This window comes from Pseudactinotalea terrae (assembly GCF_009733845.1).
Classification (GTDB): Bacteria; Actinomycetota; Actinomycetes; order Actinomycetales; family Beutenbergiaceae; genus Pseudactinotalea; species Pseudactinotalea terrae.
The window spans coordinates 113,067-170,737 of record NZ_WNXZ01000005.1 but is presented as its reverse complement, the minus strand read 5'-3'; the positions used below and the strand labels follow the sequence as shown (position 1 = coordinate 170,737).

Genomic DNA, 57,671 nt, shown 5'->3' with positions numbered 1-57,671 from the left:
TCCCCCTCGCGGAGGGTCTCCTCGAGGATCCGGGTGCGGATCTGGCTGCTCAGCTGAGCGCTGAGCGAGGTGTCGGCCGAGCGGTCGAGCGTGAGCGGCAACGTACTCATCTCACCTCCAAGTGGCCTGCCCAACTGTACGAGCTTTGGCCGTTGTCGGTAAGCCACTATCGCCTCAGTCTCGAGGGGTGACCACCACACTCTCACCGACCCCCCGCACCACGATCGTCCGCGGCAAGGCGCGCGCCCGCACCGACGGCGCCGAGCTCCACCAGTTCCTGGAGGAGGCGCTGATCGCCCACCTCGGCGTGGACGTCGGCGACCACCCGCTGGTGCTGCCGGTCGCGTTCGCGATCGACCTCGCAGGCCCCGACGACGGCGGCACCCTCTACATCCACGGGTCTGTCGCCGCGCGCTGGCTCACCAGCGCCGAGGGGCGGACCGTGTGCGTGACCGTCACCGAGGTCGACGGCCTGGTGGCCGCGCGCTCCGGGTTCCATCACTCGATGAACTACCGCTCCGCCGTCGTGATCGGGCAGGCGCGAGTGGTGAGCGACCCGGACGAGAAGGCCAGGGCCCTCGACCTCACGGTCGACCACATGATCCCGGGGCGGTCCGTGACGCTGCGCGCCAGCACCCGCAAGGAGCTCGCGGCCACCGCGGCGCTCGCGGTACCGCTGCGTGAGGCGTCGATGAAGGTCCGTGCCGGCGACCCGGTGGACGACCCGGCCGACGTCGACCCGTCCGTGTGGGCCGGCGTGATCCCCGTGCGCCGGGTCACCGACGCCCCGCTGCCCGCGCCGGACACCGCCGCTGCTGTGCCTGCCGACATCCGCCGCCGCGCCGAGGGCCTGGGCCGCTAGGCGAGGGGGTTGCTCGCCTTGCCGTCGAGCCACAGGCGGCTCGAGGGGTCGGAGTGCGTGCCGCCGCTGTCCACGTGCTTGTCCGAGATGGCGTCACCCTTGGTGATGACGTGCACCATCGCCATGCCGTGGCCGCGGCCCAGGCCGTAGTCCTCCTTGAGCCACTCCAGGATCGGAGCGGCCTTGGTGGACTCGTCGAACCCGCGCTCGCGGGCCAGGGCGATCAGCTCGCGCGGGGTGTGCCCGGTCTTGGCCTCGACGGCGTCGAGGTAGGCCTGGAAGGACATGCGGAACCTCCGTCTCGTGAAGGATCCACAGGGTAGCGGCGCCCTACGTCATCGCCTGCGCGAGGAGATCGCCGTGCACAAGGAGATGCGCCGAGGCGATGTGAACGCTAACATCGAGCTATGACTGTCGACGCCGACCGAGCGCTCGTCGTCGGCGTGGACTACGGCACCCTCTCCGGTAGGGCCGTCGTGGTGCGCGTCGCGGATGGAGCCGAGCTGGGCAGCGCGGTGCACGAGTACCGCCACGCCGTGATGGACCGCACCCTGACGGCGCACGACGACGAGCCGCTGCCGCCCGAGTGGGCGCTGCAGGTTCCCTCCGACTACGTGGAGGTCCTCCAGGAGGCCGTGCCGGCTGCCATCAGGGCTGCGGGCGTGGACCCGGCCGACGTCGTCGGGATCGGCACCGACTTCACCGCCTGCACGGTGGTTCCGACGCTCGCCGACGGCACCCCGCTGTGCGAGCTGCCGCAGTTCGCCGACCGTCCGCACGCGTACGTGAAGCTGTGGAAGCACCATGCCGCGCAGGGGCAGGCCGACCGCATCAACGAGCTCGCACGCGAGCGCGGCGAGTCATGGCTGCCCCGCTACGGCGGGCTGATCTCGAGCGAGTGGCAGTTCGCCAAGGGCCTGCAGCTCCTCGAGGAGGATCGCGAGATCTACGACGCCACCGAGCAGTGGGTCGAGGCCGCCGACTGGATCGTCTGGCAGCTGTGCGGCACCTACGTCCGCAACGCCTGCACGCTCGGCTACAAGGGCATCTACCAGGATGGCTCCTACCCGAGCGACGACTTCCTCGCCGCCCTGAACCCTGACTTCGTCGGGTTCGTCAAGGACAAGCTCGACGGCGCCCCGATCGGCCAGCTCGGATCTGTTGCCGGCACGCTCTCGGCCGAGGCTGCCGGGTGGACCGGGCTGCCCGAAGGCATCGCGGTGGCGGTCGGCAACGTCGACGCGCACGTGAGCGCGCCTGCCGCGAACGCGGCCGAGAACGGCCAGATGACCCTGATCATGGGCACCTCGACGTGCCACGTGATCAGCAGCGACGTGCTCGCCGAGGTGCCGGGCATGTGCGGGGTCGTCGACGGCGGGATCGTCGCCGGCAGCTATGGCTACGAGGCCGGCCAGTCCGGCGTCGGCGACATCTTCGCGTGGTTCGTCTCCACCGGCGTGCCGGGCGCATACGCCGAGGCGGCCGCCGCGAAGGGCCAGAACCTGCACGAGTACCTGACCGAGCTCGCCAGCGCCCAGGCCATCGGCGCGCACGGGCTGGTCGCGCTCGACTGGCACTCCGGGAACCGCTCGGTCCTCGTGGACCACGAGCTGTCCGGGCTGGTGCTCGGGCAGACGCTCACCACCCGCCCCGAGGACATCTACCGCGCGCTGCTGGAGTCGACGGCGTTCGGCACCCGGGTCATCGTCGAGGCGTACGTGAACGCCGGCGTGCCGGTGTCCGAGCTGGTGGTGGCCGGTGGGTTGCTGAAGAACTCCTTCCTCATGCAGATGTACTCCGACGTGACCCGCCTGCCGCTGTCCACGATCGTCTCGGAGCAGGGGCCGGCGCTCGGATCGGCGATCCATGCCGCGGTCGCCGCCGGGTACTACGAGAGCGTCCGCGCCGCGGCCCCGGTGATGGGTGGCCGGGTCGAGGCGGCCTACACGCCGGACCCGGAGGCCGCCGACGCCTACGACCGGCTGTTCGCCGAGTACAGCACCCTGTACGACTACTTCGGCCGTGGCGGCAACGACGTCATGCACCGCCTCAAGGCGATCCGCCGCGAGGTGCACGCCGCGGGCTCGGCCCCCGCCGCGCCCGAGCTCGCCCCCACCGAGGAGATCGCCTAGATGCCTGTCGTCCTGTCCGAGCTGCCCGCCGACCTGCAGCAGCGGGTACAGGCCACCCGGGAGCGGGTCGCGGCCCTGCACGCCGAGCTCACCCGCTACGAGCTCGTGGTCTGGACCGCCGGCAACGTCAGCGAACGGGTGCCCGGGTCCGACTCGGTGGGCGGGCTGTTCGTCATCAAGCCCTCGGGTGTCTCCTACGACGAGCTGACCGCTGAGACGATGGTGGTGTGCACGCTCGACGGCGCCAAGATCGACGACGGCACCCCGGAGCACCTGGTGCCCAGCTCGGACACCGCGGCCGCCGCCTACGTCTACGAGCACATGCCCGAGGTCGGGGGTGTGGTGCACACCCACTCGACCTACGCGACCGCCTGGGCCGCCCGGCACGAGCCGATCCCGTGCGTGCTCACGATGATGGCCGACGAGTACGGCGGCGAGATCCCCGTGGGGCCGTTCGCGATCATCGGTGACGACTCGATCGGGCGTGGCATCGTCGAGACGTTGAAGGGCTCCCGCAGCCGCGCCGTGCTGATGGCGAACCACGGACCCTTCACGATCGGCAAGGACGCACGCGACGCGGTGAAGGCCGCCGTCATGTGCGAGGAGGTCGCGCGCACGGTGCACATCGCACGGCAGCTCGGCGACCCGGTGCCGATCGCGCAGCATCACATCGACTCACTTTTCGACCGCTATCAGAACGTCTACGGCCAAGGCGGCTCCGCCGTCGGGCAGAAGGACCAGGAGAACGCGCAGTGAACAACCCCACCGAGCCATTCGCCGGTCGCCAGATCTGGTTCCTCACCGGCAGCCAGGACCTCTACGGCGAGGAGACGCTCGCGCAGGTGGCGGAGCAGTCCCGGGCCGTCGCCGCGCACCTGCAGGGCAGCGACGACATCCCGGTCGAGATCGTGTGGAAGCCGGTGCTGAAGGATGCCGCCACCATCCGCCGGGTCGCGCTCGAGGCCAACGCCGACGACTCCTGCATCGGCGTCATCGTGTGGATGCACACCTTCAGCCCCGCGAAGATGTGGATCACCGGGCTGGACGCGCTCGCCACGCCGCTGCTGCACCTGCACACGCAGGCGAACGTCGAGCTGCCGTGGGCCGACATCGACATGGACTTCATGAACCTCAACCAGGCCGCTCACGGCGACCGGGAGTTCGGGTACATCGCCGCGCGGATGTCCGTGCCGCGCAAGATCGTGGTCGGGCACGCGAGCAGCCCGAGCGTGCAGGCGCAGGTCGGTCGGTGGTCGCGCGCGGCCGCCGGCTGGGCTTCGCTGCGCGGCGCGACCCTCGCCCGCTTCGGCGACAACATGCGCTTCGTGGCCGTGACCGAGGGCGACAAGACCGAGGCCGAGGTGCGCTTCGGCGTCGCCGTCAACACCTGGGGTGTCAACGAGCTCGTGGAGCGGGTCGACGCCGCGGCGCCCGAGCAGATCGACGCCCTGGTGGCCGAGTACGAGGAGCTGTACGACGTCGTCCCCGAGCTGCGGGCCGGTGGCGAGCGGCACGAGTCCCTGCGCTACGCCGCGGCGCAGGAGATCGGTATGCGCTCCTTCCTCGAGGAGGTCGACGCGACCGCCTTCACGACGACGTTCGAGGACCTGGGCGGGCTCCGGCAGCTCCCCGGGCTCGCCGTGCAGCGCCTGATGGCCGACGGCTACGGTTTCGGCGCGGAGGGCGACTGGAAGACCGCCCTGCTGGTGCGGGCCGCCAAGGTGATGGGCCACGGTCTGCCCGGTGGTGCCTCGCTGATGGAGGACTACACCTACGAGCTGACGCCCGGCAAGGAGAAGATCCTCGGCGCCCACATGCTCGAGATCTGCCCCACGCTGACCACCTCGAAGCCGCGCGTGGAGATCCACCCGCTCGGTATCGGTGACCGCGAGGACCCGGTCCGGATGGTGTTCGACACCGACCCCGGCGAGGGCATCGTCGTGGCCATGTCCGACCTGCGGGAGCGGTTCCGGCTCACGGCCAACCTCGTGGACATCGTGCCGCCCGACGCCGAGCTGCCCCGGCTGCCGGTCGCGCGTGCCGTGTGGGTGCCGCGCCCCGACTTCACCACCTCGGCGACGGCGTGGCTCACCGCCGGCGGTGCCCACCACTCGGTGCTGAGCACCGCGATCGGCCGGGAGGTCTGGGAGGACTTCGCCGACATCGCCGAGGTCGAGCTCGCGATCATCGACGAGGACACCACGGTGCGCGGCTTCGCGAAGGAGCTGCGCTGGAACGCTGCCTACCACCGGCTGGCCCAGGGCCTGTAGCCGACCCCGCCGGGGCGGGCGTCACCGCAGCACGCCCGCTGTGCTCGCCGTCAGCTCGGCCAGGAAGTCCGACCAGCTCCGCTCGCCACGCTGCACGGACGCACCGGCCAGGTTGTCGCCGGCGCGGTAGGCGCGCCCGGCGGCACCGGGGATGCGGACGGGCACGCCGCGACGGCGGCGCTTGCCCATCGCCTCGACATAGGCATCGGCCAGCTGCCGGACGTCCAGCACGTCCGGGCCGGCGATGTCGGCGACCCGACCGGAGGGCGAGCCCAGCGCGAGCTCGGCGAGCCGGGCTGCCACCTCGTCCACGTGCATCGGCTCGAAGCGCAGACCGCCGGGCAGCGGCAGCAGCGGGAGCGTGGCCATGCCGCGGACCACGGGGAGCACGAACTCGTGCAGCTGGGCGGCGCGCAGCACCGTCCAGGGCACGCCTGACCCCGCGATCGCGCGCTCGGCGTCCGCCTTGGCGCGGAAGTAGCCGATCGGCATGGTGTCGGCGCCGACCACCGAGATCAGGATGAGGTGCCGCACTCCGGCATCGTGGGCGGCCGCCGCGAGGTTGCCGGCCGCGGTGTCGTCGCCCTTGGCGCCGCCCGCGAGGTGCAGCACGACGTCCACGTGCTCGAGCGCCTCGGCGAGGCCGCGCCCGGCGACGGTGTCGCCCTCGACGTGCGTCAGGCCCGGTTCGTCCAGACCGCCCCGGCGGGAGAGGACGCGCACGTCCTGGCCTGCGTTTCGCAGCAGCGGTACGACCCGGCGGCCGATCGTCCCGGTGCCGCCGGTCACGAGAATGGGTGCAGTCATGTTTGTCTGTCCTTCGAGTGTCACAACACGGGACGTTCCCGCGTCGAGGTCCTGACGATCGACATCGAGGAGACGTGACATGACCGATCGAAGAATCCTTGCCCGGCGGTTCGAGACCGAGCGGCCCCGGCTGCACGCCATCGCGACCAAGCTGCTCGGGTCCACCGCCGATGCTGACGACGCCCTGCAGGAGACCTGGCTGCGGCTGGACCGCTCGGGCGACGAAGACATCGAGAACCTCTCGGCGTGGCTCACCACCGTGGTGTCCCGCGTCAGCCTCGACATGTTGCGCGCGCCGCGGCGCAAGCGCGAGCACTCCTGGCAGGTGGAGCCGTGGCGCGACGAACCGGTGGCCGCCGAGCAGGACCCCGCCGAGCTGGTCGCCCAGAGCGATCAGGTCAGCGTCGCGCTCCTCGTGCTGCTGGAGACGCTCAGTCCCGCGGAGCGGATCGCCTTCGTGCTGCACGACGTCTTCGACCGGCCGTTCGAGGAGATCGCGACCGTGCTCGACCGGTCGCCGGAGGCGGCCCGCCAGCTCGCCTCCCGCGGGCGCCGGCGGGTGCGTGGCGCCGACGAGCCGGCACGGCCGAACCGCGAGCGCGGCAGGCGCATCGTCGAGGCCTGGCTGACGGCCGCCCAGGAGGGCAACCTCGGCGCGCTGCTCTCACTGCTCGACGACGGTGCGGTGCTGCATGCCGACCACGGCGCCACCACACAGGTCGTCCAGGGTGCACGAGCGATCGCGGAGCAGGCGGTCCTGTCGGGCCGGCTCGCCGCCCACTCGAGGCCGATCCTCATCGGCGGGCGGCCGGGGGTCGCCGCGGTCATCGGTCAGCGGGTGGTCTCGATCATGGCCTTCACGATCGACGGCGACCGCATCGTGGCGCTCGACGTCCTTGCCGACCCGGAGCACCTCGAGGCGCTCGGGGTGCAGCAGGTCCTCGGCGGGGCGTCTCGTTGAGGCGCGCCCGCCTCAGGGGGTCAGGAGCGCGCCGGCGCGGCGTTGCCAGGAGATGACGGCGGTGCGGGTGCGGCCGGCGAGGTTCGCCGTCGCCGGGACCGGGCCGGGTGCGGCGAGGCGCGGGTCGTAGGGGAGTCGCAGCAGCATGGGGGCGGGGATCGCCGTCGTCGGGACAGCGGGACCCGGCCCGTTCACCTGGGAGAGCACGACGGCGATGCCCGCCAAGGCTTCCTCGCCGAGCTCGGAGGCGGTGCTGAGGAAGGTGGCGGCGTCCGCCACGCCCAGCGGCGTCGCGGGTGCCGCCACGGCCACCGCGCAACCGCCGGCCTCGAGCAGGGCGGCCGCGCTCTCGGGGGTGTGCGGGCCGGCGTCCCAGATCGCGAGGTCACCGTTGAGCGCGGGCACCTCGTCGTCACCGACGCGGTCGAGCAGCCGCGCGCTCGGGCGGGCGTAGAGCATCGGCGAGCCGTGCGGGTGCTGCCGCAGCCCGGCGAACGCGAGCGCGGCGACCGTGGTGGTGCCCACCCCGCCGGCGGTCCCGACGACCGCGAGCGTCTTCACGACCCACCCTCACGGGCAGCGGCAGCCGCCTCGGCGGGCGTCGGCTCCGGCGTGTTGGCGATCTGGATGATGTGGGGGCGCTCGCCGCGACGCAGGAACCGGCCACGGCCGGGCGGCATCCGCTCGGCGTACACGCGCGGCGCGATCTGGCCCTCGCTGCGCTCGCCGGACATCACCAGCAGCGAGCCCCCGGTGTCGCGGAGCACCTGCAGGAACATCTCGTACATCGCGCGCCCCGAGCCCGCGACCGGGCGGGTCAGCACCAGGTGCAGGTCGAGGTCACGCGCGTTCGGCAGGTGCGGCAGCAGCGGTGCCAGCGGGTCGGTGCCACCGGCGCCCACGATGTCGTAGTCGTCGATCAGCAGCACGATCCGAGGTGACTGCGCCCGGGCCTTCGGGTCGAGCCCCGGTCGCTTCTCGAGCTCGCTCGCGATCGTCGTGCACAGCCCGCGCGCCTGCGCCGCGTTGCGGGCGTGCGCGGCCAGGTACTCGTCGCCGATGATGCCGGGGACCCGGCCACGCGGGTCGATGACCGCGATCGCCAGCTCCTCGTGCGTGAAGCGCTCCATGAGCCCGACGGCGATCGTGCGCAGCAGGGTCGACTTGCCCGACTTGGTGTCACCGAAGGCGAGCAGGTGCTGGTCCTCGCCGTGGAAGTCCCACACCGCCGTCTCCATCGTGTCCTGACGCAGCCCGAGCGGGACCACGTCGGGCTCCTCGAACGCCGGCGGGAGGTCGGCGGGCGACAGGGTGAGCGGCAGCAGCCGGATCGGGGCCGCGGAGGGGCCGCTCCACGACTCCGCGGTGCGCGTGGCGAGCTCCTCGAGCTCCTCGGCCACCTCGTCGTCGGGGACGACGTCGAGCACCGGCAGCGCCACCTGGGCGATCTGCTTGTTGTCGAGCAGCACCCGCCCGGGCCGGTCCGCGGTCAGCAGCGCCGCCAGCTTCCTGTCGATGCTCGAGTCGGCAGGCTCGTTCAGCCGCAGCTCGATGCGGGTGCCGAACAGGGCCTGGTGCGCCATCCTGAGCTCGTTCCAGCGCGTGAGCCCGAGCACGAGGTGGATGCCGAAGCTCGAGGCCCGCATCATGATCTCGACGAACTGGTCCTCGAGCTCCTCGAAGTCTTGCCGGATCGCGCCGTAGCCATCGACCAGCAGCACGATGTCGGCGGCCGGTAGCTCGGGCACCCGGCCGGCGGCGTGCATCGACCGCAGCTGCGCCATCGAGTCGATGCCGCGGTCGCGGAAGACGATCTCGCGCATCGCGAGCATGCCGGCGAGCTCCTCGAGCAGCCGCCGCAGCCGGTCCCGGTTGGACCGGGTCGCGACGCCACCCACGTGCGGGAAGCCCTCGATGCGCTGCAGACCACCGGTCGTGAGGTCCATGCCGTAGATGGCCACCTCACGCGGTGTGTAGCTGAGCGAGAGCGACGCCGCGATCGTGCGCAGCATCGTGCTGCGCCCGGTCTGGGGCGCGCCGACGATCGTGGCGTGGCCGCCTGCCCGCGTGAGGTCGAGCAGCCACGGGTCCTGGGCCTGGTGCTCGGGGTCGTCGACCAGCCCCATCGCGAACGTCAGCGCGGTGTCGCGGGCGGTGGCCCGGTCGACGACCGAGCCGAGCGCCAGCCGCTCGGGCAGCGGCGGCAGCCACACCGGCCGCACCGCGCGATCGTCGTCGCGTGTGCGCTCCACGGCCGCCTCGACCACGGTCAGCGAGGTGTCCGGTCTCGTCAGCGGTGCGAGCGCAGGGCTCTGGTCGCCGCGGTCGCGCTTGATCCCGTTGTACAGGGGCAGCAGCATCGGCTGCGGCGAGCTGTCCTCCTCCTGGATGGCCGGTCGGTTCCGGACCACCGGCCCGGAGACGAACCCGGCGCGGAAGCGCGTGTACACGCTGGTGTCGACCTTGAGATAGCCGTAGCCGGGCAGCGCCGGCAGGTGGAACGCGTCGGGCGTGTTCAGCACGACCTGCGACTCCGACTCCGAGAACGTGCGCAGCCCCAGCCGGTAGGACAGGTAGGTGTCGAGCCCGCGGAGCTTGCCACCCTCGATGCGCTGGCTGGACAGCAGCAGGTGGACGCCGATCGACCGGCCGATGCGCCCGATCTGCAGGAACAGGTCGATGAAGTCGGGCTCCGCCGTCAGCAGCTCGCCGAACTCGTCGATGACCACGAACAGGTGCGGCAGCACCGGCAGGTCGGGGTTCTCCTCGCGCAGCTCGCGGTAGTGCGTGATCGACGGCGCCGAACCGGCCTGCTTGAGCAGCTGCTGGCGCCGCACCACCTCGCCCTGGATCGAGGATCGTGCGCGCGTGGTGAGCTGCGGGTCGTCGGCGAGGTTGTCGATGAGGCCGGCCAGGTGCGGCAGCCCCTCGAACGGCGCGAACGCCGCACCGCCCTTGTAGTCGACAAGGATCATCGATAGATCCTCGGGCGGGTGGCTGAGCGCGAGCGAGAGGATCAGCGTGCGCAGCATCTCGGACTTGCCGGAGCCGGTGGCACCGATGCAGATGCCGTGCGGTCCCATGCCGAGCTGGGCGCTCTCCTTGATGTCGAGCAGCACGGGGTTTCCGAGATCGTCGATGCCGAACGGCACGCGCAGGAAATCCGCGGGCGAGCGCGGCTTCCAGAGGTCCTCGGGATCGAAGTCGGTCGGGTCCGAGAGGCCGAGGAGGTCCTCGATCTCGAGCGTCGCGTCACCCTGCTCGTCGCGCGAGGCGATCAGGGTCACGCGCAGCGCGGCCATCGCTCGCGCCGTCGCGGCGAACTCGGGCCCGTCGACGGCGTCGGGCCGCATCGTGACCTCGACAGCCTCCCGGGTACCCGGTGCGGTGCTCATCCTGGCGAGCGTCGGGCGGGCGTCCGCATCGTCGCCGTCGGCAGGTTCCTCGAGCGTGATCCTGACGTCCACGTCGCCCGGCTCGTGCAGACGGTCCGAGAGCAGGTGGATCACCGTGATGCCGAGCTCGCGCAGCGGCACGTTGCTGCCGATCGGCAGCGAGGAAGCGATCTGGCCGTGGTCGTCGGCCACGATCACCATGTGCGGCGGCTGGTTGCGTTGCTGGCCCGCGCGCCGCGTGCTGTTCGCGGCCTGGACGCGGTCGGTGAACGTCTGGCCCAGCACTCGGCCGAGGCCCTCGACGCTCGGGGCGATCCGGCGCGCGGGCACCGGCCCGTCGAAGAGCTCGGGCTCCTGCGTGTGGGGCAGCAGGTCCGCGCCCGCCCAGTCGGAGGCGTGCTCCGGCGGGAAGGCCAGCGCGATGCCCACGTCGTCGGGTGCGTGCAGGGCTGCGACCTGCAGCAGCATCGCCCTGATCAGTGCGGCACCGCGCTCGCGGTCACCGATCACGGCGACCACACCCGCCTGCCGCAGGCCGACCGACATCGGCATCGACTCCACCTGCGAGCACGACTCCGCGATCAGCCTGGCCTCGGCGAGCAGGATCGGGTCGTGCGGCTGCACGGGCGATTCCGGGTCGGGCACACGGACCTCGAACCACGGCATCGTGCCGAGCCCGGCGCGCACGTCGAGGAAGTCGACGTCGCGGCGCCGGCGCTCCCAGAGCCGCTTGGGGTCACGGATCATCGACATCAGCGCGCTCGGCTGCGGGTGCAGCACACCGGCGGCGTGGCGGATCCCGGCGGTGCGGGCGGCGAACTCGCCGCGCACCCGCTCGAGGTAGTCGAGGTAGAGCTCGCGCTTCTGGGCTTCCTGCTTGCGTGCCCTGCCGCGTGAGCTGAGCGCGAACCCGATGCCGCCGACGATCGCGACCACGAACACGAGCGCGGCGATCACCAGGAACAGGGGCTGTCCACGCCTGAGCACGACCATCATCAGCACCGAGGTGCAGGCCCCCATGACCGGGAGCAGCATCTGCATCGGCATGCCGCCGGTGTCCTCGCCGAGCGGCGGGGGAGCGGCGATCGTGTCGGGGTCGGGGTGCTCGAGCGGCAGGGTCTCCCGCGTGGGGCGGTGGACGGTCTTCATCGTCATGACGCCGTCACCTCCTCGGTGGTGTGCTCGCGTGCGGTCTGGGTGCGGCGGGCGGCAGCCGCGGACACGAGCCCGGCCGCGAGCCGGATGGCCGCCAGGTTGGTGCGGTCGCGGAGCTTGGTGCTGGGGACCGGCCGGGCCGCGCCGTGCGCACGATCACGGGGGAACCGCACCACGGGGATCGGGAACGCGCGGACCGCCGCGGAGACACCCCAGGGCACCCGGCCGCGGGTCGGCAGCAGCACCCCGACGGCCGGCACCGCGGCCGCGTATGCCGCCGAGGCCAGGTCGACGGCGTGCTGCAGCGAGACCCGGTCGGGGGTCATCGCGATCGCGAGCACCGAGCTCGCCGCGACCACGTGACCGAGCGCCGCGACGTCACGCACGCCCCAGTCCGTGACGACGAAGTCGAAGAAGCGGCTCGACGGCGCGACCGCCTCCCACCACCGCGTGTCGTCGGTCTGTGTCTGACGGGTGAGGTCGATACCGTACAGCCCGGACGGTGCGCAGGCCAGCCCGTCGAGGGCCTCCGCCGCGCTCCCGGCCGAGGCGCGGCGACCATCCTGCTCCATCGTGGTGGCCGCCTCGCTCAGCAGGCCGGCGTGCCACAGCAGCGAGCGTGGCGCGCCCGAGGCGTTGACCGCAAGCACGCGGCCGCTCCGGCGCCGTGCGAGCACGCTCGCGGCCAGGCCCGCGGCGGTGGAGCAGCCGACGCCGCCCGCGGTGCCGACGAACCCGACACGGGTCGACAGCGCGAGCGGCCGGCGGACCTCGTCGTCGAGTCGGCGCAGCTCGTTGATCCGACGCGGCCGTGCGGCAGCGACCAGCCCCCAGGCACCCCTCATGACGTGAACCGTGCCACCAGGTCGGCGAAGATGCCCAGCAGCCAGAGCAGCAGCGGCACCAGCGAGATCACCGCGAGCATCTCCAGCAGCCCCGCGAGGCGGCGCAGGCGCGCCCTGTTGTTCTCGGACAGGTGCACCCCCACGAGCACCGTGAGCACCACGATGACACCGATCGCAGCCAGGGTCGCCGAACCCGGTGACATCAGGCTTGTGAACGCCAGCGTGACCAGCGGCACCACGCCGCCGGCGATCAGTGCGAGCCGCTGCGGCGCGAGCGGCAGGACCTGCGTGCGCATGAGGAGGATGACGGCGACGGCGGCGCAGATCCCCTGGCCGGCCGCCTCGCCGCTGGTCGCGAGCATCCAGGCGCTCAGCGACGTGGGCAGCACGATCGCGACGGTGGCCCAGGTCAGCGCGCGGTGGGTGCCGTCGACAGCGCGCTCCACGGCCGGGCGCGAGACCCGCTCGCCCTCGACCACGCGGTCGTCGAGGCCGGTGAGCCCGCTCGCGGTCATTGCGATCCCGGGCAGCAGGCCGAGCAGCGCGACGCCGGCGATCGCCATCCAGGCGGCGACGTGCACCGTCTGCATGCCCGCCTGGTGCATGAGGATCCACGCAGCGGTCAGTACCAGGGCCGTCCCGCCACCGACGGCGACCGGGACGTCCTTGAAGCCGATCGCGGCGACCACACCGATGACCAGGCCTGCCAGGCCGAACCAGACCAGCGCGGTCGCACCCGGGTGCGCGAGGCTCGTCTGCACGAGCGCGAACCCCGTGACCACGGCCAGGCCACCGACCACAGCGGCGGTGAGAACGACAGCAGGAGCGTGGTGACGCCGTCGGGCAGCCAGCACGGCGAGCACCACGAGCACGAGCAGTCCGATCCCGACCTGGGAGATCGAGTACCCGTTGAGGATGGCGGCCGGCCCCACGAGGTACCCGGCGAGCGCGGCGACGGCCGCAGCCGCAGCGGTACCCCAGAACGGGCGCCAGGCGTCGGCACGGTTCTCGGCGGCCTCGCCCATGAGGTCGGTGACGTCGGCGACCTCGGGCGGCGGCGGCGCCTCGTCGACACGGACCAGCCGCAGCAGGGTGCCGTGCTCGACCTCCTGCTCGGCGAGGGTCAGCGCGGGTGAGAGCTGCTCGCCCACGCTCGTCATCAGCACGACGGGGCGCGAGGAGCGGTCGGTGGTCTCGTCCAGGAGGGACAGGACCTCCGGCAGCACGGCCGCGATCGGCTCGTCGTCGGGCAGCACGAGATCGGCCTTGCGGCCCTCGCCCTGGATCGTGACCCGGGTGTACTCGGTCACTGCTCATCCCTCACAGGGTTCAGGGTGACCGGGTCGATCGTGACGCCGGTCTTGGGGTCGGTGTAGTAGCCAGTGGCCGGGTCGTAGAACCAGTCCAGGCGTGGGTCGATCGTGTTGCCGTCGGGGTCGGTCGCCAGCATGGTCTCCGGGTCGATGATGAAGCCGGTCTGCGGGTCGATCCACTCGCCGGTCTCGGAGTCCACGAGGAAGCCGGTCTCCTCGTCGAGCGTGCGGGTCGCTGTCTCCGGGAGCGGGTTGGAGGAGAGCTGCGACTGGAACGCGGCCACGGCCTGGTCCTCCTTCTGGCGAAGCAGCAGGTCCATGACGAACCCGTATCCCACGCACACGCCGCAGATGACGGCGGCGAGCACCACAGAGCCGATCAGCCGCTTGATGTTGGTGTTGACGCTGCGACGGCGCCCGAGCGCGCCGTGCGAGAGGGCCGACGACAGGCGCGCACGGTGCGTCTTCGTCGTCTGGATGATGATCTTGTCCTGCTCCATCAGCGTCCCCCTCCTGCGGTGGCCGGCTGCCGGGCGGCGGACCCGATCGTGGCGATGCGGTCGCCGAACTCGAGCGTCGCGCCCAGCCGCACGACCGTGCGCACGTGGGCCGCGAGCGGTTCCAGCTCACCGCCGTCCTCGGCCACGGCCGTGCCGTTCATCGAACCTAGGTCGGTGACCCAGAGCATGCCGCCCTGCGGCTCGAGCAGCGCGTGGCTCTTGGACACCGTGCGGGTGAGGTCCGGCAGCTGGAGCAGGTGCGAGGATCCCTCGATCTGCGCCGGGTTGCGGCCGATCACGGTCGGCCCGACCAGGCTGAACGCCATGCCGTTGTCGAGCGTGAGGACGACGGGCGCGTCGAGTGCGCGCGAGGCTGTGAGCCGCCACTGGTCGCCCTGGTTCGGTGCGAGCTCGCCGGTGCTCGGGGTGAGCCTGACCGGGTCGCGCCCACCGCGGATGTCCATGGTGCGGGTGCGCGCGAGCCCGGCGATCGTGGCGGGCAGGCCGGTCGCGGGATCCACCGTGCGCGTCCCGAGGATGCGGTGCCCGATCGTGCGACCCGAGCGCAGCAGATCGATCAGCACCACGGCGAGGACGATGAGGCCGGCGAGGACCGCGAGAACCGTGGGCACCACCTCGAGGAGCGAGCCGACCAGGAAACCTGCGGCCGCCCCGAGAAGGATCGCGACGCCGTCGAGCGCTGCCCAGAGCCCGGAGGCGGGCCTGGTGCCCGCGAGCACGAGGTCGCGGGGCAGCGGTCGCCGATCAGCGAGCACGGCCCGGCTGGGGCCGGGCGGCTCGGTGAGCTGACGGTAGGCGTGCACGCAGCTGCTCCAAGGATCGGCGGGACATGGCGACGGTAGCGCCTCGACGCGGTCCCCATCATGCCTGTGTCCACAGATGGGGAGGACTCCCCTGGCAGCGCCCCGTGATGTCCCTTAGTGTCGACGCAACGAGCTCATCGTGCCTGGGAGGGACAAGAACAATGAACATGAAGTTCTCGATGGAAGCCGACGTGCTGTCGGTCCTCGGCAAGAAGACCGTCACCGAGTCGGAGGACCTCGGCGCGCTGGTCCGCCAGCTGTACACCGCAGCCGAGGCGCTGGAGGGCACGTTCAACGGGCCGGGCAAGGCGGCGTTCAACCGCTTCAAGAGCCGGGTCGACGACATCAGCACCACGCTGAACAACTCGCTCGTCTCGATCACCGGGTCGATCGCCGGCCAGCACACGACGTTCGTGAACGCTGCCGACGACTCGGCGACCGTGCACACCAGCGGCGAGGGCGCTGCCGACTTCGCCGGCGCAGACACCTCGCGCTTCAGCGGCGGCGCGAGCGCTGTCTGATCCGGCACCCCGACCACTGACTGACGAACGGAGCATCACATGTACGGCAACCGCCAGGAGCGCAACGACTACGACGTCGCCTCGTCGCAGACCGCTCAGGAGAACTTCAACACGATCGCCGGCCAGCTCGAGGCCGTCCTCAACCGCCGCGAGACCGATGTCCGCAACGCCATGGCCGCCTACCAGGCCGACGGCGTCTCGGACCAGTACGCCGGGGTCGAGGCCCAGTGGAACACGGCAGGTATCGAGATCCGCGGGATCATCACCGCGCTGAGGTCCTCGCTGGAGCAGAACGACGAGATCGCGATCGCCGCGCTCAACCGCGCTGCGTCGCTGATCCCCGGAGCCTGACCCGCACCACGGCACAGCCGGGCGCTCGCTGACGGCGCCGTCGGACCCGACGAGGGTCAGGCGGCGCCGTTGCCGTTCCTGCATCCGAAGGACGCATACATACCCAGTGATGGGTAGGACTACGCTGAGGACACATGACCTCGCACCGTGAAGCTCTCGACGCCCTTGCCCGTGCGCGACAGACCTCCAGCCTCAACCCGCCGACCGCGCAGGACCAGCCCAACGAGGTGCCGCCGCCGCGGCACCGTGTCATCGTCGACACGGACGCGGCCAACGAGTGCGACGACCAGTTCGCGATCGTGCACGCCCTGCTCTCGCCCACGCTCGACGTGCGGGGGGTGGTGGCAGCGCACTTCGGGCTGCGCCGCAGCACCACGAGCATGGCGGACAGCCGCGCCGAGATCGACCGGCTGCTCGCCCTGCTCGGCGACACCACCACGCGCGCTGCCGACGGCGCGGCGACCTGGATCCCCGACGAGCGGACCCCGATCGAGTGCGAGGGTGCACGGCTGATCATCGAGGAGTCGTTCGCCGAGGACAGCCCGCTGTCGGTCCTGGTGCTCGGGCCGCTGAGCACGGTCGCCTCGGCGCTGCTGCTCGAGCCGCGTCTCGTGGAGCGTGGCCTCACGGTGATCTGGATCGGCGGGGGCCCCTACGACGGTCTGCTCGGGCGCACCGGGGGTGAGGCCGGGATCGAGTTCAACCTGTCCAACGACATCGCGGCGGCCAACGTGGTGCTCAGCTCCGGCCTCCGGGTGATCCAGGTGCCGGAGACGACCTATCGGATGTGCTCGGTGGGCTACCACGAGCTCGAGGAGAAGATCGGTGGGGCCGGCGAGCTCGGCGCCTATCTCGTGCGCCAGATGATCGAGTGGAACGCGCGCTGGAACCGCTCGGCCATCGAGCGCCGCTCGCTGGGCGACTCGCCCGCCGTGGGGCTGGTGCTCAACGGGAGCGGCGGCGTCATCCGCCGGCGCCCGGCGCCGCGGTTCGCCGCGGATGGCTCGCTCACCGAGGGCGCGGCCGGCTGCACCGTCGATGTGGTCGAGACGTTCGACATGCGCTACCTGTTCGAGGACATGTTCGCGAAGATCAGGGCCTTCGCCACCACTGCCTGACCGCGGCTGGTCACGAGTCGGTGACGGCGGCAGGCGTCCTGCAACGATCTGGCAACGCATGTCTATTCAATACCGACAGGACTTGACTCACGCAGGGTCCGTGCCTACGATCCCGCTTGCAACGATTCAATGTTGCCTGTCAAGGAGGACCCATGTCCCGAACGTCTCGCTTCATGCGCAGCCGCCTCGCCCCCGCCGTCGCGGGAGCTGCAGCGCTCGCACTCATCGTCACCGCCTGCGGCCCCGCCGGCGGTGACTCGGACGACTCGACCGGCGGCGACGCCGACGGTGGCGCGACCGAGTTCAGCTTCCTCACCATCACCGAGAACCCCCAGATCAGCGAAGAGCTGACCCGGCTCTCGGAGGGCGCGTGCGCCGACGCCAACGCCGCGCTCCCGCTGACCATCGAGTCGATCCCGCAGGCCGAGGTCAACAACCGCGTGCCGCTGCTGGCCAGCCAGGACGCGCTCCCGGTCATGTTCATCTCGCCCACCACGGAGTCCAAGGTCGGTGGCGACATGTACGAGTCGGGCAAGCTGCTCGACCTCGAGGCCACCTTCGACGAGCTCGGGATCATGGAGAACGTGCTTCCCGCCGCCGCCGAGACCGTGAAGACGATCTACGGCTCGATGGTCTCGGTCCCGTTCCAGTACAACATCGAGGGCTTCTGGTACAACAAGGAGGTCTTCGCGGCGAACGGCATCGAGGTGCCGACGACGTGGGCCGACTTCAAGGAGGCCGCCGCGACTCTCGACGCAGCGGGCCTGCAGCCGCTGACCGCCGCCGGCACCCAGGGCTGGACCATCACGCGCTACCTGAGCAGCTACCTCGCCCGGTCGCAGGGCGTCGACGCGCTCCAGAACGTGGTCGCCGGCGACGCCGGGTTCGCCGACCCCGAGTACCTCGAGGCGATCCAGGAGGTCGCCTCCCTCGGTGAGGCGGGCTACTTCGGCGAAGGCCTCACCTCGCGCGACTCCGACACCATGACCTCGCAGTTCTTCGCGGGCAACGTGGGCATGATGTACAACGGCTCGTGGACGCTCTCCTCGGTCTATGACGAGGGTCAGAACCCGCTCGGCCCCGACGCGTTCGGCTTCTTCCCGTTCCCCGAGGTCGAGGGTGGCTCCGGCAGCATCGCCGACTACCCGGCCAACACCGGCACCGTGACCGCGCTGTCCGCCGACCTGTACAACGACAAGGTCGGTGACTGGCTGGTCTGCATCTCCGAGAACTACGGCAGCAGCCTGATGGAGAACCAGGGCGCGATCTCTGGCTTCGCCCAGAACACCGAGGTCGAGACCCCGGAGCTCGTGAGCGACATCGTGGGCCAGATGGAGGGCGCCACCGGCGCGGTCATCTGGTTCGAGGCCCCGTTCGGCGCCCGTTTCGGTGACGCGGCCGGCACCAACGCCGGTCCGCTCCTCGACGGCGGCATCTCGCCCGAGGACTACGCCTCGCTCCTCGACGAGGCCATCGCAGCCGACGGCTGATCGCGTTGCTGCGGTGCGGGCGCCCCGGTGCCCGCACCGCAGCACGCCGTACCGCAACGATCCACGGCCGCGCCACCGGGCGCGATGACATGACCACGAGGAGGGCCGGCTATGCGGAGCGTCCTGGGCGACAGGAAGACGATCATTCTTCTGCTCGCACCCGCGCTGCTGTTCTACACCGCGATCAAGGTCGTGCCGATCTTCTGGTCGCTCGGGCTGACGTTCTTCGAGGGGAACGTGCTGCGCGGGTTCACCCCGGCCGGCTTCGCGAACTTCACCCGCCTGATCGGGGACAGCAACTTCTGGGAGTCGCTGACCTTCTCCTTCAGGTACGCGGCCGTTGCGACCGTGCTCCAGGTGAGCGCTGGATACCTGCTGGCGCTGCTGTACGTGTTCGCGCTGAAGCGGTCATCGGTGATCGTGCGGACGATCTGTTTCTTCCCGGTCATCCTGCCGACGGTGGCGGTCGCGCAGCTGTTCAAGCGGCTCTTCGCGATCAACCCGCAGCCCGGCCCCGTCAACGCGCTGATCGAGTTCTTCGGCGGTCAGAGCATCGACTGGCTCGGCGACGCCACCACGGCGTTCTGGGTGTTCATGATCATGGACGTGTGGAAGTCGATGGGCTTCTTCGCGGTGCTGCTGTTCGCGGGCCTGGTCGACATCCCCGAGGAGCTGATCGAGTCGGCGCGGATCGACGGCGCCAACGGGCTACGCCTGGTGCGGCACATGATCATCCCGCTGTCGCTGCCGGTGCTGCTCGCGGCCGTGGTGTTCGCGATCAACTCGACGTTCAAGGTGTTCGACTCGGTCATCGCCCTGACGAACGGTGGCCCGGGCAACGACACGACACCGCTGACCCTCTACATGTTCCGGACCACCTTCACCTACAACGAGTATGGCTACGGCTCCACGCTCGCGCTGGCTCTCACGGTGGTGGCGTTCCTCATCACGATCCTCGTGTTCCGCTCCTCGCGGCGCGACATCACGGCCTCGGGAGGTGCGAAGAAGTGACCGCTGCAACCGCACCGGTGGTGCGCCGCCGCCGTCGATCCTCTCGGGTGACCCCGGGCAAGATCATCATCTGGGTGCTGACGGCGCTGCTGATCTTCGTGATGGCCGCACCGATGGTCTGGCTGCTGATCAGCTCCTTCAAGACCCAGAACGAGTTCCTGACGGGCGGCATCTTCGATCTGCCCGCGCAGTGGCAGTGGAACAACTACTTCGAGGCATGGGTCACCGGCAACTTCGCGACCAACGTGCGCAACTCGGTGATCGCGACCCTGCCCTCGCTGTTCCTGCTGCTGCTGATCGGTGTGGCCGCCGGTTTCGTGCTCGAGGTGATGGTGTGGAAGGGGCGCAACACCACCCTGCTGCTGTTCCTGGCCGGCATCATGGTGCCCGGCCAGATGCTGCTGGTGCCGCTGTTCATCTCGTACTTCCGGCTCGGCCTGACCGAGACCTACTGGCCCTTCATCCTCACCTACACGGCGATGGGCCTGCCGCTGACCGTGTTCATGATGGCGGCCTACTTCCGCTCGGTCCCGCGCGAGGTCTTCGAGGCCGCCACGATCGACGGCGCCAGCATGCTGCGCTCCTTCTGGGCCATCGGCATCCCGATGGTCTCCAACGCGATCGTGACGCTCGGCCTCGTCCAGTTCTTCTCGATCTGGAACGACCTGCTGGTCGCGCTCACGTTCGTGACCAACCCCGACCTGGCGACGATCCAGGTCGGCCTGCTGAACTTCTCGGGTGAGTACGGTGCCACCAACTACGGGCCGCTGTTCGCAGCGATCTGCCTCAACGTGTTCGGCACGCTGATCGTGTTCCTCATGCTCAGCAAGAAGATCATGGCCGGCATGGCCTCGGGAGCGATCAAGGGATGATAGAGATGACAGGTCCTGCCGGATGGCCGACCGCCCCGGTCACGATCGGGACCTCCGGGCTCGGCGAGCTCGGGCCCGACGGCGATCCGAGCCAGCCCCCGACGCGCGCCGAGGTGGACCTCGCCGTCGGTATGCTCACGAGCCCTCACGGGCTCGTCGACACCTCGAACATGTACGCGCGCGGTCGCAGCGAGGCCGCGCTGGGTGCCGCGATCGGTGAGCTCGGCGGCGTGCCCGAGGGCACGCTGGTGCTGTCGAAGGCCGATCGCGACCTCGAGACCGGTGCCTTCGACCGCGACCGCGTGTGGCGCTCCTTCGAGGAGTCGACCGCCCGGCTCGGCCTGGACCGGCTGCCGCTGTACCAGCTGCACGACCCCTACACGGTCACGTTCGAGCAGGCGATGGCTTCGGGCGGCGCGGTGCAGGGGCTGACCGAGCTTCGCGAGCAAGGGCTGATCGACCTCGTAGGGGTGGCGGCCGGCCCCAGCGACCTCCTCGCGCGCTACGTGCGCACGGGTGTCTTCGACGTGCTGCTCAGCCACAACAGGTACACGCTGGTCGACTCCTCGGCAGGGCCGCTCATGCAGGAGGCGGCGGAGCGCGGGCTCACCGTCCTCAACGCCGCACCCTTCGGCGGCGGGCTGCTGGCGAACGGCTCCACCAACACCACGCGGTACGGTTACCGCGCCGCGCCGCCGGAGCTGCTCACCTGGGTGAGCCGGCTCCGCGAGCTCTGCGCCGAGCACGGCGTGAGCACGGGCGCCGCAGCGCTGCGATTCTCGATGCGCAGCCCCGCCGTGCGCAGCACGGTCGTCGGCATCAGCAGCCTCGCGAGGCTCGCCGAGCTGGACCAGCTGCTCGCCGAGCAGGTCCCGCCGCAGCTGTGGGACGACGTCGCGGAGCTGGGTACGCCGCCCTCGACCTTGACCGACTGACCCCGACCAGAGCAGCTGATGACCGACGCGATCCAGACCACCGTTCCTTCCCACGGGCTGCGGACCCCCCGCAGCCAGGGCGCCCGGCACAGCCGGAGGTCGGTGAGCCTGTCCGGCACCTGGCGGTTCCGGCTGAGCCCCACCGCGCAGGGCACCGGGCCGCTGCCCGGGGCCGACACCGCAGAGTGGGACGAGATCGAGGTGCCCGGGCACTGGGTGCTGCAGGGATACGGCGACCCGCTGTACACGAACACCGCCTACCCGTTCCCGATCGACCCGCCCCGAGTGCCCGACGAGAACCCCACCGGCGACTACGTGCGCACCTTCGTGCTGCCGCACGGGTGGCGGCGCGAGGGCGCCACGCTGCTGTTCCAGGGCGCCGACTCGGCGGCGAGGGTCTGGCTCAACGGCACCGAGATCGGGTGGTGGACCGGCAGCCGGCTGCCCGCCGAGCTCGACGTGGGCGAGCTGCTCCGCGAGGGCGAGAACACGCTCGCCGTGCGGGTCTACCGGTTCTCGGCCGGCAGCTATCTCGAGGACCAGGACATGTGGTGGCTGCCGGGGCTGTTCCGGGACGTGCTGCTCCTCGAGGGCCGGGCGATCGACGACATCCACGTGCATGCGGACTACGACCACACCACCGGCGAGGGCATCCTGCGCGTCGACGTGACGGGCCCCGGTGGCGGTCCGCTCGAGGCGAGCATCGACCTGCCTGGGCTAGGACTGCGGGAGCTGCCCGCCGCCGTCGAGCACCGGATCGCGGACGTGGCGCCCTGGAGCGCCGAGAGCCCCACGCTCTACGACCTCACCGTCCGCGCGGCGGGCGAGGAGGCCGAGCAGCGGATCGGGTTCCGCACGGTCTCGATCACGGACGGCGTCCTGCAGGTGAACGGCACCCCCATCCGCATGCGGGGGGTCAACCGGCACGAGCAGCACTGGGAGCGCGGTCGTTCCCTGACCTACGACGACATGCTGACCGACGTGCTGATGATGAAGCGGCACAACCTCAACGCGGTGCGGACCGCGCACTACCCGCCGCACCCCGACTTCCTCGCGCTGTGCGACACCTACGGCCTGTGGGTGGTCGAAGAGGGCGACATCGAGACCCATGGCTTCATCTACGACGGCTGGGAGCGCAACCCGCCCGCCGACGAGGCGTGGACGCCGGCGCTGATCGAGCGCACGGCCCGCATGGTCGAGCGCGACAAGAACCACCCGAGCATCATCATCTGGTCCCTCGCGAACGAGAGCGAGGGTGGTGTCGGCTTCGACGCGATCGAGGCGTGGGTCCGTGACCGCGACCCGTCACGCCCGATCCACTACGAGCGCGACCGGACCTACCACAACAGCGACTTCTACAGCGTGATGTACCCCTCCCTGCAGGAGGTCGCCGCGATCGGGCGCCGCGAGGAGGAGACGCCCGAGGCACTGGCTGAGAACCCCGAGGGTGAGAGCCGCCGTCGAGCACTGCCGTTCCTGCTGTGCGAGTTCGCGCACGCGCAGGGGAACGGGCCCGGCTCGCTCGCCGACTACGAGGAGATCTTCGCCTCCTCCGACCGCTTCTGCGGCGCGTTCGTGTGGGAGTGGATCGACCACGGCTACCGCGCCACCACCGAGGCGGGCGAGACCTATGTGCGCCACGGCGGTGACATCGACTACCAGCCCAACGGGCAGCGGTACTGCCACGACGGTCTGCTGTTCGCCGATCGCACGCCCTCGCCGGGGCTCGCCCAGTACGCCAAGGTCAACGAGCCGGTGCGGATCGTGGTGAGCGGCCGCGCTGTCACCGTGACCAGCCGCTACCAGGTCCGCGACACGGCGAGCCTGGCGTACGGATGGGTGCTGGAGCGTGACGGGATCGAGGTCGCACGCGGTGACCTCGACGTGCCCGTGCTCGCACCGGGCGAGTCGGCGGAGGTCCCGCTCGCGCTGCCGGGGGAGTCCGGCGGCGTCGGCGAGGCATGGCTCACCGTCTCCGCCGCCGTGCGCGAGGACACCGCGTGGGCGCCGGCCGGGCACGTGGTCGCGTGGGGCCAGGGCCTGCTCGACGGCGGCGCCCCCCGCCATGTCAGCCCCGCCCAGGCTGGGGGCGTGGACCAGCGCGGTGAGACGGTCGCCGTCGGTCCGCTCGTGCTCGACGCCCGCACCGGTGCGGTGCGCGCGCTCGGCGAGCTGCCGCTGACCGACCTGCAGCTCGACGTCTGGCGCGCGCCGACCGAGAACGACCACGGGCAGGGTGCGCTCAACAACACCGCGAAGATGTGGCGTGCTGTCGGGCTCGACAGGATGCTGCACCGTGTCGACGGGCTCGACATCGACGCCGGTTCGGTCACGGTCCGCGGTCGCACGGCTCCGGCCACGCAGCCGTTCGGGCTCGTCACGGCCTTCACGTGGTCGCCGGTCGACGAACGGTCGGTGCGCCTCACCGTCGACATCACTCCGGACGGGCCGTGGCACGACACCCCGTACGGGCACCATCGCGTGGTGCTGCCGCGACTGGGAGTGCGGCTCGCGCTGCCGGCGTCGCTGGAGTCGCTGACCTGGTTCGGGCTCGGGCCCGGAGAGGCGTACGCCGACAGCCGCGAGGCCGCCCGCGTGGGCCGGTGGTCGCTGCCGATCGACTCCCTCGGCGTCAGCTACCCGCACCCGCAGGAGAACGGCAACAGGCACCGGGTGCGATGGGCCGCGCTCGCGGGCACCGGTACCCCGGGTCTGCGCGTCGACGCCGATGGCCCGATCGACGTGACCGTGCGCCGCTGCACCAACCACGATCTCGACAGGGCGAGCAAGCCGTACGAGATCCCACGTCGTGAGGCGACCTACCTGCACCTCGACCACGCGCTGCGCGGGCTCGGCAGCTCCTCGGTGGGGCCGGCGCTGCCGGAGCAGTACGAGATCCCGATCGAGTCGACCCGGTATGCCGTGGTCCTCACGGTCACCGACTGACCGTGGCGGACTCGAAGGTGTGATGTTTGCCAGGACGCGCTACGATGGTGCAAGCCAATTCGATATGGAATATACATGCACACGTTGATCGAGAACACGACTGGACCGATGGGGGGCACCATGCTGACCGCTGACCTCGACCAGGTCGCCCGCTGGCAGCAGGAGCGGGGGAGGATCGCGGCCGCGGACGAGCCGGAGCAGGCTCGGCTGATCCACGAGGCCGCGCAGCGGCTGCGCCGGTCGGTGGTACGCACCATCGACTCCGCCCGGGCCGGCCACATCGGGGGCGATCTCTCGGTCTCCGACATCCTCGCCACGCTCTACCTCGCTGTCCTCGACATCGACCCGGCCGACCCGAGCCGCCCGGACCGGGACCGCTTCATCATGTCCAAGGGCCACTGTGCGGCCGCGCTCTACTCGGCGCTCGCCCAGTCCGGCTACTTCCCGACCGCGGAGCTGAGCACCTTCATGGCGCCGTTCTCGGCGCTCAACGGGCACCCGAATCGCAACAAGGTCCCCGGCGTCGAGACCAACACCGGGCCGCTGGGGCACGGGCTGCCGGTCGCGGTCGGCCAGGCGATCGGGCTGCGCCTGCAGGGCAGGAGCAACCGGGTCTTCGTGGTCACCGGCGACGGCGAGATGCAGGAAGGCTCCAACTGGGAGGCGATCATGTCGGCCGCCCACTACCGCCTCGCCAACCTCACCCTCGTGGTCGATCGCAACCGGCTGCAGCAGGGCGCCCGCACCGAGGACACCAACGCGCTGGACCCGCTGCCGGAGCGGCTCGCCGCGTTCGGGTGCGAGGTCCGCGAGATCGACGGTCACGACGTCACGCAGCTGCTGACGGCCTTCGCGCCGTCGACGAGCGGCCGGCCGGTCGCCGTCGTCGCCAACACCATCAAGGGCAAGGGGGTCTCGTTCATGGAGGACCGAGTCGAGTGGCACCACAAGGTGCCCACGGCCGAGCAGGTCACCGCCGCGCTCACCGAGCTGGGGGAGAGCGCGTAGTGCGTGTCGACGAGCCCACCGCGACCGGGTACGACAACCGGACCGCCTTCGCCGAGGAGCTGGCTGCGCTCGCACGTGCCGACGATCGCATCGTCGCCGTCTGCAACGACTCCGTCGGATCCTCCAACCTCGGGGCCTTCCGAGAGGAGTTCCCCGATCGCCTCATCAACGTGGGGATCGCCGAGCAGAACATGGTCGGCGTCGGGGCCGGTCTCGCCTCGACAGGGCTGATCCCGTTCGTCTGCGGCGCCGGCCCCTTCATCACCGGCCGCTCCACCGAGCAGGTCAAGGCCGACGTCGCGTACTCGCAGCATCCCGTGATCCTGTGCGGCATGAGCCCCGGCATGGCGTACGGCGAGCTCGGCCCGACCCACCACTCTGTCGAGGACCTCTCGTGGATGCGTGCGCTGCCCGGGCTGGACCTGATCGTGCCCGCCGACCGGCAGCAGACCCGCCAGGCGATGCGGGCGCTGGTGGCGGAGCCGCGCCCCACGTACATGCGGATCGGCCGCCACAAGGTTCCGGACGTCACGAACGAGGGCGACACGCTGGTCCGCGGCCGGATCGATGTCGCGGTGCCCGGCGACGACGTCGCGATCATCGCGACCGGGACCCTCGTCTCACGAGCTCTGCTCGCGTCTCGGCAGCTCGCGGAGGCCGGCCTCTCGGCGCGTGTGCTCAACGCGGCCTGGATCTCCCCGCTCGACGAGGCGACGATCCTCGACGCCGCCCGCAGCACCCGCGCGGTGGTCGTGGCGGAGGAGGCGAACACCGCCGGTGGGCTGGGGGCAGCGGTCGCGCAGCTCGTGGCCGGGCAGGGGATCGGTGTCCGGGTGGTCTCGCTCGGGCTCACCGAGTTCGCCCCCACCGGCAGCAACGACCTGCTGCTCGAGCACTTCGGCCTCACCTCTGACAACATCGTCCGCGTGGCAACCAACGCGCTCGAGGCACGCGGAGCATGAGAATCCCACGCCCGGAGCTGTGGGGGTGGCGATGAACAGATCGGCGCAGGAGGCGGGCGGCCCGTTGGTCGTCGCGATCGACCAGGGCACGAGCTCCACCAAGGTCGCGTGCGTCGACGCCGCCGGCCGGGTCGTCAACGAGGCCGGCGTCGCGATCGGGCAGCAGCACCCGCGGCCGGGCTGGGTGGAGCAGGACGCCGTCGAGATCCTCGACAGCGTCCGGGCCGCGGTGCGGCGCGCGAGCGCCGGGCTCGAGGACCGGGTCGTCGCGCTCGGGCTGAGCAGCCAGCGTGAGTCCGCGCTCGTGTGGGACCGCGCCACCGGCCGACCGGTCGGACCGATGCTGGGCTGGCAGGACCGGCGTACCAGTGACGCGGTGGCCGCGGTGGCGGCTCCGCAGGCGGAGCGCGTGCGTGCGATCACCGGGCTGCCGCTGGACCCGATGTTCTCCGCGGTCAAGATCGCGTGGCTGCTCGACCAGGTCGACCCGGATCGCAGCCGCTCACGGCGGGGCGAGCTCGCTGTCGGCACGGTCGACTCCTGGCTCCTGTTCGCCCTCACGGGCGAGCATCGGATCGAGACCGGGAACGCCTCGCGCACCCAGCTCCTCGACATCGGCACCGGGGCCTGGTCGCCCGAGCTGCTCGACCTCTTCGGCATCCCCGAGGCCGTGCTGCCGCAGGTGCGGGCCTCCGATGAGGTCAGCAAGCCTGCGGCGGACCTGCACGGGCTGCGCTTCCACGCCGTCCTCGGCGACTCCCACGCCGCCCTGTACGGGCACGGCGTGCGCAACCCGGGAGAGGTCAAGGTGACCTACGGCACCGGTTCCTCGGTGATGGGGTTGTCGAACGACGGCGTGGTCCCCGCCGGGCTGGTCGGCACGATCGCCTGGCAGGTCGGGGGCGGCGCTCCGCAGCGCGCGATCGAGGGCAACATCCTGTCGACGGGCGCCACCATGGCGTGGCTGTCGCGGCTGCTCGGCCGCGAGGTCGCGGAGCTGACCGCGCTGGCCCGGACGGCACCGGTGGAGCACGGCGTGGTGCTCGTGCCGGCCGTCGCGGGTCTGGGCGCGCCGTACTGGGACGCCGGTGCGCGGGCCGTGCTGCACGGGTTCGACCTCGGCACGGACGCGGCCGTGCTCGCGCGCGCGGGTGTCGAGTCGATCGTGCACCAGGTCGAGGACGTGCTCGCCGCCGCCGACGCCGGAGCACCGATCGGAGTGGTGCGAGCCGACGGCGCGCCCGCCGGCGACGACACCCTCATGCAGCTGCAGGCCGACACCTCCCGTCGTGACGTGGTGCGGCCCGCCGCGTCTGCGTTGTCGGCTCTCGGGGCCGCCGAGCTGGCGGCCGTTGCCGCGGGCCTGCCGTTCTCGCGAGACCCGCGTGCGAGCGTGTTCGCACCCGCGGGCGACCCTGCACGGACCACCGCTTCCCGCGCAGCCTGGCGCCACGCCGTCAGGCTCGCACGAACCACCCAGGCACGAGACGAAGGAGAGCAGTGATGGCACAGCGCTACGGAGCAGGGATCTGGCACTTCGCCACCTACGTCGACCGGTACGCCACCGACGGGTACGGCGACCCGATGACGATCCTCGACGCGATCGCGCTCGCCGGCACCGTGCGCGACCTGTCGGTCGTCGACCTCAACTACCCGTTCTGGGGCGGCGAGTTCAGCAACGAGCAGGTCGCCGAGTCCCTCCAGAAGGCCGGCCTCGAGGTCATCGGCATCACGCCCGAGATCTACACGCGGACCTTCATGAAGGGTTCCTTCACCAACCCCGACCCCGGTGTGCGCCGGCTGACCCACGAGCTGGTCACCGAGGCTGCCGACGTGGTGCGTGCGTTCGGGGCCGACTACGTGAAGCTGTGGCCGGGGCAGGATGGCTGGGACTACCCGTTCCAGGTGGACCACGGCGCCCTCTGGAAGGCATCGCTCGACGGCGTCGGGCAGCTCGCCTCCGAGAACCCCGACCTGAAGTTCGTCATCGAGTACAAGCCGCGTGAGCCTCGCGTGCACATGAGCTTCGACTCGGTCTCCCGCACGCTGCTCGGCATCGAGAAGATCGGGCTGCCGAACGTGGGCATCCTGCTCGACTTCGGGCACGCGCTCTTCGGCGGCGAGTCGCCCGCCGACTCGGCCCAGCTCGCGATCGACTACGGCCGCCTGTTCGGCATGGACGTCAACGACAACATGCGCGGCTGGGACGACGACATGGTCGCGGGCACCGTGCACCCGATCGAGCTGTTCGAGTTCTTCTACACGCTGCGCAAGAACAGCTGGGAGGGTGTCTGGCAGCTCGACCAGTTCCCGTTCCGCGAGGACTCGGTGGCCGCTGCCGATCACGCGATCGACTTCCTCAAGGCGGTCGAGCGCGGCCTCGACGAGCTCGACGTCGAGGGCGTGCGTGCAGCGCAGGAGCGCCACGACGCCCTCGGTGCGCTCGCCCTCGTGCAGCGCGCCCTGTTCAAGGGCTACGGCTCGGACTCATGAGCGCCGGCTCCGCGATCTTCGCCGGGCACTTCGCCGGCAGGCGGGTGGTGGTGACGGGCGCGGCGCGGGGCATCGGTCTCGGCATCGCGCAGGCGTTCGCCTCGTGCGGTGCCGCCGTGCTGCTGCTCGACCGCGACCCGGGCGTCGCCGAGGCGGCCACGGAGCTGGTGAGTCAGGGGCTCGAGGCGAGCGCCGCCGTCGTCGATCTCACTGACGACGCCGAGGTGAAGGCGGTGTTCGCGGGGGTGCGCGAGCGCTGGGGTGCGCTCGACGTGCTGGTCAACAACGCGGGCATCATCACGATCTCCGAGATCGAGAACCTCAGCACGGCGGACTTCGCCCGGGTGCTGGCCGTCAACACGACGGCCGCGTTCGCCGCGACCCGGGAGGCGGTGCCGCTGCTGCGCGCTGCCGGGGGTGGCAGCGTGCTGAACGCGAGCTCGGGGCAGGGCCGCCAGGGCTTCATCTACACGCCGCACTACGCGGCCTCGAAGATGGGCGTGATCGGGATGTCGCAGTCGCTGGCGAAGGAGCTGGCGCCCGACGGCATCCGTGTGAACTGCTACTGCCCGGGCATCGTCGAGACCGAGATGTGGGCCTACAACGACAGCGAGTGGGGGCGCCGGCTCGGCGACTACCGGCCAGGAGAGCTGATCGCGGAGTGGATCGCGGACATCCCGCTGAAGCGGCCCGCCGCCGTGGCCGACGTGGCCAACCTGCTGCTGTTCCTGGCCTCCGACGCGGGTAGCTACATCACCGGCCAGGCGATCAACGTCGATGGCGGCATGTTCATGAGCTGAGCGCCGCCGCGCTCGCACGCCGATGCCGTTACGGGATCGTGACGGCGAAAACCTTGACGCGACTCGCAGTTCAGACCTAAGGTTTGGAACGTTTCAAGGCGGCCGATGGCGTGCTGCCAGGTCCATGACGAGGAGGTCAGGGAATGTCGGTTCACAAGCGACGGCTGCTCGGCGGCACCATGGCAGCGGCGGCGGCCGTGGCGCTCGTGGCGTGCTCAGGGGGTGGCGGCGGAAACGGCGACGAGAACGTGGAGATCACGTTGCTGGTCCAGACCGGCGGCACCGGCCCGGCCTGGGGCGAGGCACTGATCGAGGCCTTCAACGAGGAGCACCCCGAGATCACGGTCACGCTCAACTCCCAGCCCGGCGGCACCGAGGGCGACAACCTCGTCAAGACGAAGCTCGCCACCGGTGAGATGGAAGATGTCTTCACCTACAACACGGGCTCGCTGCTCCAGGCGATCAACCCCGACCAGAACCTGGTCCCGCTCGGAGACGAGGAGTGGGCGAGCACGCTGATCGAGCCGTTCGTGCCGGTGGTCTCCACCGAGAACGGCCTGTACGGCGCGCCGAACGGAACCTCGCAGGCCGGCGGCATCCTCTACAACATCCCCATCTACGAGGAGCTCGGGCTGGAGGTGCCGACGTCGTGGGACGAGTTCATGTCGAACAACGACGCGATCAAGGAAGCCGGCAAGACCGCCATCATCCAGACCTACGGTGACACCTGGACCAGCCAGCTGTTCGTGCTCGGCGACTTCGGCAACGTCACGGCACAGGACGAGGACTGGGCGACCGAGTACACGGCGGGCAACCGCAAGTACGTCGAGCAGCCTGCCCTGCAGAGCTTCATCAACCAGCAGGAGGCCTACGAGGGCGACTACTTCAACGAGGACTTCGCCTCCGCCCTGTTCGACGACGGCCTGCGGATGGTCTCGACCGGCGAGGGTGCGCACTACCCGATCCTCAGCGGTGGCGTCTCGACGATCGCCCAGAACTACCCGGACAACATCGGCGACGTCGGGTTCTTCCCGCTGCCTGCACAGGACGCCGAGGACACGCGGGCGACGATCTGGCTCCCGAACGCCGTGTACATCCCCAGCACGACCGAGGGCGAGGAGCTCGAGGCCGCGAAGCTGCTGGTCGAGTTCGTCAACTCACCCGAGGGCTGTCGGCTGCAGGTCGAGCTGAACGTGCCGGCCGGGCCGTTCGCCACGAGCCTGTGCGAGCTGCCCAGTGACGTCCCGCAGGCCACGCAGGATCTGCAGACCTGGGTGGACGACGGCTTGGCCAATCCCGCGCTCGAGTTCGTCTCGCCGATCAAGGGGCCCAACCTGGAGAACATCACCGTCCAGGTCGGTTCGGGCATCTCGACCGCTGAGGAAGGCGCTGCCCTCTACGACGAGGACGTCATCAAGCAGGCGCAGCAGCTCGGTCTCGAGGGCTGGTGAGGTGACCGCCCGCTCCGCGTCCGGCACGCGGGGCGGGCGGTGAACCCGACCCTCCGTACCCAGGAAGCAGGTGAGCATGGCCCAGGCCGTCGCCACTAAGCCGCAGCCGACGCGGCGCTCCGTGAAGAGCATGTACCCGACGTGGTTCTACATCCCCGCCGGTGTCCTGTACGTCGTGCTGTTCGCGATCCCTACCTTCGCGTCGTTCTACTTCGCGTTCACACGCTGGTCGTTGCAGGATGTCGAGTTCACGGGTCTGCAGAACTTCATCACCTTCTTCAGCGAGCCGCAGCTCCGCACCGGCTTCACCAACACCTTCATCTACGGCTTCGTCACCTCGGGCCTGAAGGTGGTCTTCGGACTGGCGCTCGCGCTGCTGCTCACGGGCCAGCTGATGGCCCGCGGCTACCTGCGCTCGGTCGTCTTCTTCCCCGTGCTGGTCTCGGCGATCGGCGTGGGCATCACCTTCAAGGTGCTGATGGACCCGTTCGACGGTCTGATCAACTCCTCGTTGGAGGCGATCGGGATCACCGGCCCGGCCTGGCTGACCGATCCGCAGTGGGCGTTGTACTCGGTGGCGCTGATCGACGTCTGGAAGGGCGTCGGTATCGCCACCCTCATCTACATCGCCGGCCTGGCGGCCATCCCGCAGGAGTACTACGAGGCCGCCAAGGTCGACGGCGCGGGCGGCTGGAAGAACTTCTGGCACATCACGCTGCCGCTCGTCCGCCCCGCCACCGCCACGGTCGTGCTCCTCTCGCTCATCGGTGGTCTCCGGTCCTTCGACCTGATCTGGGCGACCACCCGCGGCGGTCCCGGCTTCACCAGCGACGTCATCGCGTCGGTCATCTACAAGCAGTACCAGGCGGGCTTCTACGGCCTGTCGACGGCAGGCAACGTGGTGCTGTTCATCGTGGTCACGGCGATCGTCGTCCCTGTGTCGTACTTCCTGAACCGGCGGGAGGTCGAGCGATGAGGCGGCGCGCCAAGATCCGTGGCATCGTGGTCGGGTCGATCTCGATCGTGCTGTCGGTGATCATCTTCATCGTCCCGTTCGCGTTCATCTTCCTGACGGCGAGCAAGACCGCGGCCGAGGCCGCCCTGTTCGGGTTCACGCTGCCCACCGAGTGGGCACTGGTGGAGAACCTCACCGAGGTGCTGACGATCCGGAACGGTCTGATCGTGCGGGCCTTCATCAACAGCACGGTCATCACCGTTCTCAGCGTCGTGCTCATGGTCGTCTTCGCGGCGATGGTCGGTTACGTGCTGCAGCGGCGGCGGTCCCGGTGGAACCCGGTGGTGAACTTCCTCGTGCTGGCGGGCCTGATCGTCCCACCCGCGGTGGTCCCGACCATCTGGGTGCTGCAGACGCTGGGGCTGTTCGCGACGATCCCGGGCCTGATCTTCATCCAGGCGACCTTCGGGCTGTCCTTCTGCGTGCTGCTCTTCCGGGCGTTCGTCTCCACGATCCCCAAGGAGCTCGACGAGGCGGCGACGATCGACGGCGCTGGACCGCTTCGCATCTTCTTCGGCGTGGTCGCCCCCTTGCTGCGACCGGTGATCATCACCGTGGTCGTGGTGCAGGCGGTCGCCGTGTTCAACGACTTCACCGGGCCGTTGTACTTCCTGCCGGGTGACGAGAACGCCACGGTGCAGCTGACGCTCTACAACTTCCAGAGCCAGACCCTCAACCAGTGGAACCTGCTGTTCATGGACATCCTGCTGATCACGATCCCCCCGCTGGTGATGTACATCTTCTTCAACCGCCAGATCGTCGCAGGCATGACCAGCGGGGCAGTCAAGGGCTGATCCAGCGACACCCAGGAACGTCCGCAACGGTCCTGCCCTGCGGGCGTTGCGGGATCGCCCAGGATGTCACTTCCGCAACAGTCCTGGCCCGTGGCCGTTGCGGAATCGGCCACGAAGTCACTTCCGCAACGCTCGACGGCGAGGGTGCTCAGGTGCCGAGGTCGCGGTCGAGCTCCCTCTCCTCGCCCGGGGCCATCTCGAGGTCGAGGGTGCGGTCGCGGTAGCGGACCCGGGCGGCCGTGCCGCCGACCGAGCGGAGGCGGACGGACGTGAGCAGGCCCTCCTGCCAGGAGAGGTCGACCTCGAAGCCGCCACGAGCACGCAGGCCACGGACCGCACCGGTGGGCCACTGGCGGGGCAGCGCGGGAAGCAGGTCGATCTCGAAGGCGTCAGCCTCCCGCACGTGGCTCTGCAGGAGCATCTCGTTGACGGCGCTGACCTGGCCGTGGTTGCCGTCGACCTGGAACATCGGGTTGTCAGGGGCGTGCCCGATGAACTGAGAGCCCAGGTTGGGCTGGACGGCCTTCTCGAGGTGCAGATCCAGGATCGTGAGCGCTGCGTCGCCGTCGCCCAGGCGCGCGTAAGAGCCTGCCTGGAAGGCACCTTCCCAGCTGCCGAGACAGGGGCCCTTGAGCGGGTCGTCCTTCTCCTCCCACCAGCGCTCGGTGTCGAAGATCTTGCGCAGCCCGGCGGCCAGCTCAGGGGTGCGGCGGGGGTGGATCTGCGCGCTGCAGACAGCACCCCAGCTCGAGAGCACCTCCGCCTTCATCGTGCGACCCCAGTCCTCGAGGTACTCCTGGAGCTGCCCGGTCGTCGGGCTGATCTGCATCGGGGCGAGCCGTGGCAGCGCCGCCTCCAGCTCGGCGCGGAGCTCGGCATCGCAGTCCAGGAGGCGCGCGGCGGTGATGGCGTTGGTGAACAGCTCGCGCACCATCTGGGTGGTGGGCGTCGTGCCCATCGCGAGCGAGCCGGTGCTGCCGTCAGCAGCGACCCAGATGTTCTCGAAGTTGATGTCGGGGGCCGTGACGAGCCAGCCGCGCCGCGGCTCCTCGACGAGCATGTCGAGGTGAAAGGCCGCCGCGCCGCGGATCGTGGGCCAGGCGCTGCGCAGCGCCTCGACGTCGTTCGAGAACGCGTAGTGCTCCCACAGGTGCTGCGAGAGCCACGCGTTGCTGGCCACGAAGTTCGACCACTGCGGGTTGCTGCCGACCGGGCCGGCGTAGCGCCAGAGGTCGGTGCCCTGGTGCGAGACCCACCCCCGGGCGCCGTAGTGGTCTTTCGCCACCAGCGCGCCGTTCTCGCTCAGCTCGCGCGTCAGCTCGAGCAGCGGCTCGTGGCACTCGGCCAGGTTGGTGGCCTCGGCCGCCCAGTAGTTGATCTGGGCGTTGCAATTGATCGTCCAGTTCGATCCCCAGGCCGGGTTGACCGAGGTGTTCCAGATGCCCTGGAGGTTGGACGGCTGGCTCCCGGGGCGGGAGCTGGCGATCAGCAGGTAGCGCCCGAACTGGTAGTACAGCGGTGCCAGGCCCGGGTCGGCGTCGCTGCCCGCGACATACCGCCGAACCCGTTCGTCGGTGGCCAGCGCTTCCGCCGCCTCGCTGTGACCGAGGTCGAGCGAGATCCGGCCGAACAGCTCCTGGTGGTCCGCGACGTGTGCGGCCCGGAGGGCATCGGGGCTCTGGCCCACGACGGCGCTCAGGTCCTCACGGCACAGCGCGGTCTCGTCTCGACCCGCGCGGCTCGGGCTGGTGTGCGGGCCGTTGTAGCTGGTGCGGGCGACCACGGTCAGCGTCACCGAGTCGCACGCCTCGGCCACCACCGTGGTCCCGTCGAGACGCACCACACCGCCCTCGCCGGTGGCCGCCAGCTGCGCCTCCCACCTCATGCCGGCGGGGTCGGGGCCCTCGTCGTAGATCGGTGGGCGGACCTGGCCGGTGTAGCCGAACGCGTCGATCGGTGCCCGGCCGTACAGGCGTGACACCCCGCCGTCGACACTCGCCTCGGAACGGAGCTGGCTCGACAGCGAGGCGGCCAACGAGACCGCACCAGGGCGGTCGGCGCTGATGCGGACGACCAGGCACTGACCCGGGTGCGAGACGAAGACCTCGCGCTGGTGGCGCACGCCGTCGTGCACGAAGGTGACCCGTGACGTGGCCGAGCTCAGATCGAGCTCACGGCGGTAGTCGCTGACGCTGTCCGGAGAGGACGGAAGGTCGATGGTGAGGTCGCCCAGCGGCATGTAGATGCCGCTTCCGCCACCGCCGAGCGCGTCGGCGGCGAGCGTCTGGGCCGCCGCGTACTCGCCAGCCAGCAGCAGGCGGCGGACCTCGGGCAGCGCCGGGAGCGCCTTCGGGTTGGGCACATAGCTCGGCTCGCCGGTCCAGAGAGTGTCCTCGTTGAGGTTGATGACCTCGCGCTCGATGCCGCCCCACACGCTGGCGCCGAGGCGCCCGTTGCCCAGCAGCAGCGACTCCTGCCAGCGCGTCGCGGGCCGGGGGTACCAGAGCATGAGCTCGCGGTCCTCTGGCGTGCGTGTCATCCGAAGAACTCCCATCGCTTCCCGCCCTCGAGGAGGCGCTCGGCCTGCTCGGCCGAGCGGACCAGGTGGATCACGTACTGCGTCGTCGGGTGGTCGCCCAGAGGGATCTCCCAGCCGATCTCGAGGCGACGGCCATGGATCGGCTCGCCGATCGGGCGGTCGGAGCCGTCGAGCGGGACCACCTGCACGTCGACAGGTCCCTGGAGGTCGGTGAGCACCAGCCAACCCGTGACCGGTTCGATCAGCGTGGGGCCCTCACCCCACGTCTCCCACAACGTGCCGCGCGCGTTCCACCGGGTGCCGGTGTTCTCGATACGCGAGCACGCCGTCAGCAGCAGGGTCTCGCTACGGGCGATCGGCTCGGCGTCCAGCGAGCTCAGCGTGATCGCGCAGAACTCGTTGGCGACGTCCGCGGCCAGGTGCCGCGTAGTACGGCCGTGGGCTCGCACGAACCCGACCAGTGCCTGCGTCCGGTCGGTGTCGATCGTGACCAGGCCGCCGTGCTCGGGCGAGACGTGCCACGCGAGCTCACCGGTGTCGCTCTCGTACGGCGCCGCCTGCTCGGGCGCGAACTCCGGCGTCGGCTCGCCGTCGAGCGACTCGATACGAAGACCGTGCCGCAGTGCCGTGGAGACCGGGAACCCCGGGGTGAAGTAGGGCCGCGCCGACTCCGGCATCCGGATCGTCTCGAGGACCTGCTCGGTCGAGTAGGAGCGCGACACGATCTGCCGGGCCGGCTGCACGTCCGGGCGCGAGAAGATCAGCGCGCCCGCAGCCATCTGGATCATCTTCACCGGGTCGAGCGTGATGTCGAAGTTGTCGGCCACGTAGCGCTGGTGGTCGCCGAGCGCCTTGGGCTCGAAGGTGTAGAAGAAGATGCCGTCCCAGTCCTGGAACGCGGCATAGGCAGCGAGGATCGGGATCATCTCGCTGGCGTAGGAGTTCGGGTTGGGGTGGTTGACCTCGCTCACCGTGAACGGCTTGCCCGCCATGGGTGAGCGGCTGAGCTTGACGATGGTCGAGCTGAGCGGGTCGTTCACCATCGGGGTGTTGCGGGCGCCCCAGATCGCCGGATGCTGCCAGTAGACGTGCCCGTCGACGACGTCGAGCTGCGAGGGGCCCTGCAGGATCGGCTGGTTGGGTATCCAGTAGGTGTGGTCGGCGCAGCCCACGACGAGCGACTCGACGCCGAGCTCGTCGACCAGGTAGTCCCTCATCCCGACGAAGAAGTCTCGTTCGACCGCTCCGTAGAACTCACCCTCGGCATGGAACTGCTCCGTGGGCGCCTCGGCGAACTCCTCGAGCCGTAGCCGTGGGATCGGCTCGCCGTCAGCGGTGCCGGTGAGGGCGCGCAGCTCGGCGAGCTGCTCGGCCGAGCGGTTCTCGCCGAGCCACTCCTGGTACATGCGGTCCAGCTGGGCGGCGTAGAACGGTGTGAAGTCCAGCTGGAGGTCGGGGGAGTCGGTCGTCCGCTCGCCCCGGAGCCAGTTGCGCAGCCAGAACTCGTACAGGGAGTTCTCGTTGACGATCTCGACGATCGCCACCGCCGGCTCGTTCCGGTACTCGGACTGCGTGTAGGGGTTGTAGTGGGTCAGCAGGTCGCGTGCGTAGTCGCGCTGGAGCTCGATGAGCCGTTCGCCGACGAACGTCATGCCCTTCCAGATGCGGACGGCGTCCCAGTCGGGGACGTCGTCACCCTCCTTGTACGTACGCCCGACGTTCAGGTTGAGGTTGGTGTAGATGCCGCGTTGCTTCAGCTCGGCGACGAAGAAGTCCAGCAGGTCCAGCTGCTCGGGGTCGAGCGTCTGCGTGTGGTTCTGGCTCCGGTCGATCAGGCCGGCGGGGCGCCGACGCGACGCGCCCTCGGGCTCCGCTGCCGCCTCGGGGTCGTGGGTCTCCAGGTCGAGGAAGTGGAACCGCACGCAGTTGATGCCGAACCGCGCGAGCGCGTCCGCCCAGATCGGTGCCTCGTGCTTCGGCGGGAGCAGCGTGGATCCGGCGGTCCATCCGGTGAGGTTGACCCCCCAGATCCGTAGCCGCTCGCCGTCGGGCTTGACGAGATGACCGTCGTGGACACGCACGAAGCCGTCGCGGCCCGCAGGGCGGTCGAGCAGGAAGGAGAGGTGCGCGGGCGATGCCACCCGCTCGTGGTGATCGATGACGAAGGGGACGAGGGGGATGCTTCCGGCGCTGGAAGCGGCGCGATCGCTCATACTCGCTCACCGTACCTGGAAAAACGTTTGCGTGAAACTGGGTCCCCATCGTGAGAGCACGGGTGCTCGTGCCGGGGTGCCACAGCGCTGGGCGGCCGTGCGGCGCTGCGACAAGCGCGGTCCACGATGCAGATAGTCTCGCTCCATGCCCGAGGACCGGTTGTCGATGCTCGTCAAGGTCGCGCGGATGTACCACGAGCAGGGCTTGCGCCAGCCGGAGATCGCTGAGCGGCTTCACGTCTCGCAGTCGCGGGTGTCGCGCCTGCTGAAGGAGGCCGTCTCGCTCGGCATCGTCCGGACCGTGGTCGTGGCCCCGCCCGGCTCGTTCGCCGACCTCGAGGAAGAGGTCCGCGGCGCGCTCGGGCTGACCGACGTGGTGGTGGCGGGAGTCTCGGCCACTGACGAGTCCAGCTCGCTGGCTGCGATCGGCGCCGCTGGTGCCGCCTACCTGCAGAGCACGCTGATGCCGACCGAGCGCGTGGGCCTGTCCTCGTGGTCGGCCTCGCTGCTCGCCGTCGTCGAGGCGATGGCACCGCGCCCGAGCCGTGGCGCGGAGAAGGTCGTGCAGATCCTCGGCGGGGTGGGTGCCGCCTCGGTGCAGGTGCAGGCCACCCGGCTCGCGGACCGTCTCGCGCAGGTGACCGGCGGCGAGGCGATGTACTTCCCGGCTCCCGGCGTCGTCGCCACCGAGCAGGTACGTGACGCGCTGCTCGCCGACCCCTATGTCTCCGACGTCGTCGCAGCATGGTCCGACCTCAGCGTCGTGCTCGTCGGCATCGGCAGCGTGCAGCCCTCCCCGCTGCTCGTCTCCTCGGGCAACGCGCTGCCGCAACGTGACCTGGATGCGCTCGCAGCCCTCGGTGCTGTCGGCGACGTGTGCCTCAACTTCTTCGACGCCGACGGTCAGCTGGTCGACAGCGATCTGCACCACCGTGTGCTCGGCATCGATGCGACGACGCTCCGCGCCGTACCGCGCAAGATCGGCGTCGCCGGTGGCGAGCGCAAGGTCGAGGCCATCCGTGCGGCCGCGCGCGGCGGCTGGATCGACGTGCTCGTCACCGACTCGAGCACCGCGCGGTCGCTGCTCGCCTGAGCCTCAGGTGAGCGTCGCCAGCGCGCGGTTCAGCTCGTCGACCAGCTCGTTCGAGGCGTACCGCACGCGGTCGCGCAGGCTCGCCCGCTCGCTCCACCGGGTGCGGTGGAAGGCGTCGAGGTTCGACGGCGTGACCCTGGCGATCGTCTCGGCCACCAGGGCGTAGGCCTCGGGGTCGTCGATGATCGCTGCGCTCGGCGAGTCGACCGTGAGCGGCCGCGAGTTCACCGGCTCCTCGGGCGCTGCGATCACCCAGCTGTGCTCGCCCGAGGTGACCTCGGCGGCGGGGATGCCGGGGAGGTCCACCTGCGCCGTCGTGTTCGCGGGCACCTGCGCGGTCACGGTGATCCGGTCGCCGTCGCGCTGCCAACCGACCCGGGCGAGCCCGTACGGCGTGGCCAGCGAGGCGGCGGCGGAGTCGATGCCCACGAGCGGCCGGCTGCCGATCCGCATGCTCCGGTAGCCGGGCTCCAGCGGCGCCAGCCCGGCCACCACACGGTGCATCCAGTCAGCGACAGCGCCGAGCGCGTAGTGGTTGAAGGACGTCATCTGGCCGGGGTTGATCGTGCCGTCCGGGAGCATCGAGTCCCAGCGCTCCCAGATCGTGGTGGCCCCCATCGTCACCGGGTACAACCAGGACGGGTTCTCGGTCTGCGTGAGCAGTCGCCTCGCAGCGTCGAGGTGGCCGGTCGCCGTCAGCGCGTCGCAGACGATCGGCGTCCCGACGAACCCGGTGCCGATCCGGTAGCCGTCCTCGCGCACGAGGTCGGCAAGCCGGTCGCCGAGCCGCTGCCGCATGCCCGCGTCGGTCACCAGGTCGAACGCGATCGCCATCGCGTACGCGGTCTGGCCGTCCGACATCATCCGACCCGCTGGCGTCACGTACTCACGGCACCACGCCTCGCGTGCGGACTCGGCCGCCGCCCGGTAGGTCGCCTCGTCGTCGGCGTGCCCGAGCACCGCTGCGGTGTCGGCAAGAACCCGCGCCGACAGCGCCAGGTACCCGCCAGCGACCACGTCCGGCGAGGTCGTAGCCTCGGCCGGGCGGTCCGGAGGCGCCGCCGGGTCGAGCCAGTCGCCGAACTGGAAGCCGCCCTCCCAGCGCCCGGTGCCGTCGGAGATCTCGAGCAGCACGTCGACCCAGCTCTTCATCGACGGGTACGCCTCGCGCAGCACGCCCACGTCGCCGTACCGCTCGTATAGGGTCCACGGCACGATCGTCGCGGCGTCGCTCCACGCGGCGGCCGGGGTCACGCGTCCGCTCAGCTGTAGCACGTTCGGTACCACGAACGGCACCACGCCATCCGCGGCCGACTGCTCCAGCGCCAGGTCCCGCAGCCAGCTGGTCAGGAACCCGCGCACGTCGTAGAGCGAGCTCGCCGTGGGTGCGAACACCTCGATGTCACCTGTCCAACCGAGCCGCTCGTCGCGCTGCGGGCAGTCAGTGGGCACGGCGAGGAAGTTGCCACGCATGCCCCACACCACGTTCTCATGGAGCTGCTGCAGCAGCTCATGGCTGGTGCTGAAGGTTCCCGTGCGATCCATGTCGTTGTGGATGACGACGGCGACGACGTCGGCCGGGTCGAGCTCACCCGGCCAGCCATCGACCTGCGCGTAGCGGAAGCCGTGGAAGGTGAAGCGCGGCTCCCAGGTCTCCTCGCCCTCGCCCGCCAGCACCCAGGTGTCGGTGGCTGCCGCGGATCGCAGCGGTCGGGTGCCGAGCTCTCCGTGCTCAAGCACCTCGGCGTGCTTGAGGGTGATCGTGGTGCCGGCCTCCCCGCGTGCCGTGAGCCGCAGCCGACCCACGAGGTTCTGACCGAAGTCGAGGACCGTCTTTCCCGACGGCGTGCTGATGACCTCGACGACCGCGAGCTCCTCGGTCCGCCTGATCGGGGGCGACACCCGTGCCTCGGGCGTGAGGAGGTTGTCATCGGCCTTCTCGACGGCGGCCCAGCCCGTGTCGTCGAAGCCGGGCTGCTGCCACTCGGGCACGGCGGCGCGACCGTCGTAGGACTCGCCCTGGTAGAGGCTGCTCGCGAGGGTCGGGCTGGGTAGCGCCCGCCAGGTCTCGTCGGTCGCGACGATGCTGGTGGAGCCGTCGGCGTGCACCAGGTGCAGCTGCAGCGCCAGCGCCGGCTGGCCGCCGTAGACCTCTGCTGCGTTCTCCCGGAAGCCCCAGAGCTCGGTGTACCACCCGCCCCCGATCTCGGCGGCGACGGCGTTCGCGCCCTCACGCACCAGCTCGGTCACGTCGACGGTCTCGTGCACGAGCCGCTGGTCGTAGGCCGACCAGCCGGGCGAGAGCACGTCGTCGTCGATCGGCCGACCGTTGATCGCGATCTCGGCGACCCCGAGCGCGGTCCAGTACAGGGTGGCGCTCACGACGTCCGCGGCGTCGAACTCGGTGCGCAGCAGTGCGGGGCGCGCGCGGTCGGGTGGGCTGCCCAGGCGCACCGGCTCGGCGACCCAGCCGCCCTCGCCCAGGAAGCCGGCGCGGACCGGCAGCGGCTCGCTCCAGGCGGTCTCGGCGCCGTCGGTGGAGCCGGCGCGGACGCTCACCTGCGTGCTCCCGCCCGGGTCGAGCGGGGTGAACGGCCAGTCGACGAGGACGCTGTCGCGGCCCTCCAGCCTGATGGTCTGGTCCCCGGCCCGGAACTCGGCCCAGGCCTGGATCCAAGGCTGCTCGCTGGTGACGGTCCACGAGAGCCGGGGCGTCGCGGTGGCGACGAACGGGGAGTCGGTGCGCAGCTCGGCGCTGAGCGTGTCGATGTGTGCAGGCACAGTCTCGTCCTTGAGGTGGAGGGCGTGTTTATCGATTCAACCGCATCCGAGGCCTGGTGTCGAGCGCCGGGTCGAAAGGATTCGTGCCGACAAGCGAACAAAAACCCCGTCGCGGTTCGGATTTCATGGACGACCCCGAACGGGCACAATGGCAGGGGTGAGCTGTGGGTGGCGGCAAGGATGACGCCGGAGGCCGGCATCAAGGCCGGCAAGCCACGCGGGCCGTACCGCAAGACCCGTGAGGTACGACGCCGGATCCTCGATGCTGCCCTCGAGGTGTTCGCGGAGTCGGGCTACCGCAGCGGGTCGTTGCGCGAGATCGCCAGCCGCGTCGAGATGAGCGAGGCCGGGCTGCTGCACCACTTCCCCAGCAAGATCTCGCTCCTCGAGGCCGTGCTCGAGCACCGCGACGAACGCGCGAGCCGGATCGTCGACCACGAGGCGCACGATGGCATGCAGATGCTGCGCGGGCTGCTGGACCTGGCGCGCCTCAACACCAAGGAGCCGGGCGTCGTCGAGCTCTACTGCGTGCTCGCCGCGGAGGCCACAGCCCCCGACCACCCCGCCCACGACTTCTTCGTGGCCCGCTACGAACGTCTGCGTGACCAGATCGGGCGCGCGCTGGAACGGGTGCGTGCCGACGGGTACCTGAGGGACGGCGTCGACCCTGCGCGCGCGGCAGCCCGGATGATCGCGATCTGGGACGGCCTGCAGGTGCAGTGGCTGTTCGACCGGAGCAGCATCGACATGGCCGACGAGCTCGTCGACTACCTCAGCCGCATCCTCACCCGGCCGGTCGAGCCGTGACCTGCCGTGCGGCGGCCCGCGGCTGCCACGCGTGATCGCGCCCGAGGTGCGCGAGCACCGCGGGCCAGGTCTCGCCGCGGCTGGCGTGCACGGCCGGCCCGAAGAACCCTGCGGCTGCGCGACGTTCGTCATCGGTGATCGGGCGGGCGATCTCCGCGACCGCGGCGACCACCTCCTCCGACGGCGTGTAGTCGCAGCCCAGCGAGCGAGCCACATCCCACGCGTGCACCGCGGCGTCGAGCAGCTGTGCGCCGACGAGCACAGGCACGGGCAGCGGCTTCGGCGAGAACTCGATCTCGATGACCTCGGCCGCCAGGTCCGCCTCGGCGAATGCCGCCAGCAGGCGATCGACCGACGCCGCCCACACATCCTGCGTGAAGGGCACCGGCTGGTACGCGGAGGCTGGGGCATCGCCGTCGGTGAGCGCGGCGGTGAAACCGTCCTGCTGGCCGATCATGTGAGCGAGCAGTTGCTCGAGCGTCCAGGCCTCGCACGGCGTCGGTCGCGTGAAGTCGTCGGTGCCGACGCCGCGCACCACCGCGTCAGCGTCCAGCAGTGCTTCCCGGAGGAGTCCTCGTCGATCCATCGCCGACAGTCTTGCAGACTGTCGTGGCCGCGTTTCTCGACCAGGTGACAGGTCTCGATGTGAACGCTAACATCGATGCATGCGAGTGGCGATGCTGCACGGGGTAGGAGATATCCGTCTCGAGGAGGCTCCGGACCCTGAGGTCCCCGAAGGGCACACCCTGGTCCGGGTGACCGACGTCGGGCTGTGCGGTTCCGACCTGCACTGGTTCGGCGAGGGCGGCATCGGTGACGCGACCCTGACGCGACCCACCATCCCGGGCCACGAGTTCGCCGGCATCGGGGCCTCGGGTGACCTCGACGGCGTCCCGGTGGCGGTCGACCCCGCGATCCCGTGCGGTCGCTGCGAGATGTGCGAGCTCGGCCACCGCAACCTCTGCACCCACATCCTCTTCGCCGGCCACAGCACGCTCGACGGCGGCATGGCCGAGCTGATCGCCTGGCCCACCCACCTGCTGCACCCGCTCCCCGAGGGCATGACCGGGCCCGACGGCGCGATGCTCGAGCCCCTCGGCGTCGCGCTCCATGCTTGGGACCTCGCGCACAGCCGCGTCGGCGACGCGGTCGCGGTGGTCGGGTGCGGTCCGATCGGGCTGCTCGCGATCCAGCTCGCCAAGGCTGCCGGCGCAGGGCGGGTGGTCGCCGTCGAGCCTCTGGCGCACCGCCGCGAGGCAGCGGCGCGGTACGGCGCGGACCCGGTCTTCGACACCGACGAGGCGGCCGAGCCCGCTACCTGGAAGCAGCTCGGCCTCGGCGCGGACGTCGTGCTCGAGATCGCCGGCAACGATGACGCGGTCGAGGCGGCCGTCACAGCGGTGCGTCCCGGTGGCCGCGTGGTGCTCGCCGGGATCCCCGACGGCGAGCGCTCCTCCTTCCCCGCACACGTCGCCCGTCGCAAGGGCCTGACCTTCGCGATGGTGCGTCGTATGAAGGAGATGTACCCCCGCAGCATCCGGCTGGTCGAGCAGGGACTGATCGACGTGCGCTCGATCGTCACCGAGCGCGTGCCGCTCGATGACGTCGCGGGCGGCTTCGCCCGCGCGACCGCACGCACCGGTCTCAAGACCGTGATCGGTCTCTCATGACCGGGGCACCGCCGCTCGGCTGGAACTCCTGGGACTGCTTCGGCACCACCGTCACCGAGGACGAGGTGATGGCCAACGCCGAGGTGATGGCCAGGCGCCTGCTCCCCTTCGGGTGGGACACCGTGGTGGTCGACATCCAGTGGTACGACCCCACGGCGCGGTCGCACGGCTACAACGACGACGCGCCGCTGCTGCTGGACGCCTTCGGGATCCATCAGCCGGCACCGAACCGCTTCCCGTCGAGCAACGACGGCTCGGGCTTCACCTCGCTCGCTGCCCGCGTGCACGACCTCGGCCTCCGCTTCGGCCTTCACATCATGCGGGGGATCCCGAAGATCGCCGTCGAGCAGGCCCTCCAGGTGAAGGGGACCGAGTACACCGCGCGCGACATCGCGGACACGTCCTCGACCTGCCCGTGGAACCCCGACAACTACGGCCTGAACCACGACCACCCGGGTGCGCAGGCCTACTACGACAGCCAGGTCGCCACGTTCGCCTCCTGGGGTGTGGACTTCATCAAGGCCGACGACATGCTCGCGCCGTACCACGACCGTGAGATCGCGGCCTACGCCGAGGCGATCCGCCGCAGCGGCCGCGACATCGCGCTCAGCCTGTCACCGGGGACCGGTCTGGACGTGGCTCACCTGGACCACCTGCGCGAGAACGCGGTCATGTGGCGCATCTCGGACGACCTGTGGGACCGGTGGGAGGACGTCGTCGAGCAGTTCGGCCGGCTGGCCCGCTGGGCTCCGCTGCAGCAGCCCGGCGGCTGGGCCGATGCGGACATGCTGCCGCTCGGCCGCATCGGTATCCGCGCCGAGCGTGGTGAGCCGCGAGACTCCCGCCTCACGCCCGACGAGCAGCGCACCCTCATGAGCCTGTGGGTGCTGGGCCGCTCGCCGCTCATGATGGGTGGCCACCTGCCCGAGACCGACGAGGCCACCTTCGCGCTGCTCACCAACCCGCACGTGCTGCGGATCCTGTCCCACTCGACCGACAACGCGGAGATCTACTCCGACGGCGATGCGCGCCTCTGGCGGGCCCGTGACGCCGAGACCGGGGCCACCTGGATCGGGGCCTTCTGGTTGGGTGAGTCCGCCACCACGCTGAGCCTGCCCACGCTCGACGGCGTGCCCCAGGCGCCCTCCGCCGTCGACGTCTGGACCGGGGAGCAGACCAGCCTCGACACCCTGGAGATCCCCGCCCACGGGGTGCGGCTGCTGCGCCTCGACCCGCCGAGCGCGCGGTAGCCGCCGTTCTCGGCGTGAGAGCGACAGCATCCCCGCGCTCGACCCAAACAACCGACACCAGGCCCGCGTTCGACCGACCACACTTGGAGAATGGAAGACATGGCTGCAACCGCCAGCATCACCCTTGACCCCGCCTTCGTCGTCGGGCCGGTCCGGCGGCGGACCTTCGGTTCGTTCGTCGAGCACCTCGGCCGCTGTGTGTACACCGGCATCCACGACCCGGAGCACCCCACCGCTGACGCCGACGGCTTCCGCCAGGACGTCATCGACCTCGTCAAGGAGCTCGGCGTCGGGACCGTGCGGTACCCGGGCGGCAACTTCGTCTCCGGCTACCGGTGGGAGGACGGCGTGGGCCCGGTCGAGGAGCGGCCGCGGCGGCTGGACCTCGCGTGGCACTCGACCGACCCGAACACCGTGGGGGTGGACGAGTTCATGCGGTGGTGCGAGAAGGCCGGCATCGAGCCGATGATGGCTGTCAACCTCGGCACCCGTGGCGTGCAGGAGGCGCTCGACATCCTCGAGTACACGAACGTCGTGACCGGCACGCATTTCGCGGACCTGCGCCGCGAAAACGGCCGCGAGGAGCCGTACCGCATCGGCATGTGGTGCCTCGGCAACGAGATGGACGGGCCCTGGCAGATCGGGCACAAGACCGCCGAGGAGTACGCGCGGCTCGCGAACGAGACAGCGAACGCCATGCGGATGGTCGACCCCGATCTCGAGCTCGTGGTGTGCGGGTCGTCGAACTCGAGCATGCCGACCTTCGGGTCGTGGGAGGCGACCGTGCTCGCCGAGACCTACGAGAACGTCGACCTGATCTCGGCGCACGCCTACTACCAGGAGAAGGACGGCGACCTCGCCAGCTTCCTGGCGTCCGCCGTCGACATGGACCACTTCATCTCCTCGGTCGCGGCTGCCGCCGACTACGTGCGCGCCGCCGGCAAGCACAGCAAGCACATCAACATCTCCTTCGACGAGTGGAACGTCTGGTACCAGGACCGCGTGGCCACCGACCTCGCGAAGGGTGACGAGTGGCCGGTCGCGCCGCGGATCCTCGAGGACAAGTACAACGTGGCCGACGCCGTGGTGGTCGGCTCGCTGCTGATCTCGCTGCTGCGGCACACCGACCGCGTGCACTCGGCGAGCCTCGCCCAGCTCGTCAACGTGATCGCGCCGATCATGACCGAGCCGGGCGGGCGGGTGTGGAAGCAGACCACGTTCCACCCGTTCTCGCTCACCGCGAAGCACGCGCAGGGTGAGGTGCTCCAGGTGGCGCTCGACTCGCCGACGCACGCCACCGCGAAGTTCGGTGAGGTCACCTCGCTCGACGCCGTGGCCACGCGCGACCCCGAGACGGGTGCGGTGTCGGTGTTCGCCGTCAACCGCAGCACCGAGGGTCCGCTCGAGCTCACGGTGTCAGCGCCAGCTCTGGGGGAGCTCGGTCTCGTGGAGGCGCTCACCTACACCAGTGACGACCACACCTGGGCCGCCACCGCTGACGACGACTCCTCGGTGCTCCCGGTCGCGAACGAGACCGCGGCGCTGGCCGAGGGTGAGCTCACCGTGACCCTCCCGCCCATCTCCTGGAGCGTCCTGCGCCTCGCCTGAGACACCGATTTCAACGCACTGTCGACCATGTCGAAAGTGCGTTGAAATCGCGTATCGGTCGAGAGTGCGTTGAAATCGAGGGTCAGGGGCGGCCGGAGGCGAGTGCGCCGATCGCCGCCTCCGCGGCTGCGGGCGAGAGCGGGCGAGCGCCCTTCTCGACCCAGCCGCGGACCAGCGTGGGCTCGGCCCGGAGCAGGGCGCTGCCGCGGCGCAGCAACGTCACCGGGGGCTTGCGGCTCTCGCCGAAGTCCCGGAGCAGGCGGAACCAGAACGTGCTCACGCGCGGTCGCACGAGACAGATCGCGTCGGCGAGCACGTCCTCGCTGCGCAGGTCCGCGACGAGCTCGGCCGCGAAGATGCCCTCGGCGACGATGATCGGGTCGTCGCGATCGATGACCAGCCGGGTGTCGCCGGTGCGGCGGGAGGTCGGGATGTCGTAGACCGGCAGCTCTGTCTCACCCTCGCGGCACAGGTGCAGCAGCGCCGCGAGCGCCCCCGCGTGGTCCCACGAGAGCGGGCTGTCCCAGTCGACGCTGCCGTACCGCTGCGGCATCCCGGGGTGATCGATGTCGTGGTAGAAGTCGTCGAGCGCGATCGTGGGAACGCCCAGCCGGCGGCTCAGCGACGACTTGCCCGAGCCCGAGGGCCCCGTGAGCAGCACGACCCGGTGGGCGAGCTTGCGTGACCCTGCAGGGATCTCGAAGAGCCCGGGTTCGCCGTCGGGAACCCCGTCGGTGAGGTCGGGGGTCTCAGCGGCGGACATCCGTCCATTATCAGGCCCGTCAGCGGGCGGCGAGCGCCGCCTGCGCGGCCGCGAACCGCGCGATCGGGACGCGGTAGGGGGAGCACGAGACGTAGGTGAGGCCGAGCTTCTCGAACAGCGCGATCGAGGCCGGGTCGCCGCCGTGCTCGCCGCAGACGCCGAGCTTGAGGTCGGGTTTGGTGCTGCGACCGCGCTCGGCGCCGATGCCGACGAGGCCGCCGATCCCGTCGACGTCGATCGACGAGAACGGGTTGGTGGGCACGAGGTCGCCCTCGATGTAGGTCGACAGGAACGCGCCCTCGGCGTCGTCGCGCGAGATGCCGATGCCGGTCTGGGTGAGGTCGTTGGTACCGAACGAGAAGAAGTCGGCGTACGCGGCGATCTGATCGGCCACGACGGCGGCTCTCGGCAGCTCGATCATCGTGCCGATCGGGATGTCGAGCGACCTGCCGACGCTGGCGAGCTCCTGCGCGAGCGTCTCGGTGATGATCGCGCGCATCCGCCGCAGCTCTTCGGCGTACGCGACGAGCGGCACCATGATCTCGACCTGCGGGTCTCCGCCCCGGTCGGCGACGGCGAGGGCTGCCCGGGCGATTGCACGCACCTGCATCTGGGGGATCTCGGGATAGAGCAGCGCGAGCCGGACACCGCGGGTGCCGAGCATCGGGTTCTGCTCGGTGAGCTTCTTGATCTGGGCCAGCAAGGCGCGAGCGTGCCGCAGATCGGTCGGGTGCGTGTCCGCGCCGAGCTCGAGCCGCTGCACCTCGAGCGCCTGGTCCACCAGGCTCGGCAGGAACTCGTGGAGCGGCGGGTCGAGCAGCCGGATCGTGACCGGCAGCCCGCTCATCGCCTCGAGGATCGCCTCGAAGTCCGCCTGCTGCATCGGCAGGATCTCCGCCAGAGCGGCGGCACGCTCGGCATCGTCGCTCGCCAGGATCATCGTGCGGACAGCAGGGAGCCGGTCGGCCTCCATGAACATGTGCTCGGTGCGGCACAACCCGATGCCCTCGGCGCCGAACTCCCGGGCCTTGGCAGCGTCGGGGCCGTTGTCGGCGTTGGCGCGCACGCCGAGGCGGCGGATCTCGTCGGCCCAACCGACCACGGTGGCGAAGTCGTCGTTGATCTGCGGAGCGACCAGCTCGAGCGCGCCGGCGAAGACCTCGCCGGTGGAGCCGTCGAGGGTGATGAGATCGCCCTCGGTCAGCGTGAGGTCACCGATCGTGAGCGTCTTGCCCTCGACGTCGATGTCGATCTCGGAGGCGCCTGCAACACAGGGCTTGCCCATGCCGCGTGCGACCACCGCGGCGTGCGAGGTCATGCCGCCGTGCGCGGTCAGCACGCCCTGGGCCACGAGCGTGCCGGCGATGTCGTCCGGGGTGGTCTCCCACCGGACCAGCACGACGGCGTCGCCGGCCTTGCCGCGCCGCTCGGCCACCAGCGAGTCGAAGACGACCTCACCGACCGCGGCACCCGGGGAGGCGGCGAGCCCGCGCGTGACCGGGGTCTGGCCGTGCGCGCCGAGCGCGGGGTGCAGGAGCTGGTCGAGCTGCCCCGGCTCGATGCGGTCGATCGCTTCCTCACGGGTGAGGACGCCTTCCTCGACGAGGTCACGCACCACCTTCAGCGCGGCCGCGGCGGTGCGCTTGCCGCCCCGGGTCTGCAGCAGGTACAGCTGCTCGTCCTCGACCGTGAACTCGATGTCCTGCATGTCCCGGTAGTACGACTCGAGCGTGCCCATCACCTCGATCAGCTGCCGGTAGGCCTCCGGCAGCAGCTGCTCCATCTCGGCGAGCGGCCGCGGCGTGCGGATGCCGGCCACCACGTCCTCACCCTGAGCGTTGAGCAGGAACTCCCCGTACAGCTCCTTGGCGCCCGTGGCGGGGTTGCGGGTGAAGCAGACGCCGGTCGCGGAGGTGTCGCCGCGGTTGCCGAACACCATCTGCATGACGTTGACGGCGGTGCCCAGGCTGTCGGGGATGCCGTTGGCGCGCCGGTAGACGCCGGCGCGGGGATTCAGCCAGGACCTGAAGACGGCGTCGATGGCCCGGTGGAGAGCTTCCGTGGGGTCGGTGGGCAGGTCCGCGCCGATGTGGCTGCGGCTGACCGCCTTGAACGTCCCGACCAGCTCGCGCAGGTCATCGGTGGACAGATCGGTGTCGGACGCGGCGCCGCGGCTGCGCTTGAGGGCGGTCAGCGCGTCCTCGTACAGGTGGGCCGGCACGCCCTCGACGACCTCGCCGTACATCTGCAGGAACCGGCGGTAGGAGTCCCACGCGAACCTCGGGTCCCCGGCCTCCCGGCCGAGGGCATCCACGGTCGCGTCGCCGATGCCGAGGTTGAGGATCGTGTCCATCATCCCGGGCATCGAGACCACGGCGCCGGACCGCACCGAGACCAGCAGCGGCCGCTGCGGGTCGCCCAAGCCGCGCCCGGTGCGCTCCTCCAGGCGGGCGAGCGCGGCGAGGGTCTCCTCCCACAACCCGGCCGGCCAGTCGCCGTCGTTGGACATCGTGTCCACGCAGGCCGCGGTGGTCACCGTGAACCCGTCCGGGACGGGGACACCCAGGCGCATCATCTGCGCGACGCCTGCACCCTTGCCGCCGAGGAGAGCCTTCATCGAAGCGTCTCCGTCGGCGAGGTCGTACAGGTAGCGCTGCTGCGTCATCGGTCTCACTCCATCGGGACACGACCCTCACCGGGCGAGGTGTCGGCATGTGCGGGCACAGTAGCGGTGCCGTGCGCGGCTGGCCACCGCGCGGTCGTCGGGCGTCGCCACCGAATCGATCCACCGTGAACAACCCCACAGTCTCGGATCAGGCGAGCGCGTCCCGCCGCTGCTCCACGACCTCGATGACGCGGAGGGCAGCCTCCTCGAGAGCGACGGCGGTCGTGTCGATGACCGGGCAGCCGAGACGGCGTTGCACGGCTCCGACCTCGTCCAGCTCGTCGTAGATCTTGGCGAGCTCGGCGTATCCGTCCTTGCCCTGGCCGACGCCCATGCTGTGGACGCGTCGGCGTCTGATGTCGTGCAGCCGTTGCGGATCGATCGTCAGCCCGACGATCTTCCACCGGTCCACCTCGAAGAGCGCGCGCGGAGCGGGCAGCCCAGGCACGAGCGGGATGTTCGTCGTCTTGTAGCCGAGGTACCCCAGGTACATCGAGAGCGGCGTCTTGCCGGTCCGCGAGACGCCGACCAGCACGATGTCGGCGGCGGACAGGGGATGGGTGAGCTTGCCGTCGTCGTTCGCGATGGCGAACTCCATCGCCTGGATGCGCTTGAAGTAGTCCTCTCCGACCCCGACGGATGCCACCGTGCGTGAGGGTGCCGCGCCGATCGCCTGCTGCAGCGCCGTGACCGCGGGATCGAGCAGGTCGGCGTGCGCCAGGCGGACCTCTGCGCAGAGCTGGGCGAGAAGCGAACGGATGTGCTCGTCGACCAGGGTCGAGAACACCACCACGGTGCTGGACCGGCCGGCGAGCGGCTCGATCACGGCCCGCAGCATCGACTCGGACAGGATCCGAGGGTGTCGCACGATGCGGATCTCGCGATCGGCGTACTGCGCTCGCGCCGCGCGCGCGACCCGCGCCGCGGTGTCGCCCGTCGAGTCCGCGACGACGTGGATCTCGATGCGCTCAGCCACAGCTCGATCCTGCCACTCGCGCCCGCCGCCCGGCGGTGGAACCTGCCCACGCGCGTCCACCGGCTGAGATCCTCACCAGGCGGGGAATGAGGCGGTACCGGGTCGGCGTTGCGATCGCCATGGGAACTCCTGAGCCTGCCACGTCAGCGGGCCCGCCCGTTCGAGTCCAGCCCTCCTTCAGCGGCCGGATCCCGGCCGGTCTGGTTCTGCTGCTGTCGGCGCTCACCGCCGTGGGGCCGCTGACCATCGACCTCTACCTTGCCGCGTTCCCCGAGATCGCGACCGAGCTCGGCACCTCCAGGGCGAGCGTGCAGCTGACCATGACCACCACGTTGATCGGGCTGGCGCTCGGGCAGCTGGTCATCGGCTCGCTCTCAGACGCGCTGGGGCGCCGCCGGCCGCTGATCGCGGCGTTCGCCCTCTACGCGGCGACGTCGCTCGCGATCGCGTTCGCCACCTCGATCGCCGCGCTCGCCGCCCTGCGCGGGATCCAGGGGTTCGCGGCCGCCGCGGGCATGGTGATGTCGATGGCCATCGTGCGCGACCGGTTCTCGGGTCCGCGGGTGGCCAAGGTCATCGCCCGGCTGATGCTGATCGTGGGTGTCGCGCCGATCCTGGCCCCGACCCTGGGCGCCCAGATCCTGCGGTTCGGCGACTGGCGCGCGATGTTCTTCGTGCTCGCAGCGGTCGGAGCTGCGCTGCTGGCCCTGGTGGTGCTGTTCCTGCAGGAGTCGTTGCCCGCGCAGTACCGCCGCTCGGGCGGTCTTCGCCCGGCGCTCGCCTCGTACGGATCGTTGCTCCGGGACCGCTCGTTCGTGGCTCTCGCACTGCTGGCCGGGTTCTACATGGCCGCGATGTTCACCTACGTGTCGACATCGACCTTCGTGTTCCAGGAGGGCTTCGGCCTGACCGCGCAGCAGTTCGCGCTGATCTTCGGCGCGGGCGCCATCGCCGTGACCGCCGGGTCGCAGATCAACGGTGCGCTCGCCGGCAGGGTGACACCCGAGCGGATCCTGTCCATGGTGGTGCCCGCCGGCGTCGTGCTGTCGCTGGTGCTCGTGGTGGTGGCGGCGACGGTCGGCAGGACGATCGCCGGCATCGGCCCGCTCGTCGCCGCACTGGTGCTGGTGCTCGGCACCGCCGGCTTCGTGATGCCCTCCGTGCCGGCCATCGCGCTCGAACGGAACGCCCACCAGGCGGGCAGCGCAGCGGCGCTCCTCGGCGCCTCGCAGTTCGGTGTGGGTGCGGCGATCGCGCCGGTGACCGGGCTGTTCGGCGAGGTCACTGCCCTCACCATGGCGGCGGTCATGAGCGGGACGATCCTCGTGGCCGCCGGGCTGCTGCTGGTCGTGTCACGGGGATGGGCCCGTGAGGCACGTGCCGACTCGACCGTCCAGGACGCGCCCGTCGACGGCGTTCGTGCCCTCGCCGTCGAGGGTGCCTGACTCGCTGCGTCAGATCGCGCTCGAACCCCGCACGATCAGCTCAGGCGTGAAGGTGACCTGCTCGACGTCGTCGAGCCCGGTGCGCAGGAGGATGTCCGCTGCCGTCCACCCGAGCGTGTGGGTCGGCTGCCGGACCGATGTGAGAGGCGTCGAGAGCATCGAGGCGAACGAGACGTCGTCGTAGCCGACCACGGCCATCGCCTCGGGCACCGCGACCTGTCCCTCCCGGAGTGCCCGGAGGCTGCCGAGCGCCGTCAGGTCGTTGACGCAGAAGATCGCGGTGGGGCGGTCGTCGCGCGCGAGAAGGCGCTGGGTGGCCACGTCACCGGCGTCGGCGTTGAGGTTGTCGACGCTGACCTCGATCAGTACCTCGTCGGGGTCGAGCCCGCGCTGGTCGAGTGCCTGCAGCACGCCGTCGCGACGGTCGATGCACTGCCGGAGCGTCAGGGGACCGTTGATGAAGCCGATCCGCCGGTGGCCGAGATCGAGCAGGTGCTCGATCGCCAGGCTGCCGCCGCTCACGTCGTCGACCGCCACCGAGCTGAGCTCGGGCACGGGGGATGTGTGGTCGAGCAGCACGACAGGGATCCCCTTGTCGCGGAGGGCAAGGAGGGCGTCGATGCTGCCGTGCGAGGGGGTGGCCAGCACGCCGCGCACGCCGTGCTCGGCGAAGAGCCGCAGATACCGGGCCTCACGGTCGGGGTTCTCGTCGGAGCTCGCGAGCATGAGCGTGAGGTCGTCCTGCGCGAGCCGGTCCTCGATGCCGCGAGCGATCTCGGTGAAGAACGGGTTCGCGATGTCGAGGACGACGGCGCCGATCGTGGTGATCTCGCCGCTGCGGAGCTGTCGAGCCGAGGCGTTCCGCACGAAGCCGAGGTCGTCGATCGCCGTGAGCACGCGTTCGCGTGTGGCGGCGGCGACGCGGTCCGGGCGGTTGAGCACGTTGGAGACGGTGCCGACCGAGACGGCGGCGAGCTTCGCGACGTCGGTCACGCTCGGCCGGCGCACACGGCTCGCGGTGGCGTCGGACGTGTCGGTCGACATCAGCTGGGCCCCCATCCATCAGTGGGCTTCGGCGCCCGAGAGGCGAGTTTATCGTTTCAAGCCGTGAGGGCGCCACACGGCCGACGCAGTGCGCCGTGCGGGCGTCACCGGGGTCGGCTGGAGGCGCGGACGATCAGCTCCGGGGTGAACTCGACCTGGTGCGGGCGGGGGGCGTCGTCGCCACGCAGCAGGAGGTCGGCCGCGGTCCAGCCGAGCTGGCGGGTGGGCTGGCGGACCGAGGTCAGCGGCGTGCTGAGCATCGCGGAGAACATGATGTCGTCGTAACCGACCACAGCGACGTCGTCGGGCACCGAGACGCCGCGGGAGTGCAGCGCCTGCAGCACGCCGAGGGCGACGATGTCGTTGATGCAGAGGATGCCGTCGGGCGGGCCGTCGGGGGAGTCGAGCAGCTCATGGGTGGCGGCCTGGGCGAGCTCGGCCGTCATCGGCGCCTGCAGGAGGACCTCCTCGAGCACGGCGTCGACGTCCAGCTCACGGGTGAGGATCGCGCGCTCGACGCCCTGGTGACGGGCGGCGCACTGGCGCACCGTATGAGGGCCGTTGAGAAGGGCGAGCCGGGACCGGCCGCCGTCGAGCAGGTGCGCGGCGGCGAGGGCGCCCCCAGCGACGTCGTCCACCCAGACCGAGTCGAAGTCCCGCGAGAACGAGTCGAGCAGCACCACGTCGGTGCCTCGCTCACGGATCTCGGACAGATAGGTGAGGTCGTCGCCGGACGGCGTGACCAGCAGACCGCGCACGCCCTGCTGGAGCAGCAGGTCGAGGTACCGACGCTCACGCGCGGCATCCTCGTCCGAGCTCGACAGCATCAGCGTGTAGCCGTCCTGGGAGAGACGGTCCTCGACGCCGCGCGCCATCTCGGTGAAGAACGGGTTCGCGAGGTCGAGCACGACGGCGCCGATCGTCGTGATCTCGCCGTTGCGCAGCCGCCGCGCGGTCGCGTTGGGCACGTAGCCGATCCGGTCGATGACGGCCAGCACGCGCTCGCGGGTCTCGGGTGTGACGGTCGGCCGCTTGTTCAGCACGTTCGAGACGGTCCCGACGGCGACCCCGGCGAGCCGTGCCACATCCTTGATCGCGGGCTTCTTGCCTCGCGGTATCCCGAGGTCGTCCCCGACGTCGGGCTTCGTCATGATCTCTCCAGTCACCGGCTTGGCGTCATCGTAGGGCCGGGGCGTCCGGCTGCGGCACGGGCGTCGTGTCACGGAGGTGAGCGTTCGCCTTGACACGCGGCCGGACCGATTAATAGGCTGATCGTATCCTGAAACGTTTCAACATCGCTGCTGAGCACACCGAGGAGATTCCCATGAGCACGCAGTCGGACGCCGACGTCCGGTCCGCCCTCGCGGCCCAGACCATCGAGCTGCCCTCCTGGGCATTCGGCAACTCCGGGACCCGCTTCAAGGTGTTCAGCACCGAGGGAGTCCCGCGCGACCCGTACGAGAAGATCGCCGACGTCGCCCAGGTCAACAACGTGACGGGGGCCGCCCCGCGGGTGTCGCTGCACATCCCGTGGGATCTCGTGGACGACTTCGACGACCTCGCCCGGCACGCGCGCGAGCACGGCGTCACGATCGGCGCCATCAACTCGAACGTGTTCCAGGACGAGGACTACAAGCTCGGCTCGCTCACGCACGCCGATCCGAAGATCCGCGCCAAGGCGGTGCGCCACCATCTCGACTGCATCGACGTGATGCGCGCGACCGGCTCGACCGACCTGAAGATCTGGCTGCCGGACGGCACCAACTACCCGGGCCAGGACGACATCCGCTCGCGCCAGGACCGGCTCGCCGAGAGCCTCGCGGAGATCTACAGCGCGCTGGACCCGCACATGCGCCTGCTGCTCGAGTACAAGTTCTTCGAGCCGTACTTCTACACGACCGACATCCCGGACTGGGGCACATCGCTGCTGCACTGCATGGCGCTCGGGAACCAGGCGACCGTGGTGCTCGACACCGGCCACCACGCACCCGGCACCAACATCGAGTTCATCGTCGCGCAGCTGCTACGGGTCGGTCGCCTCGGTGCCTTCGACTTCAACTCGCGCTTCTACGCCGACGACGACCTGATGGTCGGTGCAGCCGACCCGTTCCAGCTGTTCCGGATCATGAACGAGATCGTCGTCGCGGACGCGCTGCGCCCGGACTCCGGTGTCAACTTCATGCTCGACCAGTGCCACAACATCGAGGCGAAGGTGCAGGCGCAGATCCGGTCGGTCATGAACGTGCAGGAGGCGACAGCCAAGGCGCTGCTCGTCGACCGCGACGCCCTCGGCGAGGCGCAGCGCTCCGGTGACGTGCTCGGCGCCAACGCTGCTCTCATGGACGCCTACAACACCGACGTCCGCCCGCTGCTCGCCGAGGTCCGCGAGAGCAAGGGCCTGGCCGGCGACCCGATCGCCGCCTTCCGCGCCTCGGGCTACTCCGAGAAGGTCGCCGATGAGCGCGTGGGCGGCACCCAGGCGAGCTGGGGCGCCTGAGGCGACCCGCCGCCGTCGGGCACAGGACGAGACCAACCATCGAACGCGCGGATCGTGCGGCACTCAGACTGAGACCCACACCTTCCGCACGTTCGACCATGAGCAACTGAGGAAGACAGATGACGAACCAGGCAGCAGCCGATCTGATCGCACGCTCGAACAAGCTCGGGTCCGACCCGCGCAACACCAACTACGCCGGCGGCAACACCTCCGCCAAGGGCACCGACATCGACCCGGTCACCGGGCAGCCGGTCGAGCTGCTGTGGGTGAAGGGGTCCGGCGGTGACCTCGGCACGTTGACGGAGTCCGGTCTCGCGGTGCTGCGGCTCGACCGCATGCGCGCGCTCGTGGACGTGTACCCGGGCGTCAAGCGCGAGGACGAGATGGTCGCCGCGTTCGACTACTGCCTGCACGGCAAGGGGGGTGCCGCGCCGTCGATCGACACTGCGATGCACGGCCTGGTGGACGCCGCGCACGTGGACCACCTGCACCCCGACTCGGGCATCGCGATCGCGACCGCCGCCGACGGCGAGGAGCTCACCTCGACGATCTTCGGCGACAAGGTCGTGTGGGTGCCGTGGCGCCGGCCGGGGTTCCAGCTCGGTCTGGACATCGCCGCCATCAAGGAGGCGAACCCGCAGGCGATCGGCTGCATCCTCGGTGGCCACGGCATCACCGCGTGGGGCGACACCTCGCGCGCTGCCGAGCGAAACTCGCTGTGGATCATCCGCACCGCGGAGAAGTACATCAAGGCGAACAGCAAGAAGAACCCGTTCGGCGCGCGGGTGAAGAAGTACGAGCCCCTCACCAAGGCGAAGCGGTTGACGCGTGCGGCCGAGCTCGCTCCGCTGCTGCGTGGTGTCGCGTCGCAGGACAAGCCGATGGTCGGGCACTTCACCGACGACAAGGTGGTGCTGGACTTCCTCGCCTCGCGCAACCACCCGCAGCTCGCCGCGCTGGGGACCAGCTGCCCCGACCACTTCCTGCGCACCAAGGTGAAGCCGATGGTGCTGGACCTCGCGCCGGACGCGCCGTGGGAGAAGGTCGTGGCGCGGGTCGAGGCCCTGCACGAGAGCTACCGCGCCGACTACGCCGCGTACTACAAGCGGCACGCGAAGAAGGACAGCCCCGCGATGCGCGGCGCCGACCCGCTGATCGTGCTGGTGCCGGGGATCGGCATGTTCTCCTATGGCAAGGACAAGCAGACCGCGCGCGTGGCGGGCGAGTTCTACATCAACGCCATCAACGTGATGCGCGGTGCCGAGGGGCTGTCGACCTATGCGCCGATCGAGGAGAGCGAGAAGTTCCGCATCGAGTACTGGGCGCTCGAGGAGGCGAAGCTGCAGCGGATGCCGAAGCCGAAGCCGCTCGCCACCCGGGTCGCGCTCGTGACCGGCGGCGGATCCGGCATCGGCAAGGCGATCGCGGAGCGGTTCGCCGCCGAGGGCGCGTGCGTGGTGATCGCGGACCTGAACGAGACGAACGCCCA

General features: G+C 70.5%; 47 protein-coding genes (2 of these 47 cut by a window edge). 29 read left to right on the top strand and 18 right to left on the bottom strand.

The features are described 5' to 3' along the window. Positions 1–110, bottom strand: partial view of a MocR-like pyridoxine biosynthesis transcription factor PdxR gene (gene pdxR, locus GPA03_RS16190; RefSeq protein WP_156253072.1) — the start only. Its footprint begins 1,231 nt before the window's first position; 110 of the gene's 1,341 nt are visible here — the first part of the coding sequence; its start codon is at positions 108–110; its stop codon lies beyond the left edge, outside the window. Positions 111–187: 77 nt separating this feature from the next. Between pdxR and GPA03_RS16185 the strand changes: the two genes are divergently transcribed. Further along, positions 188–862, top strand: a complete 675-nt coding sequence (locus GPA03_RS16185) for a pyridoxamine 5'-phosphate oxidase family protein (protein WP_156253071.1) — start codon at positions 188–190, stop codon at positions 860–862. Here the strand turns inward: GPA03_RS16185 and GPA03_RS16180 are convergent. Continuing rightward, positions 859–1,149: a DUF4287 domain-containing protein gene (locus GPA03_RS16180; RefSeq protein WP_156253070.1), complete on the bottom strand. Its 291-nt coding sequence runs from the start codon at positions 1,147–1,149 to the stop codon at positions 859–861. The genes GPA03_RS16185 and GPA03_RS16180 overlap by 4 nt on opposite strands. Before the next feature lie 120 nt (positions 1,150–1,269). On the opposite strand from GPA03_RS16180, the gene araB reads away from it, so the two are divergent. The 3 genes from araB to araA are packed head-to-tail and all read left to right on the top strand — an operon-like array spanning position 1,270 to position 5,264. Next, positions 1,270–2,994 (top strand): ribulokinase, encoded by a 1,725-nt coding sequence (gene araB, locus GPA03_RS16175; protein WP_156253069.1) that lies wholly within the window; start codon positions 1,270–1,272, stop codon positions 2,992–2,994. Next, complete coding sequence (locus GPA03_RS16170) at positions 2,995–3,750, top strand: L-ribulose-5-phosphate 4-epimerase (RefSeq protein WP_156253068.1); 756 nt, start codon at positions 2,995–2,997, stop codon at positions 3,748–3,750. Beyond that, complete coding sequence (araA, locus tag GPA03_RS16165; protein ID WP_156253067.1) at positions 3,747–5,264, top strand: L-arabinose isomerase; 1,518 nt, start codon at positions 3,747–3,749, stop codon at positions 5,262–5,264. Before GPA03_RS16170 ends, araA begins: the two co-directional genes overlap by 4 nt. A 21-nt stretch (positions 5,265–5,285) precedes the next feature. Here araA and GPA03_RS16160 read toward each other — a convergent pair whose 3' ends face one another. Further along, complete coding sequence (locus GPA03_RS16160; protein ID WP_156253066.1) at positions 5,286–6,071, bottom strand: SDR family oxidoreductase; 786 nt, start codon at positions 6,069–6,071, stop codon at positions 5,286–5,288. Between the two features lie 79 nt (positions 6,072–6,150). Here GPA03_RS16160 and GPA03_RS16155 point away from each other — a divergent pair, with 79 nt between their 5' ends. Then, entirely contained in the window at positions 6,151–7,032 is an 882-nt protein-coding gene (locus GPA03_RS16155; protein WP_156253065.1) for a sigma-70 family RNA polymerase sigma factor, read from the top strand. Positions 7,033–7,044: 12 nt separating this feature from the next. Here the strand turns inward: GPA03_RS16155 and GPA03_RS16150 are convergent, their stop codons facing one another. The 6 genes from GPA03_RS16150 to GPA03_RS16125 are packed head-to-tail and all read right to left on the bottom strand — an operon-like array spanning position 7,045 to position 15,064. After that, positions 7,045–7,593, bottom strand: a complete 549-nt coding sequence (locus tag GPA03_RS16150) for a hypothetical protein (RefSeq protein WP_156253064.1) — start codon at positions 7,591–7,593, stop codon at positions 7,045–7,047. Then, complete coding sequence (eccCa, locus tag GPA03_RS16145) at positions 7,590–11,582, bottom strand: type VII secretion protein EccCa (protein WP_156253063.1); 3,993 nt, start codon at positions 11,580–11,582, stop codon at positions 7,590–7,592. The genes GPA03_RS16150 and eccCa overlap by 4 nt, the downstream gene beginning before the upstream one ends. Beyond that, positions 11,579–12,427: a hypothetical protein gene (locus GPA03_RS16140; RefSeq protein WP_156253062.1), complete on the bottom strand. Its 849-nt coding sequence runs from the start codon at positions 12,425–12,427 to the stop codon at positions 11,579–11,581. Before GPA03_RS16140 ends, eccCa begins: the two co-directional genes overlap by 4 nt. Beyond that, positions 12,424–13,737, bottom strand: coding sequence for an EsaB/YukD family protein (locus tag GPA03_RS16135; protein ID WP_156253061.1), 1,314 nt, complete (start codon positions 13,735–13,737; stop codon positions 12,424–12,426). Before GPA03_RS16135 ends, GPA03_RS16140 begins: the two co-directional genes overlap by 4 nt. Further along, complete coding sequence (locus GPA03_RS16130) at positions 13,734–14,240, bottom strand: hypothetical protein (RefSeq protein WP_156253060.1); 507 nt, start codon at positions 14,238–14,240, stop codon at positions 13,734–13,736. The genes GPA03_RS16135 and GPA03_RS16130 overlap by 4 nt, the downstream gene beginning before the upstream one ends. After that, positions 14,240–15,064, bottom strand: coding sequence for an FHA domain-containing protein (locus GPA03_RS16125; RefSeq protein ID WP_156253059.1), 825 nt, complete (start codon positions 15,062–15,064; stop codon positions 14,240–14,242). The genes GPA03_RS16130 and GPA03_RS16125 overlap by 1 nt, the downstream gene beginning before the upstream one ends. Before the next feature lie 167 nt (positions 15,065–15,231). Between GPA03_RS16125 and GPA03_RS16120 the strand changes: the two genes are divergently transcribed. The 16 genes from GPA03_RS16120 to GPA03_RS16045 all read left to right on the top strand — a co-directional run bounded on the left by GPA03_RS16120 (position 15,232) and on the right by GPA03_RS16045 (position 32,831). Beyond that, positions 15,232–15,585 (top strand): hypothetical protein, encoded by a 354-nt coding sequence (locus tag GPA03_RS16120; RefSeq protein ID WP_206673601.1) that lies wholly within the window; start codon positions 15,232–15,234, stop codon positions 15,583–15,585. 39 nt (positions 15,586–15,624) lie between these two features. Beyond that, positions 15,625–15,936 (top strand): hypothetical protein, encoded by a 312-nt coding sequence (locus GPA03_RS16115; RefSeq protein ID WP_156253057.1) that lies wholly within the window; start codon positions 15,625–15,627, stop codon positions 15,934–15,936. A 134-nt stretch (positions 15,937–16,070) separates the two neighbouring features. Then, complete coding sequence (locus GPA03_RS16110; protein ID WP_156253056.1) at positions 16,071–17,054, top strand: nucleoside hydrolase; 984 nt, start codon at positions 16,071–16,073, stop codon at positions 17,052–17,054. A gap of 152 nt (positions 17,055–17,206) precedes the next feature. After that, entirely contained in the window at positions 17,207–18,544 is a 1,338-nt protein-coding gene (locus tag GPA03_RS16105) for an ABC transporter substrate-binding protein (protein ID WP_156253055.1), read from the top strand. A 111-nt stretch (positions 18,545–18,655) separates the two neighbouring features. Beyond that, a complete protein-coding gene (locus GPA03_RS16100; RefSeq protein ID WP_156253054.1) occupies positions 18,656–19,555 on the top strand; it encodes a carbohydrate ABC transporter permease in 900 nt (299 codons plus the stop codon). After that, the gene (locus tag GPA03_RS16095) at positions 19,552–20,427 is read left to right on the top strand and encodes a carbohydrate ABC transporter permease (RefSeq protein ID WP_241681342.1); all 876 of its coding nucleotides are present in this window, start codon (positions 19,552–19,554) and stop codon (positions 20,425–20,427) included. The genes GPA03_RS16100 and GPA03_RS16095 overlap by 4 nt, the downstream gene beginning before the upstream one ends. A 5-nt stretch (positions 20,428–20,432) precedes the next feature. After that, positions 20,433–21,362, top strand: a complete 930-nt coding sequence (locus GPA03_RS16090; RefSeq protein ID WP_156253053.1) for an aldo/keto reductase — start codon at positions 20,433–20,435, stop codon at positions 21,360–21,362. Positions 21,363–21,380: 18 nt separating this feature from the next. Beyond that, positions 21,381–24,308: a glycoside hydrolase family 2 TIM barrel-domain containing protein gene (locus GPA03_RS16085; RefSeq protein WP_156253052.1), complete on the top strand. Its 2,928-nt coding sequence runs from the start codon at positions 21,381–21,383 to the stop codon at positions 24,306–24,308. 75 nt (positions 24,309–24,383) lie between these two features. Then, positions 24,384–25,316, top strand: coding sequence for a transketolase (locus GPA03_RS16080; RefSeq protein ID WP_206673600.1), 933 nt, complete (start codon positions 24,384–24,386; stop codon positions 25,314–25,316). After that, positions 25,316–26,278, top strand: coding sequence for a transketolase family protein (locus GPA03_RS16075; RefSeq protein ID WP_156253051.1), 963 nt, complete (start codon positions 25,316–25,318; stop codon positions 26,276–26,278). Before GPA03_RS16080 ends, GPA03_RS16075 begins: the two co-directional genes overlap by 1 nt. Before the next feature lie 31 nt (positions 26,279–26,309). Continuing rightward, positions 26,310–27,782 carry an FGGY family carbohydrate kinase gene (locus GPA03_RS16070; protein ID WP_156253237.1) on the top strand — a complete coding sequence of 491 codons (1,473 nt, stop codon included), beginning with the start codon at positions 26,310–26,312 and terminating at the stop codon, positions 27,780–27,782. Beyond that, positions 27,782–28,771 (top strand): sugar phosphate isomerase/epimerase family protein, encoded by a 990-nt coding sequence (locus GPA03_RS16065; RefSeq protein WP_156253050.1) that lies wholly within the window; start codon positions 27,782–27,784, stop codon positions 28,769–28,771. The genes GPA03_RS16070 and GPA03_RS16065 overlap by 1 nt, the downstream gene beginning before the upstream one ends. Beyond that, positions 28,768–29,571: an SDR family NAD(P)-dependent oxidoreductase gene (locus tag GPA03_RS16060; RefSeq protein ID WP_156253049.1), complete on the top strand. Its 804-nt coding sequence runs from the start codon at positions 28,768–28,770 to the stop codon at positions 29,569–29,571. The genes GPA03_RS16065 and GPA03_RS16060 overlap by 4 nt, the downstream gene beginning before the upstream one ends. Positions 29,572–29,714: 143 nt before the next feature. Next, on the top strand, positions 29,715–31,022 hold the full coding sequence (locus tag GPA03_RS16055; RefSeq protein ID WP_156253048.1) for an ABC transporter substrate-binding protein: 1,308 nt from the start codon (positions 29,715–29,717) through the stop codon (positions 31,020–31,022). Between the two features lie 76 nt (positions 31,023–31,098). Beyond that, positions 31,099–31,998, top strand: a complete 900-nt coding sequence (locus GPA03_RS16050) for a carbohydrate ABC transporter permease (protein ID WP_156253047.1) — start codon at positions 31,099–31,101, stop codon at positions 31,996–31,998. After that, the gene (locus GPA03_RS16045; RefSeq protein ID WP_156253046.1) at positions 31,995–32,831 is read left to right on the top strand and encodes a carbohydrate ABC transporter permease; all 837 of its coding nucleotides are present in this window, start codon (positions 31,995–31,997) and stop codon (positions 32,829–32,831) included. The genes GPA03_RS16050 and GPA03_RS16045 overlap by 4 nt, the downstream gene beginning before the upstream one ends. 148 nt (positions 32,832–32,979) lie before the next feature. On the opposite strand, the gene GPA03_RS16040 is transcribed toward GPA03_RS16045, so the two are convergent. Further along, complete coding sequence (locus GPA03_RS16040) at positions 32,980–35,370, bottom strand: glycoside hydrolase family 95 protein (RefSeq protein WP_162458398.1); 2,391 nt, start codon at positions 35,368–35,370, stop codon at positions 32,980–32,982. Beyond that, positions 35,367–37,583, bottom strand: coding sequence for a glycoside hydrolase family 5 protein (locus tag GPA03_RS16035; protein WP_156253044.1), 2,217 nt, complete (start codon positions 37,581–37,583; stop codon positions 35,367–35,369). The genes GPA03_RS16040 and GPA03_RS16035 overlap by 4 nt, the downstream gene beginning before the upstream one ends. Before the next feature lie 145 nt (positions 37,584–37,728). Here GPA03_RS16035 and GPA03_RS16030 point away from each other — a divergent pair, with 145 nt between their 5' ends. Further along, entirely contained in the window at positions 37,729–38,676 is a 948-nt protein-coding gene (locus GPA03_RS16030) for a sugar-binding transcriptional regulator (RefSeq protein ID WP_156253043.1), read from the top strand. A 3-nt stretch (positions 38,677–38,679) separates the two neighbouring features. On the opposite strand, the gene GPA03_RS16025 is transcribed toward GPA03_RS16030, so the two are convergent. Beyond that, positions 38,680–41,457, bottom strand: a complete 2,778-nt coding sequence (locus tag GPA03_RS16025) for an alpha-L-rhamnosidase (RefSeq protein WP_156253042.1) — start codon at positions 41,455–41,457, stop codon at positions 38,680–38,682. Positions 41,458–41,625: 168 nt separating this feature from the next. Between GPA03_RS16025 and GPA03_RS16020 the strand changes: the two genes are divergently transcribed. Continuing rightward, positions 41,626–42,264: a TetR/AcrR family transcriptional regulator gene (locus GPA03_RS16020; RefSeq protein WP_241681341.1), complete on the top strand. Its 639-nt coding sequence runs from the start codon at positions 41,626–41,628 to the stop codon at positions 42,262–42,264. Here the strand turns inward: GPA03_RS16020 and GPA03_RS16015 are convergent. Further along, entirely contained in the window at positions 42,242–42,850 is a 609-nt protein-coding gene (locus GPA03_RS16015; RefSeq protein WP_156253041.1) for a TIGR03086 family metal-binding protein, read from the bottom strand. The genes GPA03_RS16020 and GPA03_RS16015 overlap by 23 nt on opposite strands. 79 nt (positions 42,851–42,929) lie before the next feature. Between GPA03_RS16015 and GPA03_RS16010 the strand changes: the two genes are divergently transcribed. From GPA03_RS16010 to arfA, 3 genes are all read left to right on the top strand, one after another. Then, positions 42,930–43,934 carry a zinc-dependent alcohol dehydrogenase gene (locus tag GPA03_RS16010; RefSeq protein ID WP_156253040.1) on the top strand — a complete coding sequence of 335 codons (1,005 nt, stop codon included), beginning with the start codon at positions 42,930–42,932 and terminating at the stop codon, positions 43,932–43,934. Beyond that, positions 43,931–45,184 (top strand): glycoside hydrolase family 27 protein, encoded by a 1,254-nt coding sequence (locus GPA03_RS16005; RefSeq protein WP_156253039.1) that lies wholly within the window; start codon positions 43,931–43,933, stop codon positions 45,182–45,184. Before GPA03_RS16010 ends, GPA03_RS16005 begins: the two co-directional genes overlap by 4 nt. A gap of 99 nt (positions 45,185–45,283) precedes the next feature. Continuing rightward, positions 45,284–46,792: an arabinosylfuranosidase ArfA gene (gene arfA / locus GPA03_RS16000; RefSeq protein WP_156253038.1), complete on the top strand. Its 1,509-nt coding sequence runs from the start codon at positions 45,284–45,286 to the stop codon at positions 46,790–46,792. An 82-nt stretch (positions 46,793–46,874) separates the two neighbouring features. On the opposite strand, the gene GPA03_RS15995 is transcribed toward arfA, so the two are convergent. The 3 genes from GPA03_RS15995 to GPA03_RS15985 all read right to left on the bottom strand — a co-directional run bounded on the left by GPA03_RS15995 (position 46,875) and on the right by GPA03_RS15985 (position 51,196). Further along, the gene (locus tag GPA03_RS15995) at positions 46,875–47,555 is read right to left on the bottom strand and encodes a uridine kinase family protein (RefSeq protein WP_156253037.1); all 681 of its coding nucleotides are present in this window, start codon (positions 47,553–47,555) and stop codon (positions 46,875–46,877) included. A 19-nt stretch (positions 47,556–47,574) separates the two neighbouring features. Beyond that, positions 47,575–50,220: a pyruvate, phosphate dikinase gene (gene ppdK, locus GPA03_RS15990; RefSeq protein ID WP_156253036.1), complete on the bottom strand. Its 2,646-nt coding sequence runs from the start codon at positions 50,218–50,220 to the stop codon at positions 47,575–47,577. Positions 50,221–50,368: 148 nt separating this feature from the next. Then, entirely contained in the window at positions 50,369–51,196 is an 828-nt protein-coding gene (locus GPA03_RS15985) for a pyruvate, water dikinase regulatory protein (RefSeq protein ID WP_156253035.1), read from the bottom strand. 119 nt (positions 51,197–51,315) lie between these two features. On the opposite strand from GPA03_RS15985, the gene GPA03_RS15980 reads away from it, so the two are divergent. After that, complete coding sequence (locus GPA03_RS15980; protein WP_241681340.1) at positions 51,316–52,641, top strand: multidrug effflux MFS transporter; 1,326 nt, start codon at positions 51,316–51,318, stop codon at positions 52,639–52,641. 9 nt (positions 52,642–52,650) lie between these two features. Here the strand turns inward: GPA03_RS15980 and GPA03_RS15975 are convergent, their stop codons facing one another. Both GPA03_RS15975 and GPA03_RS15970 read right to left on the bottom strand, forming a co-directional pair. Next, positions 52,651–53,685 (bottom strand): LacI family DNA-binding transcriptional regulator, encoded by a 1,035-nt coding sequence (locus GPA03_RS15975; protein WP_156253034.1) that lies wholly within the window; start codon positions 53,683–53,685, stop codon positions 52,651–52,653. A 104-nt stretch (positions 53,686–53,789) separates the two neighbouring features. Next, positions 53,790–54,836 (bottom strand): LacI family DNA-binding transcriptional regulator, encoded by a 1,047-nt coding sequence (locus GPA03_RS15970; RefSeq protein WP_156253033.1) that lies wholly within the window; start codon positions 54,834–54,836, stop codon positions 53,790–53,792. Between the two features lie 173 nt (positions 54,837–55,009). Here GPA03_RS15970 and rhaI point away from each other — a divergent pair, with 173 nt between their 5' ends. Further along, on the top strand, positions 55,010–56,182 hold the full coding sequence (gene rhaI, locus GPA03_RS15965) for an L-rhamnose isomerase (RefSeq protein WP_156253032.1): 1,173 nt from the start codon (positions 55,010–55,012) through the stop codon (positions 56,180–56,182). 119 nt (positions 56,183–56,301) lie between these two features. Beyond that, on the top strand, positions 56,302–57,671 hold the 5' portion of the coding sequence (locus GPA03_RS15960; RefSeq protein ID WP_156253031.1) for a bifunctional aldolase/short-chain dehydrogenase. 667 nt of this gene lie beyond the right edge of the window; the window shows 1,370 of its 2,037 coding nt (coding positions 1–1,370); the start codon lies at positions 56,302–56,304; its stop codon lies beyond the right edge, outside the window.

What these genes read in the sequence shown, in the direction of transcription:
- GPA03_RS16100 (WP_156253054.1), top strand. Translation starts at nt 18,656, where the DNA reads ATGCGGAGCGTCCTGGGCGACAGGAAGACGATCATTCTTCTGCTCGCA.
- GPA03_RS16070 (WP_156253237.1), top strand. Translation starts at nt 26,310, where the DNA reads ATGAACAGATCGGCGCAGGAGGCGGGCGGCCCGTTGGTCGTCGCGATC.
- GPA03_RS15970 (WP_156253033.1), bottom strand. Translation starts at nt 54,836, where the DNA reads ATGACGAAGCCCGACGTCGGGGACGACCTCGGGATACCGCGAGGCAAG.
- GPA03_RS16040 (WP_162458398.1), bottom strand. Translation starts at nt 35,370, where the DNA reads ATGACACGCACGCCAGAGGACCGCGAGCTCATGCTCTGGTACCCCCGG.
- GPA03_RS16055 (WP_156253048.1), top strand. Translation starts at nt 29,715, where the DNA reads ATGTCGGTTCACAAGCGACGGCTGCTCGGCGGCACCATGGCAGCGGCG.
- GPA03_RS16015 (WP_156253041.1), bottom strand. Translation starts at nt 42,850, where the DNA reads ATGGATCGACGAGGACTCCTCCGGGAAGCACTGCTGGACGCTGACGCG.
- GPA03_RS16085 (WP_156253052.1), top strand. Translation starts at nt 21,381, where the DNA reads ATGACCGACGCGATCCAGACCACCGTTCCTTCCCACGGGCTGCGGACC.
- GPA03_RS16105 (WP_156253055.1), top strand. Translation starts at nt 17,207, where the DNA reads ATGTCCCGAACGTCTCGCTTCATGCGCAGCCGCCTCGCCCCCGCCGTC.
- GPA03_RS16045 (WP_156253046.1), top strand. Translation starts at nt 31,995, where the DNA reads ATGAGGCGGCGCGCCAAGATCCGTGGCATCGTGGTCGGGTCGATCTCG.
- GPA03_RS15975 (WP_156253034.1), bottom strand. Translation starts at nt 53,685, where the DNA reads ATGTCGACCGACACGTCCGACGCCACCGCGAGCCGTGTGCGCCGGCCG.
- GPA03_RS16180 (WP_156253070.1), bottom strand. Translation starts at nt 1,149, where the DNA reads ATGTCCTTCCAGGCCTACCTCGACGCCGTCGAGGCCAAGACCGGGCAC.
- rhaI (WP_156253032.1), top strand. Translation starts at nt 55,010, where the DNA reads ATGAGCACGCAGTCGGACGCCGACGTCCGGTCCGCCCTCGCGGCCCAG.
- GPA03_RS16010 (WP_156253040.1), top strand. Translation starts at nt 42,930, where the DNA reads ATGCGAGTGGCGATGCTGCACGGGGTAGGAGATATCCGTCTCGAGGAG.
- eccCa (WP_156253063.1), bottom strand. Translation starts at nt 11,582, where the DNA reads ATGACGATGAAGACCGTCCACCGCCCCACGCGGGAGACCCTGCCGCTC.
- GPA03_RS16065 (WP_156253050.1), top strand. Translation starts at nt 27,782, where the DNA reads ATGGCACAGCGCTACGGAGCAGGGATCTGGCACTTCGCCACCTACGTC.
- GPA03_RS16115 (WP_156253057.1), top strand. Translation starts at nt 15,625, where the DNA reads ATGTACGGCAACCGCCAGGAGCGCAACGACTACGACGTCGCCTCGTCG.
- GPA03_RS16140 (WP_156253062.1), bottom strand. Translation starts at nt 12,427, where the DNA reads ATGAGGGGTGCCTGGGGGCTGGTCGCTGCCGCACGGCCGCGTCGGATC.
- GPA03_RS16035 (WP_156253044.1), bottom strand. Translation starts at nt 37,583, where the DNA reads ATGAGCGATCGCGCCGCTTCCAGCGCCGGAAGCATCCCCCTCGTCCCC.
- GPA03_RS16110 (WP_156253056.1), top strand. Translation starts at nt 16,071, where the DNA reads ATGACCTCGCACCGTGAAGCTCTCGACGCCCTTGCCCGTGCGCGACAG.
- GPA03_RS16080 (WP_206673600.1), top strand. Translation starts at nt 24,384, where the DNA reads ATGCACACGTTGATCGAGAACACGACTGGACCGATGGGGGGCACCATG.
- ppdK (WP_156253036.1), bottom strand. Translation starts at nt 50,220, where the DNA reads ATGACGCAGCAGCGCTACCTGTACGACCTCGCCGACGGAGACGCTTCG.
- GPA03_RS16155 (WP_156253065.1), top strand. Translation starts at nt 6,151, where the DNA reads ATGACCGATCGAAGAATCCTTGCCCGGCGGTTCGAGACCGAGCGGCCC.
- GPA03_RS16120 (WP_206673601.1), top strand. Translation starts at nt 15,232, where the DNA reads ATGAAGTTCTCGATGGAAGCCGACGTGCTGTCGGTCCTCGGCAAGAAG.
- GPA03_RS16160 (WP_156253066.1), bottom strand. Translation starts at nt 6,071, where the DNA reads ATGACTGCACCCATTCTCGTGACCGGCGGCACCGGGACGATCGGCCGC.
- GPA03_RS16060 (WP_156253049.1), top strand. Translation starts at nt 28,768, where the DNA reads ATGAGCGCCGGCTCCGCGATCTTCGCCGGGCACTTCGCCGGCAGGCGG.
- araB (WP_156253069.1), top strand. Translation starts at nt 1,270, where the DNA reads ATGACTGTCGACGCCGACCGAGCGCTCGTCGTCGGCGTGGACTACGGC.
- GPA03_RS16030 (WP_156253043.1), top strand. Translation starts at nt 37,729, where the DNA reads ATGCCCGAGGACCGGTTGTCGATGCTCGTCAAGGTCGCGCGGATGTAC.
- GPA03_RS16050 (WP_156253047.1), top strand. Translation starts at nt 31,099, where the DNA reads ATGGCCCAGGCCGTCGCCACTAAGCCGCAGCCGACGCGGCGCTCCGTG.
- GPA03_RS16005 (WP_156253039.1), top strand. Translation starts at nt 43,931, where the DNA reads ATGACCGGGGCACCGCCGCTCGGCTGGAACTCCTGGGACTGCTTCGGC.
- arfA (WP_156253038.1), top strand. Translation starts at nt 45,284, where the DNA reads ATGGCTGCAACCGCCAGCATCACCCTTGACCCCGCCTTCGTCGTCGGG.
- GPA03_RS16170 (WP_156253068.1), top strand. Translation starts at nt 2,995, where the DNA reads ATGCCTGTCGTCCTGTCCGAGCTGCCCGCCGACCTGCAGCAGCGGGTA.
- GPA03_RS16090 (WP_156253053.1), top strand. Translation starts at nt 20,433, where the DNA reads ATGACAGGTCCTGCCGGATGGCCGACCGCCCCGGTCACGATCGGGACC.
- GPA03_RS15995 (WP_156253037.1), bottom strand. Translation starts at nt 47,555, where the DNA reads ATGTCCGCCGCTGAGACCCCCGACCTCACCGACGGGGTTCCCGACGGC.
- GPA03_RS16130 (WP_156253060.1), bottom strand. Translation starts at nt 14,240, where the DNA reads ATGGAGCAGGACAAGATCATCATCCAGACGACGAAGACGCACCGTGCG.
- GPA03_RS15980 (WP_241681340.1), top strand. Translation starts at nt 51,316, where the DNA reads ATGGGAACTCCTGAGCCTGCCACGTCAGCGGGCCCGCCCGTTCGAGTC.